The sequence below is a fragment of the Streptomyces sp. NPDC059201 genome, from assembly GCF_042754585.1.
Taxonomy (GTDB): domain Bacteria; phylum Actinomycetota; class Actinomycetes; order Streptomycetales; family Streptomycetaceae; genus Streptomyces.
The window spans coordinates 620,024-675,733 of record NZ_JBHZBB010000003.1 but is presented as its reverse complement, the minus strand read 5'-3'; the positions used below and the strand labels follow the sequence as shown (position 1 = coordinate 675,733).

Annotated in this window: 51 protein-coding genes (2 of these 51 only partly in view); 28 read left to right on the top strand and 23 right to left on the bottom strand. The window is 73.9% G+C overall.

Annotation, left to right across the window (positions count from 1 at the left end; translation table 11 throughout):
- The 3 genes from ACFXMG_RS13320 to ACFXMG_RS13310 all read left to right on the top strand — a co-directional run.
- Window positions 1-794 carry the 3' portion of a GlxA family transcriptional regulator gene (locus ACFXMG_RS13320; protein ID WP_383828526.1) on the top strand. It extends 163 nt beyond the left edge of the window, so the window shows 794 of its 957 coding nt (coding positions 164-957); its start codon lies off the left edge, out of view; the stop codon is at window positions 792-794.
- A 126-nt stretch (window positions 795-920) separates the two neighbouring features.
- Window positions 921-1,919 (top strand): type I glyceraldehyde-3-phosphate dehydrogenase, encoded by a 999-nt coding sequence (gene gap / locus ACFXMG_RS13315; protein WP_383828524.1) that lies wholly within the window; start codon window positions 921-923, stop codon window positions 1,917-1,919.
- A 78-nt stretch (window positions 1,920-1,997) separates the two neighbouring features.
- Window positions 1,998-2,654: a hypothetical protein gene (locus ACFXMG_RS13310; RefSeq protein ID WP_383828522.1), complete on the top strand. Its 657-nt coding sequence runs from the start codon at window positions 1,998-2,000 to the stop codon at window positions 2,652-2,654.
- Here the strand turns inward: ACFXMG_RS13310 and ACFXMG_RS13305 are convergent.
- The 5 genes from ACFXMG_RS13305 to ACFXMG_RS13285 are packed head-to-tail and all read right to left on the bottom strand — an operon-like array spanning window position 2,644 to window position 8,188.
- Window positions 2,644-3,756, bottom strand: coding sequence for an acyl-CoA dehydrogenase family protein (locus ACFXMG_RS13305; RefSeq protein WP_383828520.1), 1,113 nt, complete (start codon window positions 3,754-3,756; stop codon window positions 2,644-2,646). The two genes, ACFXMG_RS13310 and ACFXMG_RS13305, sit on opposite strands and share 11 nt — an antisense overlap.
- Window positions 3,753-5,144, bottom strand: coding sequence for an MFS transporter (locus tag ACFXMG_RS13300; RefSeq protein WP_383828518.1), 1,392 nt, complete (start codon window positions 5,142-5,144; stop codon window positions 3,753-3,755). The genes ACFXMG_RS13305 and ACFXMG_RS13300 overlap by 4 nt, the downstream gene beginning before the upstream one ends.
- 28 nt (window positions 5,145-5,172) lie before the next feature.
- Window positions 5,173-6,165: an acyl-CoA dehydrogenase family protein gene (locus ACFXMG_RS13295; RefSeq protein WP_383828516.1), complete on the bottom strand. Its 993-nt coding sequence runs from the start codon at window positions 6,163-6,165 to the stop codon at window positions 5,173-5,175.
- Window positions 6,165-7,334 (bottom strand): acyl-CoA dehydrogenase family protein, encoded by a 1,170-nt coding sequence (locus ACFXMG_RS13290; protein ID WP_383828514.1) that lies wholly within the window; start codon window positions 7,332-7,334, stop codon window positions 6,165-6,167. The genes ACFXMG_RS13295 and ACFXMG_RS13290 overlap by 1 nt, the downstream gene beginning before the upstream one ends.
- Complete coding sequence (locus ACFXMG_RS13285; RefSeq protein WP_383828512.1) at window positions 7,334-8,188, bottom strand: enoyl-CoA hydratase; 855 nt, start codon at window positions 8,186-8,188, stop codon at window positions 7,334-7,336. Before ACFXMG_RS13285 ends, ACFXMG_RS13290 begins: the two co-directional genes overlap by 1 nt.
- 45 nt (window positions 8,189-8,233) lie before the next feature.
- Between ACFXMG_RS13285 and ACFXMG_RS13280 the strand changes: the two genes are divergently transcribed.
- The 4 genes from ACFXMG_RS13280 to ACFXMG_RS13265 are packed head-to-tail and all read left to right on the top strand — an operon-like array spanning window position 8,234 to window position 11,954.
- Window positions 8,234-9,400 carry an acyl-CoA dehydrogenase family protein gene (locus ACFXMG_RS13280; RefSeq protein ID WP_383828510.1) on the top strand — a complete coding sequence of 389 codons (1,167 nt, stop codon included), beginning with the start codon at window positions 8,234-8,236 and terminating at the stop codon, window positions 9,398-9,400.
- A complete protein-coding gene (locus ACFXMG_RS13275; RefSeq protein ID WP_383828508.1) occupies window positions 9,397-10,185 on the top strand; it encodes an SDR family oxidoreductase in 789 nt (262 codons plus the stop codon). The genes ACFXMG_RS13280 and ACFXMG_RS13275 overlap by 4 nt, the downstream gene beginning before the upstream one ends.
- Window positions 10,182-10,787 (top strand): TetR/AcrR family transcriptional regulator, encoded by a 606-nt coding sequence (locus ACFXMG_RS13270; RefSeq protein WP_383828506.1) that lies wholly within the window; start codon window positions 10,182-10,184, stop codon window positions 10,785-10,787. Before ACFXMG_RS13275 ends, ACFXMG_RS13270 begins: the two co-directional genes overlap by 4 nt.
- Before the next feature lie 9 nt (window positions 10,788-10,796).
- The gene (locus ACFXMG_RS13265; protein WP_383828504.1) at window positions 10,797-11,954 is read left to right on the top strand and encodes an acetyl-CoA C-acetyltransferase; all 1,158 of its coding nucleotides are present in this window, start codon (window positions 10,797-10,799) and stop codon (window positions 11,952-11,954) included.
- 127 nt (window positions 11,955-12,081) lie between these two features.
- Here ACFXMG_RS13265 and ACFXMG_RS13260 read toward each other — a convergent pair whose 3' ends face one another.
- From ACFXMG_RS13260 to ACFXMG_RS13240, 5 genes are all read right to left on the bottom strand, one after another.
- Window positions 12,082-12,657, bottom strand: a complete 576-nt coding sequence (locus ACFXMG_RS13260) for a VOC family protein (protein WP_383828502.1) — start codon at window positions 12,655-12,657, stop codon at window positions 12,082-12,084.
- Between the two features lie 94 nt (window positions 12,658-12,751).
- Window positions 12,752-13,816 (bottom strand): NAD(P)H-dependent flavin oxidoreductase, encoded by a 1,065-nt coding sequence (locus ACFXMG_RS13255; RefSeq protein WP_383828500.1) that lies wholly within the window; start codon window positions 13,814-13,816, stop codon window positions 12,752-12,754.
- Window positions 13,813-14,595, bottom strand: coding sequence for a CoA-transferase subunit beta (locus ACFXMG_RS13250; protein WP_383828498.1), 783 nt, complete (start codon window positions 14,593-14,595; stop codon window positions 13,813-13,815). The genes ACFXMG_RS13255 and ACFXMG_RS13250 overlap by 4 nt, the downstream gene beginning before the upstream one ends.
- Window positions 14,592-15,440, bottom strand: coding sequence for a CoA transferase subunit A (locus ACFXMG_RS13245; RefSeq protein ID WP_383828540.1), 849 nt, complete (start codon window positions 15,438-15,440; stop codon window positions 14,592-14,594). Before ACFXMG_RS13245 ends, ACFXMG_RS13250 begins: the two co-directional genes overlap by 4 nt.
- 14 nt (window positions 15,441-15,454) lie before the next feature.
- Window positions 15,455-16,210, bottom strand: a complete 756-nt coding sequence (locus ACFXMG_RS13240; RefSeq protein WP_383828496.1) for an enoyl-CoA hydratase family protein — start codon at window positions 16,208-16,210, stop codon at window positions 15,455-15,457.
- A gap of 78 nt (window positions 16,211-16,288) precedes the next feature.
- Here ACFXMG_RS13240 and ACFXMG_RS13235 point away from each other — a divergent pair, with 78 nt between their 5' ends.
- The 10 genes from ACFXMG_RS13235 (at window position 16,289) to ACFXMG_RS13190 (ending at window position 25,009) form a co-directional block, all read left to right on the top strand.
- On the top strand, window positions 16,289-17,065 hold the full coding sequence (locus ACFXMG_RS13235; RefSeq protein WP_383828494.1) for an SDR family oxidoreductase: 777 nt from the start codon (window positions 16,289-16,291) through the stop codon (window positions 17,063-17,065).
- Window positions 17,066-17,109: 44 nt separating this feature from the next.
- Window positions 17,110-18,030 (top strand): SDR family oxidoreductase, encoded by a 921-nt coding sequence (locus tag ACFXMG_RS13230; RefSeq protein WP_383828493.1) that lies wholly within the window; start codon window positions 17,110-17,112, stop codon window positions 18,028-18,030.
- A 454-nt stretch (window positions 18,031-18,484) separates the two neighbouring features.
- Entirely contained in the window at window positions 18,485-19,267 is a 783-nt protein-coding gene (locus tag ACFXMG_RS13225) for a 2-keto-4-pentenoate hydratase (protein ID WP_383828491.1), read from the top strand.
- A gap of 7 nt (window positions 19,268-19,274) precedes the next feature.
- A complete protein-coding gene (locus ACFXMG_RS13220) occupies window positions 19,275-20,186 on the top strand; it encodes an acetaldehyde dehydrogenase (acetylating) (RefSeq protein WP_383828538.1) in 912 nt (303 codons plus the stop codon).
- A gap of 12 nt (window positions 20,187-20,198) precedes the next feature.
- On the top strand, window positions 20,199-21,230 hold the full coding sequence (gene dmpG / locus ACFXMG_RS13215; protein ID WP_383828489.1) for a 4-hydroxy-2-oxovalerate aldolase: 1,032 nt from the start codon (window positions 20,199-20,201) through the stop codon (window positions 21,228-21,230).
- A gap of 65 nt (window positions 21,231-21,295) precedes the next feature.
- On the top strand, window positions 21,296-22,450 hold the full coding sequence (locus ACFXMG_RS13210) for a Rieske 2Fe-2S domain-containing protein (RefSeq protein ID WP_383828487.1): 1,155 nt from the start codon (window positions 21,296-21,298) through the stop codon (window positions 22,448-22,450).
- A gap of 1 nt (window position 22,451) precedes the next feature.
- Window positions 22,452-22,691 (top strand): hypothetical protein, encoded by a 240-nt coding sequence (locus ACFXMG_RS13205; RefSeq protein WP_383828485.1) that lies wholly within the window; start codon window positions 22,452-22,454, stop codon window positions 22,689-22,691.
- A complete protein-coding gene (locus tag ACFXMG_RS13200; protein WP_383828483.1) occupies window positions 22,678-23,745 on the top strand; it encodes a 2Fe-2S iron-sulfur cluster-binding protein in 1,068 nt (355 codons plus the stop codon). Before ACFXMG_RS13205 ends, ACFXMG_RS13200 begins: the two co-directional genes overlap by 14 nt.
- Window positions 23,746-23,760: 15 nt before the next feature.
- On the top strand, window positions 23,761-24,537 hold the full coding sequence (locus ACFXMG_RS13195; protein WP_383828481.1) for an SDR family oxidoreductase: 777 nt from the start codon (window positions 23,761-23,763) through the stop codon (window positions 24,535-24,537).
- Between the two features lie 25 nt (window positions 24,538-24,562).
- Entirely contained in the window at window positions 24,563-25,009 is a 447-nt protein-coding gene (locus ACFXMG_RS13190; protein ID WP_383828479.1) for an SRPBCC family protein, read from the top strand.
- Here the strand turns inward: ACFXMG_RS13190 and ACFXMG_RS13185 are convergent.
- Complete coding sequence (locus ACFXMG_RS13185; RefSeq protein ID WP_384119480.1) at window positions 24,993-25,916, bottom strand: IclR family transcriptional regulator; 924 nt, start codon at window positions 25,914-25,916, stop codon at window positions 24,993-24,995. The genes ACFXMG_RS13190 and ACFXMG_RS13185 overlap by 17 nt on opposite strands.
- Before the next feature lie 192 nt (window positions 25,917-26,108).
- Here ACFXMG_RS13185 and hsaA (ACFXMG_RS13180) point away from each other — a divergent pair, with 192 nt between their 5' ends.
- The 10 genes from hsaA (ACFXMG_RS13180) (at window position 26,109) to ACFXMG_RS13135 (ending at window position 35,908) form a co-directional block, all read left to right on the top strand.
- A complete protein-coding gene (gene hsaA, locus ACFXMG_RS13180; RefSeq protein WP_383824436.1) occupies window positions 26,109-27,278 on the top strand; it encodes a 3-hydroxy-9,10-secoandrosta-1,3,5(10)-triene-9,17-dione monooxygenase oxygenase subunit in 1,170 nt (389 codons plus the stop codon).
- A gap of 107 nt (window positions 27,279-27,385) precedes the next feature.
- The gene (hsaA, locus tag ACFXMG_RS13175) at window positions 27,386-28,552 is read left to right on the top strand and encodes a 3-hydroxy-9,10-secoandrosta-1,3,5(10)-triene-9,17-dione monooxygenase oxygenase subunit (RefSeq protein WP_383824439.1); all 1,167 of its coding nucleotides are present in this window, start codon (window positions 27,386-27,388) and stop codon (window positions 28,550-28,552) included.
- A gap of 13 nt (window positions 28,553-28,565) precedes the next feature.
- The gene (hsaD, locus tag ACFXMG_RS13170; RefSeq protein WP_383824442.1) at window positions 28,566-29,435 is read left to right on the top strand and encodes a 4,5:9,10-diseco-3-hydroxy-5,9,17-trioxoandrosta-1(10),2-diene-4-oate hydrolase; all 870 of its coding nucleotides are present in this window, start codon (window positions 28,566-28,568) and stop codon (window positions 29,433-29,435) included.
- Between the two features lie 62 nt (window positions 29,436-29,497).
- Window positions 29,498-30,391: a VOC family protein gene (locus tag ACFXMG_RS13165; RefSeq protein ID WP_383824445.1), complete on the top strand. Its 894-nt coding sequence runs from the start codon at window positions 29,498-29,500 to the stop codon at window positions 30,389-30,391.
- Window positions 30,379-30,861 (top strand): flavin reductase family protein, encoded by a 483-nt coding sequence (locus tag ACFXMG_RS13160; protein WP_383824448.1) that lies wholly within the window; start codon window positions 30,379-30,381, stop codon window positions 30,859-30,861. The genes ACFXMG_RS13165 and ACFXMG_RS13160 overlap by 13 nt, the downstream gene beginning before the upstream one ends.
- Window positions 30,861-31,730: a MaoC/PaaZ C-terminal domain-containing protein gene (locus ACFXMG_RS13155; protein ID WP_383824451.1), complete on the top strand. Its 870-nt coding sequence runs from the start codon at window positions 30,861-30,863 to the stop codon at window positions 31,728-31,730. The genes ACFXMG_RS13160 and ACFXMG_RS13155 overlap by 1 nt, the downstream gene beginning before the upstream one ends.
- A gap of 44 nt (window positions 31,731-31,774) precedes the next feature.
- Window positions 31,775-33,448 (top strand): FAD-dependent oxidoreductase, encoded by a 1,674-nt coding sequence (locus ACFXMG_RS13150; RefSeq protein WP_383824454.1) that lies wholly within the window; start codon window positions 31,775-31,777, stop codon window positions 33,446-33,448.
- Window positions 33,449-33,453: 5 nt separating this feature from the next.
- Window positions 33,454-34,233: a glucose 1-dehydrogenase gene (locus tag ACFXMG_RS13145; protein WP_383824535.1), complete on the top strand. Its 780-nt coding sequence runs from the start codon at window positions 33,454-33,456 to the stop codon at window positions 34,231-34,233.
- The gene (locus ACFXMG_RS13140) at window positions 34,233-34,997 is read left to right on the top strand and encodes a glucose 1-dehydrogenase (RefSeq protein WP_383824457.1); all 765 of its coding nucleotides are present in this window, start codon (window positions 34,233-34,235) and stop codon (window positions 34,995-34,997) included. The genes ACFXMG_RS13145 and ACFXMG_RS13140 overlap by 1 nt, the downstream gene beginning before the upstream one ends.
- Window positions 34,994-35,908 carry an alpha/beta hydrolase gene (locus ACFXMG_RS13135; RefSeq protein WP_383824460.1) on the top strand — a complete coding sequence of 305 codons (915 nt, stop codon included), beginning with the start codon at window positions 34,994-34,996 and terminating at the stop codon, window positions 35,906-35,908. The genes ACFXMG_RS13140 and ACFXMG_RS13135 overlap by 4 nt, the downstream gene beginning before the upstream one ends.
- Before the next feature lie 73 nt (window positions 35,909-35,981).
- Here the strand turns inward: ACFXMG_RS13135 and ACFXMG_RS13130 are convergent, their stop codons facing one another.
- From ACFXMG_RS13130 to ACFXMG_RS13105, 6 genes are all read right to left on the bottom strand, one after another.
- Entirely contained in the window at window positions 35,982-37,601 is a 1,620-nt protein-coding gene (locus ACFXMG_RS13130; RefSeq protein ID WP_383824463.1) for a flavin-containing monooxygenase, read from the bottom strand.
- 11 nt (window positions 37,602-37,612) lie between these two features.
- Window positions 37,613-39,157, bottom strand: coding sequence for a FadD3 family acyl-CoA ligase (locus ACFXMG_RS13125; RefSeq protein WP_383824466.1), 1,545 nt, complete (start codon window positions 39,155-39,157; stop codon window positions 37,613-37,615).
- Window positions 39,158-39,359: 202 nt separating this feature from the next.
- Complete coding sequence (gene argG, locus ACFXMG_RS13120) at window positions 39,360-40,808, bottom strand: argininosuccinate synthase (RefSeq protein WP_383824468.1); 1,449 nt, start codon at window positions 40,806-40,808, stop codon at window positions 39,360-39,362.
- A gap of 101 nt (window positions 40,809-40,909) precedes the next feature.
- On the bottom strand, window positions 40,910-44,011 hold the full coding sequence (locus tag ACFXMG_RS13115) for a glycoside hydrolase family 3 N-terminal domain-containing protein (RefSeq protein ID WP_383824471.1): 3,102 nt from the start codon (window positions 44,009-44,011) through the stop codon (window positions 40,910-40,912).
- A 32-nt stretch (window positions 44,012-44,043) separates the two neighbouring features.
- Window positions 44,044-45,957 carry an RICIN domain-containing protein gene (locus ACFXMG_RS13110; RefSeq protein ID WP_383824474.1) on the bottom strand — a complete coding sequence of 638 codons (1,914 nt, stop codon included), beginning with the start codon at window positions 45,955-45,957 and terminating at the stop codon, window positions 44,044-44,046.
- Between the two features lie 190 nt (window positions 45,958-46,147).
- Complete coding sequence (locus ACFXMG_RS13105; RefSeq protein ID WP_383824478.1) at window positions 46,148-47,401, bottom strand: amidohydrolase; 1,254 nt, start codon at window positions 47,399-47,401, stop codon at window positions 46,148-46,150.
- A 169-nt stretch (window positions 47,402-47,570) separates the two neighbouring features.
- Here ACFXMG_RS13105 and ACFXMG_RS13100 point away from each other — a divergent pair, with 169 nt between their 5' ends.
- Complete coding sequence (locus ACFXMG_RS13100; protein ID WP_030757923.1) at window positions 47,571-47,741, top strand: thiazolylpeptide-type bacteriocin; 171 nt, start codon at window positions 47,571-47,573, stop codon at window positions 47,739-47,741.
- 70 nt (window positions 47,742-47,811) lie between these two features.
- On the opposite strand, the gene ACFXMG_RS13095 is transcribed toward ACFXMG_RS13100, so the two are convergent.
- The 6 genes from ACFXMG_RS13095 to ACFXMG_RS13070 form a co-directional block, all read right to left on the bottom strand.
- The gene (locus tag ACFXMG_RS13095; RefSeq protein WP_383824481.1) at window positions 47,812-49,779 is read right to left on the bottom strand and encodes a TOMM precursor leader peptide-binding protein; all 1,968 of its coding nucleotides are present in this window, start codon (window positions 49,777-49,779) and stop codon (window positions 47,812-47,814) included.
- The gene (locus tag ACFXMG_RS13090; RefSeq protein ID WP_383824483.1) at window positions 49,776-50,531 is read right to left on the bottom strand and encodes an ABC transporter permease; all 756 of its coding nucleotides are present in this window, start codon (window positions 50,529-50,531) and stop codon (window positions 49,776-49,778) included. The genes ACFXMG_RS13095 and ACFXMG_RS13090 overlap by 4 nt, the downstream gene beginning before the upstream one ends.
- A 2-nt stretch (window positions 50,532-50,533) precedes the next feature.
- Window positions 50,534-51,520, bottom strand: coding sequence for an ATP-binding cassette domain-containing protein (locus tag ACFXMG_RS13085; RefSeq protein ID WP_383824485.1), 987 nt, complete (start codon window positions 51,518-51,520; stop codon window positions 50,534-50,536).
- A 68-nt stretch (window positions 51,521-51,588) separates the two neighbouring features.
- Window positions 51,589-52,692, bottom strand: a complete 1,104-nt coding sequence (locus tag ACFXMG_RS13080; RefSeq protein ID WP_383824487.1) for a peptidase M50 — start codon at window positions 52,690-52,692, stop codon at window positions 51,589-51,591.
- Window positions 52,689-53,810, bottom strand: a complete 1,122-nt coding sequence (locus ACFXMG_RS13075; protein ID WP_383824490.1) for a lantibiotic dehydratase C-terminal domain-containing protein — start codon at window positions 53,808-53,810, stop codon at window positions 52,689-52,691. Before ACFXMG_RS13075 ends, ACFXMG_RS13080 begins: the two co-directional genes overlap by 4 nt.
- Window positions 53,798-55,710: the 3' portion of a lantibiotic dehydratase gene (locus tag ACFXMG_RS13070; protein ID WP_383824492.1), read on the bottom strand. The gene runs 937 nt beyond the window's last position; the window shows 1,913 of its 2,850 coding nt (coding positions 938-2,850); its start codon lies beyond the right edge, outside the window; it ends in the stop codon at window positions 53,798-53,800. The genes ACFXMG_RS13075 and ACFXMG_RS13070 overlap by 13 nt, the downstream gene beginning before the upstream one ends.

The window sequence follows — 55,710 nt, the reverse complement described above, 5'->3', positions numbered from 1 at the left end:
TGTCGTACAACGTCGCCCACGGACTCGACGCCCTCGCCTGGGCCGACATCGTCTTCGTCCCCGGCTACCGCTTCCCCGACCGCGAGGACCCGCCGCCCGCCGTCGTCGAGGCGCTGATCGCCGCCCACGCGCGCGGGGCACGCCTGGCCGCCATCTCCACCGGCGCCTTCGCCCTCGCCGCCACCGGCCTCCTCGACGGCCGGCGGGCCACCACCCACTGGCACTACGCGCGTGCCCTCGCCGAGAAGCGGCCCCTGGTCCAGGTCGACGAGAACGTCCTCTTCGTCGACGAGGGCAGCGTCCTCACCTCCGCCGGCGCCGCCTCCGGCATCGACCTCTGCCTGCACATCCTCCGCGGCGACCTCGGCGTCGGTGCCGCCAACCACGCCGCCCGCCGGCTCGTCGCCGCCCCCTACCGCAGCGGCGGCCAGGCGCAGTACGTGCCGCGCAGCGTCCCCGAACCCCACGGCGAGCGCTTCGCCGCCACCCGCGAATGGGTCCTGCACCACCTCGACGAACCCCTCACCCTGGACGTCCTCGCCCGCCATGCCGCCGTCTCGCCCCGCACCTTCTCCCGCCGCTTCGTCGAGGAGACCGGCTACACCCCCATGCAGTGGCTGCTGCGCGCCCGCGTCGACCGCGCGCGGGAGCTCCTCGAACGCTCCGAGCGGGGCGTCGAACAGATCGCCGCCGACACCGGCCTCGGCACCGGCGCCAACCTGCGGATGCACTTCCAGCGCATCCTCGGCACCACCCCGAGCGACTACCGGCGCACCTTCACCCAGGGCGACTGACCCCCCTTCCGGGCGGCCTGGCCAGATCTTGGCACGATCCTTGCGGACCATGGCGATCTCGCCCCTGCCACGAGACGCCCCGGCGGGCGAGGCTGGGTGACGAAGAAACGGAAGGGACACCGCATCATGACTCGCATCGCCATCAACGGTTTCGGTCGCATCGGCCGCAACGTGCTCCGCGCCCTGCTGGAGCGCGACACCACGCTGGAGGTCGTCGCCGTCAACGACCTCACCGAGCCGAAGGCGCTCGCCCGTCTCCTCGCCTTCGACTCCACCTCCGGCCGCCTCGGCCGCCCGGTCACCGTCGACGGCGACACGCTCGTCGTGGACGGCCGCCGCATCAAGGTCCTCGCCGAGCGCGAGCCGGCCAACCTCCCCTGGGCCGAGCTGGGCGTCGACATCGTCCTGGAGGCCACCGGCCGCTTCACCAACGCCAAGGACGCCCGCCTCCACCTGGACGCCGGCGCCAAGCGCGTCCTGGTCAGCGCCCCCTCCGACGGTGCCGACATCACCCTCGCCTACGGCGTGAACAGCGACACGTACGACGCCGAGCTGCACACGATCGTCTCGAACGCCTCCTGCACCACCAACGCGCTCGCGCCGCTGGCCGCCGTCCTCGACGAGCTGGCCGGCATCGAGCACGGCTTCATGACGACCGTGCACGCCTACACCCAGGAGCAGAACCTCCAGGACGGCCCGCACCGCGACGCCCGCCGCGCCCGCAACGCCGCGGTCAACATCGTCCCGACCAGCACCGGCGCGGCCAAGGCCATCGGCCTCGTCCTGCCGCAGCTGGACGGCAAGCTCGCCGGCGACTCGATCCGCGTGCCCGTGCCGGTCGGCTCGATCGTCGAGCTCAACACGACCGTCTCCCGCGAGGTCACCCGCGAGCAGATCCTCGACGCCTACCGCACGGCGGCCGAGGGCAAGCTCGCCGGCGTCCTGGAGTACTCGGAGGACGAGCTGGTCTCCTCCGACATCACGGGCAACCCGCACTCCTCCATCTTCGACGCGGCCCTCACCCGGGTCGACGGCCGCCACGTCAAGGTCGTCGCCTGGTACGACAACGAGTGGGGCTTCTCGAACCGCGTCATCGACACCCTGGAGATGCTCGCCGCGAGCTGATCCGGCGTCACCGCCCGCGACGCCCCCTCGGCTTCGGCCGAGGGGGCGTTGTCAGTGCCGCGTGACAGCATGCCGATCATGAGCCGAATCATTTCGTACACCACCGGCGACCGCGCCGAGGCCGTCGCCTACCTCGGCGCGGCCGAGCGCCTCACCGACGAGCAGCGGCGCGTGCTCGGCATGATGCGCGAGCGGGCCCAGGCCAGCCAGCGCGACCTGGAGCACCAGGACATCGACTGGGGTCTCTCCGTCCCCGAGGCGCTGGAGCACCTGATCGAGGGCCGCGCCGACGCGGAGGGGACGTACGCGGGCAAGGCGTACGCCAGGGCCCTCCAGCACATCATCGACTACTGCGGATCCGACCCCTCCGACCTGGGCGTCTACTCCAAGCCCAGCACCTTCTTCGGCCTCCTCGACGAGCAGTTGAAGCAGCACGGCGTGCCCGCCGACCTGCTGCCGCACGGCTACCTCTTCTCCGGCCCGCCGGACGAGATCCCCTTCTACGTGCCGTACGCCATCGACGGCCCCGACATCGGGATGCTGCCGCTCGCCCAGGCCAAGCCGGCCGTCGACGCGTACCGCGCGGTCCGGGACAGGATCGACCCGGACTTCGTCTACGACCTCGATCTCCTCATCGAGAAGCTGGAGTTCGAGCACGAGGAGTGGGAGTCCACCAAGGCGCGCGGATACGACTGGTACACCCACGACACCATCTTCTTCTCCATCAACGGCTGACGGGGAGGGAGTGAGGGGTGAGGGCCGGGGCGGGCAGGCCGAGGGTGGTGGCCAGGCGGGAGCGGTGCCAGTGGGGCGGGCCGAAGAGGCGGGCCGCGCCGTGCGCCCGCTTGAAGTAGCGGTGGGCGTCGTGCTCCCAGGTGATGCCGATCCCGCCGTGCAGCTGGATCATCTCGCCCGCCACCTCGGAGAACGCCTCGGAGCAGACCGACTTGGCGGTGGCCGCGAGCCGGGTCAGCTCCTCGCCGCGCGTGCCGTCCGCCGCGGCGAAGGCGGCGCCCAGCGCGGCGGAGCGGGCCGACTCGACGCGTACGTAGGCGTCCGCGAGCCGGTGCTTCACCGCCTGGAAGGAGCCGATCGGGCGCCCGAACTGCACCCGCTCCCCGGCGTACGCCACCGTCAGCTCCAGGCAGCGCGAGGCGGCGCCGACCTGCTCGGCGGCGAGCGCCGCGCAGGCCAGGTCGAGGACGTGCCGCAGCACCCGGCCGCCGTCGCCGTCCGCGCCGACCAGCCGGCCCTCCGCCCCGGAGAGCACCACCCGCGCCTGCGCCCGGGTCGCGTCCATCGGGACGGTCTCCTCGCGGCCGACCCCCGCCGCGTCGCCGGGCACGGCGAAGAGCGACACCCCGGCGGCCGTCCGCGCGGCGACGAGCAGCGTCCCGGCGGTCGCCCCGTCGAGGACGTGCTCCTTCACCCCGGTGAGCAGCCAGCCGCCGCCGGGCCCGGGGACGGCCTCGGCCCGTACCGCCTCCGGATCCCAGGAGCCGGCCTCGGCCCAGGCGAGGGCCGCCGTCGACCCGCCCGAGACGAGCTCCGCCAGCAGTGCGGCGTACTCCTCCGCCGCGCCGGCGGCCAGCAGCGTCTGCACCGCGAGGACGGCGGAGCCGAGGTACGGGACGGGGCTCAGCTCCCGCCCCAGCTCCTCCATGACGACATGGACCTCCAGCGCCCCGCAGCCCGCGCCGCCGTACTCCTCGGGGACGGCGAGCCCCGCGACGCCGATCTGTTCGGCCAGCGGACGCCAGGCCGCCTCTCCGGGGTGGCGCCGGAGCAACGACCGCACGGCGGTGCGCAGTTCCTCCTGCTCGTCGGTGAACCTCATGCCTCTGCTCCCTTCTCGACGGTGGGCGTGGTCGGTGCGGTGGGTGTGGTGGTGCTGGTGGGGGAGTCGGGGTCCTCCTGCGAGAGGTCCCGGCCCCGGGTCTCGGCCGTGCGCCACACGGCCAGCGCGGTCACCAGACCGCAGGCGACGGCGAGCACGGCGAGGGGCCCGCTGCCGCCGAGGTCCGCGAGCACACCGCCGGCGAGCAGCGGGGTGAACCCGCCGCCGATGAGGGCGGCCAGCTGGTAGCCGAGCGAGGCCGCGGTGTAGCGGACGCGGGTGCCGAACAGCTCCGAGAGCAGCGGCCCCAGGGGCGCGTACATCGCGGACTGCACGACCTGCCCGAGGACCATGCCGACGATCAGCAGCGCGGGCACCTCCGTGTCGACGAGGGCGTAGACCGGGAAGGCCAGCACGACGACGCCCGCGGCTCCGCCGAGCACGACGGCCCGGCGTCCGACGCGGTCGGAGAGCGCGGAGAACAGGGGGATGGAGACGAGCCCGGCGAGCGAGGTGAAGACGAGACCGGTCATCACCTCCGAGGTCGCGTACCCGATGCCGGTGGCGTACGTGAGCATGTACGTGCTGATCAGCGCGGTCAGGGCGAAGGGGCCGATGCCCACGCCGCAGGCGAGCACGAGGGTACGGGGCCTGCGCAGCACCTGCGCCAGGGGGACTGCGGACTTCGCCCCGGCGCGGGCCTCGCGGGCCGACTCCTGGAAGAGCGGGCTCTCGGTCACGGAGAGGCGCACGTACAGGCCGACGGCGAGGAGTACGGCGCTGAACAGGAACGGCAGGCGCCAGCCCCACTCCAGGAAGGCGTCGCGGGGGAGCAGGGAGACCAGGGTGACGGCGACGGTGGAGAGCAGGAAGCCGAGCGGGGAGCCCATCTGCATCAGACCGCTCCACAGGCCGCGCCGGCGGGGGTCGGCGTGCTCCACGACCATGAGGGTCGCGCCCGCCCACTCGCCGCCGATGGCGAGGCCCTGCACGACGCGGAAGAACACCAGGAGGACCGGCGCGGCGACGCCGATCGTCCCGTACGTCGGCAGCACGCCGATGAGGAAGCTGGCCAGGCCCATCAGGACCATCGTCAGGACGAGCATGGACTTGCGGCCGAGCCGGTCGCCGAAGTGGCCGAAGACGGCGCCGCCGAGCGGCCGGGCCACATAGCCGGCGGCCAGGGTCCCGAAGGCGGCGATGGTGCCGGTGAGCGGGTCGTCGCCGGGGAAGAACAGCGGGCCGAAGGCGAGCGCCGCCATCGTGCCGTACAGCAGGAAGTCGTAGTACTCGATGACGGTGCCGAGCAGGCTCGACAGCGCGACCCGGCGCAGCAGCGCCGGGTCGGGCGCTCTTTCGGGGGTCTGCGGGGACGGTGCGGCGGACATGGTGCTCCCTGGTGCGGTGGGGAGGGGGTCAGGAGGCGAGGACGCGGGCGCGGCAGGCGGCGGGGGTGCCCCAGGCGTCGCGGAGCGGGCGTGCCTTGCGGATCCACAGGGAGAGGTCCAGCTCCTCGGTGTAGCCGACGGCTCCGTGCAGCTGGAGGGCGGTGCGGGCGGCGGTGTGGGCGGCCTCGCCCGCGGTGACCTTGGCGGCGGCGATCTCCTGGGGCGCCGAGCCGCGCTCGGCCAGGGCCAGGGCGGCGGCGTGCAGCAGGGGCTGGGCGAACTCCAGGGCGATCAGGGTGTCGGCCAGGCGGTGCTTCACGGCCTGGAACGAGCCGATGGGGACGCCGAACTGGGTGCGCTGCTTGACGTAGGCGACCGTCCGGTCGAGCAGGGCCCGGCCCAGGCCCAGGGACTGGGCGGCGGTCGCGAGGGCGGCGACCTCGGTGGCGTACGCGGTCGCGGCGGCCACCTCGGGGCCGCGGGCCAGGACGGTGCCGCCGGCGGGGCGGGACAGCCGGCGCGCGGGGTCGGCCGAGGGCTGGACGGGGCCGGTGGAGTCGGCGAGGCGCAGGGTGTCGTCCTCGACGACGAGCACGGCGTCGGCCATGTCCGCGTCCAGCGCGTAGGGGCCGGTGAGCGCGGGGACGCTCAGCGAGACGGTGGCCTTTCCGGCGGCGATCCGGGGCAGCCACGCGGCGGCCGCGCCGTCGGCGCCGTCGCCGAGCCGGTCGAGGAGGGCCGCCGCGGCGACCGTCTCGACCAGCGGACCGGGGACGGCGTGCCGGCCCAGTTCGGTGAAGGCCACGGCCAGTTCCACCGGCAGCGGCCCGAGCCCCTCGTGCGACTCCGGCACGGCCAGCGCGAGGACGCCCGCCTCCGCGAGCCGGGACCAGAGGGCGAGCCCGGGCGCGTGGTCGCCGGCCGCCCAGGCGCGTACGGCCCGGGGCGTGTCGGCCGCCGACAGCATCGCGTCCAGGGTGCGGGCGAACTCCCGCTGTTCGTCGTCGAGCAGGAACCGCATCACCGGCGTCCCTTCGGCAGGCCGAGCAGCCGCTCGGCGATGATGTCGCGCTGGATCTCGTTGGTCCCGGCGTAGATCGGTCCGGCCAGGGAGAAGGTGTGGCCCTCGGCCCAGCCGCCGTGCGCGGGCGCGTCGGGGGCCTCGTCGGAGAGTTCGCCGTACGGCCCGAGGAGGTCGAGGGCGGTCTCGTGTAGGGCGATGTCGAGCTCGGACCAGAAGACCTTGTTGAGGCTGGACTCGGCGCCGATCGAGGCGCCGGCGGCGAGCCGGGAGGCGTTGGCGTAGGTGAACAGGCGGTAGGCGTTCGCGCCGATGACGGCGTCGGCGACGCGGTCGCGCACGGCGGTGTCGGACGGGTCGGCCCGCTCCTCCCACAGCGCGGCGAGCCGGTCGGCGGCGGCGGAGAACCGGCCGGGGCTGCGCAGGGTCAGCCCGCGCTCGTTGCCCGCCGTGCTCATCGCGACCCGCCAGCCGTCGCCGGGGGCGCCGATGACGTCCTCGTCGGGGACGAACACGTCGTCGAGGAAGAGTTCGGCGAAGGCGGGCTTGCCGTCGAGCCGCCCGACGGGCCGTACGGTCACGCCCTCCGCGTCGAGCGGGAACATCAGGTACGTCAGTCCCCGGTGCGGCCGGTCCGCGCCCGGGTCGCTGCGGAAGAGGCCGAAGGCGCGGTCGGCGAAGGCGGCCCGGGACGACCAGGTCTTCTGGCCGCTGAGCAGCCAGCCGCCGTCGGTGCGGACGGCGGTGGAGCGCAGGCTTGCGAGGTCGGAGCCGGACTCGGGCTCGGACCACGCCTGCGCCCAGATGACCTCGCCGGACGCCATGGAGGGCAGGATCCGGGCGCGCTGCTCGTCGGTGCCGTGCTCGAAGAGGGTCGGGGCGAGCAGGTTGATGCCGTTCTGGGCGACCCGGCCGGGCGCGCCGGCGGCGTAGTACTCCTCCTCGAAGACCAGCCAGCGCAGGACGGAGGAGCCCCGGCCGCCGTACTCCTCGGGCCAGGAGACCACCGACCAGCGGTCGGCGGAGAGTTCGGCCTCCCAGGCGCGGTGGGCGGCGAAGCCCTCGGCGGTCTCCAGGGAGGGCAGGGGGGTGGCGGGCACATGGGCGGCGAGCCAGGCGCGGGCCTCGGCCCTGAAGGCTTCGTCGGCCGGTGAGAAGTCGAGGTCCATCAGGCTCCCGCCGCCTTCATCGCGTGGATGTCCATGCCGCCGAGCGCGTCGCGGGCGGTCTCGGCGTTGTGCGCGTGCGCGAGGTGGTGCAGTCCGAAGACGGAGTCCATGCCGGTGTGCAGGCCCTGGAGGTCCTCGGCCTGGTTGACGGCGCGCTTGGTGAGCGCGAGGCCCATGCGGGGCATCTCGGCGATCCGGTGCGCCAACTCCATGGTCCGGTCCTGGAGTTCGGCGCGGGGGACGACGCGGTTGACCATGCCGACCTCGTGGGCGCGGCGGGCGCTCATCCGGTCGCCGGTGTAGAGGAACTCCTTGGCGATCCTGGGCGGCATCACCCAGGGATGGGCGAAGTACTCGACGCCGGGGATGCCCATGCGGACCACCGGGTCGGCGAAGAAGGCGTCCTCGGAGGCGACGATCAGGTCGCAGATCCAGGCGAGCATCAGACCGCCGGCGACGCAGGCGCCCTGCACGGACGCGACGACCGGCTTGGGCAGTTCGCGCCAGCGGCGGCACATGCCCAGGTAGACCTCGGACTCGCGGGCGAAGCGGCTCTCCGCGCCCTCCTTGTCCGAGTGGTCCCACCAGAGGCCGGCGCGCCGCTCGAAGGGCAGGTGCGCGTCGCGTTCGGGGGTGCCGATGTCGTGGCCGGCGGAGAAGTGCTCCCCGGCCCCGGCGAGGACGACGACCTTGACCTCGGTGTCGTCGGCCGCGCGGTAGAAGGCGCGGTCGAGGGCGTAGGTCATCGCGGAGTTCTGGGCGTTGCGGTACTCGGGCCGGTCCATGGTGACGACGGCGACGGGGCCGCGCCGTTCGTAGCGGACGGGCTCGGACGTGGTGCGGGCAGCGGACATCCGCCCTCCTTCCCTAACAAGTGTTTGGTAGGTTAACGTACGGCCATGAGCAACGTCGAGGAGTTCCGCAGGGAGGTCCGCGGCTGGCTGCGGGCCCACCTCACCGGCGAGTTCGCGTCCCTGCGAGGCCGCGGCGGCCCCGGACGCGAGCACGAGGCACACACCGAACGCCTCGCCTGGGAACGGCACATGGCCGCCCACGGATGGACCTGCGTCGGCTGGCCGAAGGAGTACGGCGGCCGGGGCGCGAGCCTGGAGGAACAGGTCGCCTTCCACGAGGAGTACGCCCTCGCCGACGCCCCCGCACGCGTGGGCCACATCGGCGAACAGCTCCTGGGGCCGACCCTCATCGCCTTCGGCACCCCCGCCCAGCGCGCCCGCTTCCTGCCCCGGATCGTCGCCGTCGACGAACTGTGGTGCCAGGGCTACTCCGAGCCCGACGCCGGCTCGGACCTGGCCAACGTCCGGACCCGGGCCGAGCGGAACGGCGACCAGTGGACGGTCACCGGACAGAAGGTGTGGACCTCAGGCGCCCACGAGGCCGACTGGTGCTTCGTCGTCGCCCGCACCGCACCCGGATCGGTACGCCACCACGGCCTCTCCTACCTCCTGGTCCCGCTGGACGCCCCCGGGGTGGAGATCCGCCCCATCGTCCAGCTCACCGGCACCTCCGAGTTCAACGAGGTGTTCTTCGACGGCGCCAGGACCGACGCGGAGAACATCGTCGGCGCCCCCGGCGAGGGCTGGAAGGTCGCCATGGCGACGCTCGGCTTCGAGCGGGGCGTCTCCACCCTCGGCCAGCAGGTCGGCTTCCGGCGCGAACTGGAGGCGGTGATCGAGCTGGCCAAGCGGAACGGCGCCGCCGCCGACCCCCTCGTCCGCGACCGCATCGCCCGCGCCTGGACCGGCCTGGAGACCATCCGCTTCAACGCCCTCAGGATGCTCAGCGGCGTCGCCGCCGGAGCCCCGGGACCCGAGGCGTCCATCAACAAGATCTTCTGGGCCACCTGGCACCGCGAACTGGGCGAACTCGCCATGGACGTCTGCGGCGCCGACGGCATGCTCGCCGCCGGGGACCCGTACGACCTCACCGACTGGCAGCGCCTCTTCCTCTTCTCCCGCGCCGACACCCTCTACGCCGGATCCAACGAGATCCAGCGCAACATCATCGCCGAGCGCGTCCTCGGCCTGCCCAAGGAGGCCCGCCCGTGACCGGCACACCACCCCCGTACGTCCCCGGCCACGGACTGCTCGCCGGACGGACGGCCGTCGTCACCGCCGCCGCGGGCGCCGGGATCGGCGGCGCCACCGCCCGCCGCCTCCTGGAGGAAGGCGCCGGGGTCGTCCTCTCCGACGCCCACGCCCGCCGCCTGAAGGAGTCCGAGGCGGAACTCGTCGCCGAGTTCGGCGCCGACCGCGTGGCCTCCCTGCCGTGCGACGTCACCGACGAGACCCAGGTGGCGGCCCTCTTCGACCTCGCGGAGGAGCGGCACGGACGCCTGGACATCGTCGTCAACAACGCCGGGCTCGGCGGCACCGCCGACGTGGTCGACATGACCGACGAGCAGTGGGACAGGGTCCTCGACGTCACCCTCAACGGCACCTTCCGCTGCACGCGCGCCGCGCTGCGCCGGATGAAGGCGGCGGACGCGGGCGGCGTCATCGTCAACAACGCCTCGGTGATCGGCTGGCGCGCGCAGAAGGGACAGGCCCACTACGCCGCCGCCAAGGCCGGCGTCATGGCCCTCACCCGCTGCGCCGGGCTGGAGGCCGCCGCGTACGGCGTGCGCGTCAACGCCGTCTCCCCGTCGCTCGCCATGCACCCCCACCTCGCGAAGGTCACCACCCCCGAACTCCTGGCGGAACTCACCTCCCGCGAGGCGTTCGGCCGCTACGCCGAGCCGTGGGAGGTGGCGAACGTGATCGTCTTCCTCGCCAGCGGGTACGCGTCCTACCTCACCGGCGAAGTCCTCTCGGTCAGCAGCCAGCACCCGTGAGACCGGCGCCCGAACGGCGCCGCGAACTCCTGGACACGGCGGCCGAGGTGTTCGCCGCCCAGGGATACGACGCCACCACCGTCCGCCAGATCGCGGACGCCGTCGGGCTGCTGGCCGGCAGCCTCTACTACCACTTCGACTCCAAGGAGTCGATGCTCGACGAGATCCTCGCCGGGTTCCTGGACGACCTGTGGACCCGGTACGACGCCGTGCTCGCCGCGGCGCTCGGCCCCCGGGAGACCCTGGCGGCCCTCGTCACCGAATCGTTCCGGGAGATCGACCGGCACCGCGCCGCCGTCGCCATCTACCAGAAGGAGTCCCGGCACCTGACGGACCAGCCGCGCTTCGGCTATCTCGCCGAGGCCCAGCGGAGGTTCGAGCGGGCCTGGCTCAGGACCCTGGAGTCCGGCGTGGCCTCCGGGGACTTCCGTACCGACCTCGACGTCCGGCTCACCTACCGCTTCGTGCGCGACACCGTCTGGGTCGCCGCGTCCTGGTACCGGCCGGGCGGACAGCACAGCCCGGAGGAGATCGCCCGCCAGTACCTGTCCATGGTGCTGGAGGGGGTCGCGCTCCGCGACAGACACCGTACGTACGACTAAGGAGTGACCATGGCCGAGGCATACATCGTCGAAGCGGTCCGCACGCCGGTCGGCAGGCGGAACGGCGGACTGTCCGCCGTCCACCCCGCCGACCTCGGCGCGCACGCCCTGAAGGCGCTCATGGAACGCTCGGGTGTCGACCCGGCGGCCGTGGAGGACGTCGTCTTCGGCTGCCTGGACACCGTCGGGCCGCAGGCAGGCGACATCGCCCGCACCTGCTGGCTCGCCGCGGGCCTCCCCGAGGAGGTGCCGGGCGTCACCGTCGACCGGCAGTGCGGCTCCTCCCAGCAGGCCCTGCACTTCGCCGCGCAGGGCGTCATGTCCGGCACCCAGGACTTCGTCGTCGCGGGCGGCGTGCAGAACATGTCGATGGTGCCGATCGCCTTCGCCAGCCGCCAGGCCGCGGATCCGCTGGGCCTCACCGAGGGGCCGTACGCGGGCTCCGAGGGGTGGCGGGCGCGGTACGGCGACCAGCCGGTGAACCAGTTCCACGGCGCGGAGCTCATCGCGGAGAAGTGGGGCATCACCCGCCGCGACATGGAGGAGTTCGCGCTCCGCTCGCACCAGCGGGCGATCCGCGCGATCGACGAGGGGCGCTTCGCGCGCGAGATCGTGCCCTTCGGGGACGTGACCACCGACGAGGGGCCGCGCCGCGACACCTCCCTGGAGAAGATGGCCGGGCTGAACCCGGTGGTGGAGGGCGGGCGGATCACCGCCGCGGTCTCCTCCCAGGTCTCCGACGGCGCCTCGGCCATGCTGCTGGCCAGCGAGCGCGCGGTCCGCGAGCACGGACTGACCCCGCGCGCCCGGATCCACCACCTCTCGGTGCGCGGCGAGGACCCGATCCGGATGCTGTCCGCGCCCATCCCGGCGACGGCGTACGCGCTGAAGAAGACCGGCATGACGCTCGACGACATCGATCTCGTCGAGATCAACGAGGCGTTCGCCCCGGTCGTCCTCGCCTGGCTGAAGGAGACCGGCGCCGACCCGGAGAAGGTCAACGTCAACGGCGGCGCGATCGCCCTCGGCCACCCCCTCGGCGCCACCGGCACCAAGCTGGCCGTCACCCTCCTCCACGAACTGGAGCGCACCGGAGGCCGCTACGGCCTCCAGACCATGTGCGAGGGCGGCGGCCAGGCGAATGTGACGATCATCGAGCGGCTGTAGAGGGCGGGCGGCGCTCCCCACCGTCCGGCCGGAGGCTGGCGCAGGTCCCCGAAGCCCGGGAGGCCCCCTGGGGCCGAGCGGCGCGAGGGGGCCATGTGCGAGGGCGGCGGCCAGGCGAACGTGACGATCATCGAGCGGCTGTAGGGCCCTCCGGGCCCGGGGTGGCCTGCGGGGGTGTCTGGCCGAAGAGCTGTTGCCAGACCTTGTGGTCGGTGCGGGGGCCTCCTGGGGTTTCCGCGCCGTATCGGTTGATCTCGGCTTCGATGTCCAGGGGGAGCGTGGGGGAGGTCATGGCGGTGAGTTCCGCGGCTACGGCGTGGTCGGGGACCAGCCAGCAGACCTCGAACTCGATGCCGTCCGGGTCGCGGGCGTACAGGGCCTTGGTGGAGGCGTGGTTGCTCGCGCCGGTCAGGGCGCCCGCCTCGGCCAGGCGCGTCCGGACGCGGCGCAGTTCGGCCAGGGTGTCCACCTCCCAGGCCAGGTGGTACAGGCCGACCCGGCCGGTGCGGTGCCCCGCCCCGGGCTCGGGGGACTGGAAGAGGCCGAGGTCGTGGTCGTTGGCGGAGCCGGCCGCCTGGAGGAACGCCGCCCCGGGGAAGGCCCCGGGCAGGGGCCGGAAGCCGAGGACGTCACGGTAGAAGGCGAGACTGCGCTCCAGGTCGGAGACGAAGAGGACGGCGTGGTTCAGCCGCTGGATGGGCATGCAGGGGTCCGTTCGAGATCGTGGAGGGGCAGGGGCACGATACGCGTCCGCCGGGGTGTCTCCACCCCGGCGGACTTCGCGCGTACGGGGACGCTCAGTCCGGGCGCGGCAGCGCGCGCAGCGCCGCCGCCGCCTCGGCCATGATCCGGTCGACGAGCTCCGCGCACGACGGCAGGTCGTCGATCAGGCCGGCGACCTGGCCCGAGGCCATCACCCCGAGGTCGGTGCGGCCGTCCACCATCGACGCCTTGAGCATCATGGGGGTGTTGGCGGCGAGCAGGATCTGGCTCCAGGTCAGCTCCTTGCCGTGCTTCATCGCGAGGCCGTCCTTGACCATCTGGCCCCAGCTCATGCCGGACTCGCGCCGGAACGCCGCCGCGTGCCGCACGGCCCGCAGCAGCGCCGAGGTCCGGCCCGAGCGCTCCAGCGCGTCGACGAGTTCGGTGCGGAGCATCCGGTGGGGCAGCCCGTCGACCTTCGTGGTGACGGTGACGTCGGCGACCGCCGCCGCCAGGTAGCGGGCCTTGACCGCCTCGGGGACGGTCGAGTCGGAGGTGAGCAGGAAGCGGGTGCCCATGGCGATGCCCGCCGCGCCGTAGGAGAGCGCGGCGACCAGCCCGCGCCCGTCGTGGAAGCCGCCGGCGGCGATGACCGGGATGTCGACGGCGTCCACGACCTGCGGGAGCAGGACGGTGGTGGCGACGCTGCCGGTGTGCCCGCCGCCCTCCCCGCCCTGCACCACGACCGCGTCGGCGCCCCACGCGGCGACCTTCTCCGCGTGCCGGCGGGCGCCGATCGAGGGGATCACGACGACCCCGGCGTCCTTCAGACGGGCGATCAGCTCGCGCGAGGGCGCGAGCGCGAAGGAGGCGACCTTCACCCCCTCGTCGATGATGATCCGCACCCGCTCGCCCGCGTCGCCCGCGTCCGCCCGCAGGTTCACGCCGAACGGCGCGTCCGTACGGGACTTGACCTCGCGCACGGCGGACCTGAGCTGCTCGACGCCCATGGTCGCCGAGGCGAGCACGCCCAGCGCGCCCGCGTTCGCGGCGGCGGAGACCAGCCGGGGACCGGCGACCCACCCCATGCCCGTCTGGACGAGGGGGTGCCGGACCCCGACCAGTGCGGTGAGGGGGGTGGCGAGGGTGGCGTCGCTCATGCGCGGACCTCGCGGTTGCGCAGCCCGCGGGGGTCGATCTCCTCGCGGATCAGCCGCAGTTCCTCCGCGGTGGGTTCCCGGGTGTACGGCACCTCGTCGGGCACGGTCAGGGCGAAGCCGGTCGCCTCCCGCACCTGCTCGACGGTGACGCCGGGGTGTAGCGAGCGCAGCCGCATCACGCGGTCCGGGGTCTCGAAGTCGAAGACGCCCAGGTCCGTGATGACGTCCGGGACGCGGTGGTAGCGGGTGGCGGAGGGGCCGGCCGCCTCCGCCCGGTCGTAGCCGACGCCGCAGACCATGTCGACCCGCTCGACGAAGACCCGGGACGAGTGCCGGGGGACCCAGTAACTCGTCGGGTTGTTCAGGGTGTTGACCGGCGCGCCGCGCACGCCGAGGAGCTGGCGGGCGGGCCGCTCCCAGTCGCCGATGCAGCTGATGTTCTGGTTGCCGTGCCGGTCGAGCTGGCTGGCGCCCATCATCACGTGCCGGCGCCCGGTGGCCACCATGGCCAGGTGCTGCCGGTAGGGCAGCCAGCCCTCCACCACCCGGGGCGCCCCGCCGAGCGCCGGCACGTCGCCCATGAGCAGCGCCTCGCCGTCGGTCAGCAGCAGGTCGGGGGCGAAGGTGAGCCGCGCCAGCCGGGCGCCGATCATCGGCACCGTACCCATGGGGCTGGCCAGGACCTCGCCCGCGTCCCGCCACGCCTCGGCGCAGGCCACCACGCAGTACTCGGCCCGCGTGACCGCCGCGGCCGTCGTGGTCGTGTCGGTGCCGCTCATGCCGTCTCCTCGTGGAAGGCCGCCACGGCGGCCTGGTAGGCGTCCTCGTCGCCGGACAGGAACCGGGCGGTGAAGGCCCGCCACGCCTCCGGATCGCGGGCGGCCTCGACGTAGTGGCGCTGGAAGACCTCGTCCCGGTCGTGGTCGGGGACGCAGGAGGTGAAGTGCGCGCCGTTCGGCGTCTCGACGACCCCGTCGACGAACGCCCGCTTGAGCAGCAGCGTCTGCGGCCCGGCGTCCTTGAGCAGGTCGGAGCTGTCCACGATCCGCTCGCAGGAGACGTACGCGGTGTCGGCGGCCTCGCAGAACAGGTCGTCGAAGTACGGGTCGGGGCCCAGGTACTGCCCGTTGCCGTGCGCGTCGGCGCGGTTGACGTGCACCAGCGCCGCGTCCAGGCGGAGCGCGGGGACGGCGACGAGCTCCTCGCGGTCCCCGTACGGGGAGGTGACCGTCCGCAGAGAGGGGTTGACGGTCATGACGTCCGAGGCGAGCCCGGCCCGGATGGGCATGAAGGGCAGCCGGTGCACGGCGGCCGTCAGCCCCCACATCATCATGGCCTCGTCCAGCTCCACCAGTTCGAACGCGCCGCGCTGGCGGGCCGCGACGAAGTGCGGCTCCAGCGGGACGGAGTCGAGGGTGGCGAAGGCGGCGACCAGCTTGCGGATCTTCCCCGCGGCGGCGAGCAGCCCGACGTCCGGTCCGCCGTACGAGACCACGGTCAGGTCCGTGAGGTCCGAGCGCAGCAGCGCGCGTACCAGCGCCATGGGCTTGCGCCGGGAGCCCCAGCCGCCTATGCCGATGGTCATCCCGCTCCGGAGCCGGCCCACGGCCTCCTCGGCGGTCATCGTCTTGTCCCTGCTCACGACTGCTCCTCCTTGTCCGTGCCGAAGGTGTCGCGGACCTCGTCGGCGACACCGCTGAGGTTGGCCTCGAAGGTGAAGCCCTGTTCGAAGCGGTAGCTGCGCCGCACGTCCACCGGGTCGATGCCGTTGATCGCCGCCTTGGCGAGGCGGATGAGCCGCCCGTCCTTCGCGGCGATCTCCCGGGCCAGCTCCAGGGCGGCCTCGCGCAGCTCCGTGCGCGGGACGACCCGCCAGACCGAGCCGTGCCGGTGCAGCTCCTCTGCGGTGGCCGTCCGGGAGGTGTAGTACAGCGCCCGCATGAGGTGCTGGGGGACCAGCCGGGCGAGGTGGGTGGCGGCGCCGAGGGCGCCCCGGTCCAGCTCGGGGAGGCCGAAGGTGGCGTCCTCGGAGGCGACGATCGCGTCGGCGTTGCCGACGAGGCCGATGCCGCCGCCGAGGCAGAAGCCGTGCACGGCCGCGACGACCGGCACCTCGCAGTCGTAGACGGCGGAGAACGCGGCGGCGCAGCCGTGGTTGGCGCCGAGGATCGCCTCGGGTCCGGTCGCGCGCTGGAGCTCCTTGATGTCGACGCCGGCGTTGAAGCCGCGGCCCTCGGCGGTGAGCACCACGCAGCGGACCTTCGGGTCGGCGCCCGCGGCGCGGACGGCGGCGGCGAGGTCGTACCAGCCCTGTACGGGGAGGGCGTTGACCGGAGGGAAGTCGACCGTGATGACGGCGATGCCGTCGTCCGGTGCGGAGGTGGAGACACCCATGAGCAGATCAGCTACCTTTCCACCAAACGTTTGTTAGGTGGAAGATAGCAGCGGTTCGCCCGCTGCGGGAGGTGTCCCTTGGCAGTGACCATCGATCTGTCCGGCTCCGTCGCCGTCGTCACCGGCGGCACCCGGGGCGTCGGCGCCGGAATCACCCGGGCCCTGCTCGACGCCGGGGCGGAGGTGGTGACCTGCGCCCGGCGGCCGCCCGGCGCACCCGTGACGGCGGGCGGCCGCACCGCCCGCTTCCTCCCCGTCGACCTGCGCGACCCGGCCGCCGTGACCGCCTTCTTCGAGCGGATACGGGACGAGCACGGGCGCCTCGACACGCTGGTCAACAACGCCGGCGGTACGCCCTTCCGGACGCTCGCCGACGGCGACCCCGTCCAGCACGCGCGGGTCGTCGAACTGAACCTCGTGGCCCCGCTGACCGCCTCCCTCGCGGCGTACCGGGTGATGAGCCGTCAGGAGGGCGGGGGCTCGATCGTCATGGTCGGCAGCGTCAGCGGCACCCGCCCGTCACCGGGCTCCGCCGCGTACGGCGCGGCCAAGGCGGGGCTGGAGAACCTGGCCCGCTCCATGGCCGTGGAGTGGGCGCCGCTGGTCCGGGTCAACACGCTCGTCCTCGGCATGGTCCAGACGGAGCTGTCGCACCTGCACTACGGCGACGAGGACGGCATCGCCGCCGTCGGGCGCACCGTGCCGCTCGGGCGGCTCGCCGCGCCCGGCGACATCGGTGACGCGTGCGTCTTCCTCGCGTCCGAGCGGGCCGCGTACGTCAGCGGCGCGGCGCTTCATGTCCACGGCGGAGGGGAGCGGCCCGCGTTCCTCGACGCGGCCACCGCCAACCACTGAGTCAGCCGCTCTACTCAACCCCACTTCACGGAAGGATCTTCACCATGACGGAACCGACAGGACTCTGCGCCGGACGCGTCGTCGTCGTCACCGGCGCGGGGCGCGGCCTCGGTCGCGCGCACGCGCTCGCCTTCGCCGCGGAGGGCGCGAAGGTCGTCGTCAACGACCTCGGCGTCGGCCTCGACGGCAGCGGGGGTGGCGCCGGGCCCGCGCAGGAGGTCGTCGACGCGATCGTCGCGGCGGGTGGGGAGGCGGTCGCCCACGGCGGCGACATCGCCACCACCGAGGGCGCCGCCTCGCTGGTCGCCACCGCCGTCGACACCTTCGGGCGGCTCGACACGCTCGTCAACAACGCCGGATTCCTCCGGGACCGGATGCTCGTCAACCTCGGGGAGGACGACTGGGACGCGGTCATGCGGGTCCACCTCAAGGGGCATTTCCTGCCGCTGAAGCACGCGGCGGCGTACTGGCGGGCGGAGGCGAAGGCCGGGCGGACGCCCCGGGCGCGGGTGATCAACACGAGCTCGGGGGCGGGGCTGCTCGGCAGTGTCGGGCAGGGCAACTACGCGGCGGCCAAGGCGGGGATCGTCGGGCTCACGCTGGTCGCCTCCGCCGAGATGGGGCGGTACGGGGTCCAGGTCAACGCGATCGCCCCGGCGGCGCGCACGCGGATGACCGAGCAGACGTTCGCCGAGACGATGGCGGCGCCTGAGGGGGCCGGCTTCGACGCGATGGCTCCGGAGAACGTGTCGCCGCTGGTGGTCTGGCTCGGGTCCGACGCCTGCGCCGGGGTGACGGGGCGGGTCTTCGAGACCGAGGGCGGCCGCATCACGGTGATGGAGGGCTGGCGCCCCGGCCCCACCGCCGACAAGGAGGCCCGCTGGACCCCCGCGGAAGCCGGCGAGGCCACCCTCAAGCTCCTGTCCGCCGCGGAACCCCCCCACCCGGTCTACGGCACGGCCTGACCGGCCGCCGCTCCGTTGCGGGCGGTCCCGCCGCCAGGGCGACGCCCTCCGCTCCGCCGTCGCGCCGTTTCGTTGTGGGCAATCGTTCCGCTGGGGCGGAACGGGTGGGCACAACGGAACGGCACCCTTCGCGGGTGCCTCCGCACATGTTCCTGACCCGCACCGGTACGGAGCCGTCACACGGGGTGCGGGTTCAGGCTCGGAAGCCTTGGCCCGGCAAGGGGCGCCGTCCCGTGTGCCCACCCGTCCCGCCCCTAGCGGGACGCATGCCCACACGGAGGTGCGGCGGAAGGGCGCCGTCCCGCAGGCGGGCCCGGCGCGGGGGCGGACCCGGCGCGTGGGCGTCGCCCCCGGGGGGTTTCCCGCTCACCGGGAAAGGGGGCTCCCTGGGGGTGGTGGGGGCGGCCTAGCCTCGCCGGACACAGGCCCAACCGCCCCCCAGGAGGGACCCGTCATGCTCACGGACCGCCAGCGCCACGAGGCGGCCGAGCTGTTGCGCTCCGCCGAACTCGCCGTCACACCGATCGCCCCGCTGAGCGAGGCGTACCCCGGGATCGACGCCGAGGACGCGTACGAGATCCAGCTCGTCAACATCCGCCACCGCCTCGCGGCCGGGGCCGAGACGCGCGGCCACAAGGTCGGCCTCTCCTCGCCCGTGATGCAGCGGATGATGGGCGTCGACGAACCGGACTACGGCCACCTGCTCCACGACATGGAGCTCACCTCCGACGTCCCGGTCCCCGTCTCCCGCTTCTGCCAGCCCCGCGTCGAGGTCGAGATCGGATTCGTCCTCGGCGACGACCTGCCGGGGGAGGGCTGCACCCCCGAGGACGTCCTCGCCGCCACCGAACGCGTCGTGCCCGCCCTGGAGCTCATCGACAGCCGCATCCGCGACTGGCGGATCACCATCGCCGACACCATCGCGGACAACGCCTCCTCCGCCGGTTTCGTCATCGGCGAGGGCCGCGACCCGCGCGGGATCGACCTCAAGGCGGTCGAGGCCCGGCTGAGCAGCGGCGGCGAACTCCTCGCCGAGGGGCGCGGCGACGCCGTCCTCGGCGACCCGGCCGTCTCCGTCGCCTGGCTCGCCCGCACCGTCGCCCGCTTCGGCGTGCCCCTGAAGAAGGGGCACGTGGTGCTGCCCGGCTCCTGCACCCGGGCCGTCGACATCGTGCCCGGCGCGACCTACACCGCCGACTTCACCGGGCTGGGCCCGGTCTCCCTCTCCTTCACCTGAGGTGATGATGACCCGCAAGACCAAGGCGACCGCCGCCATCGTCGGCTCCGGCAACATCGGCACCGACCTGCTGTACAAGCTGCTCCGCTCCGACCTCGTCGAACCCCGCTGGATGGTCGGCGTCGACCCCGACAGCGACGGCCTCGCCCGCGCCCGCCGGCTGGGCCTGGAGACCACCCACGAGGGCGTCGACCGGCTGCTCTCCCAGGACGAGAGGCCCGACCTCGTCTTCGAGGCCACCAGCGCCTACGTCCACCGGGCCAACGCCCCCCGCTACGCCGAGCTCGGCATCAAGGCGATCGACCTCACCCCGGCCGCCGTCGGCCCGGCGGTCGTCCCGCCCGCCAACCTCCGCGCCCACCTCGACCAGCCCAACGTCAACATGATCACCTGCGGCGGGCAGGCCACCATCCCCATGGTGTACGCCGTCTCCCGTGTCGTCCCGGTGGCCTACGCCGAGATCGTCGCCTCGGTCGCCTCCGTCTCCGCCGGCCCCGGAACCCGCGCCAACATCGACGAGTTCACCCGCACGACCTCCCGCGGCATCGAGACCATCGGCGGCGCCGCGCGCGGCAAGGCGATCATCATCCTCAACCCGGCCGACCCGCCCGTCATCATGCGCGACACCGTCTTCTGCGCCATCCCCGAGGACGCCGACCAGGCCGCCATCTCGCTCTCCGTCAAGGAGGTCGCCGAGCAGGTCGCCTCGTACGTCCCCGGCTACCGGCTGCGCGGCGAGCCGCAGTTCGACGGCCCCAGCCCGGAGAACGGGGGCATGGCACGCGTCGCGATCTTCCTGGAGGTCGAGGGCGCGGGCGACTACCTCCCGCCGTACGCCGGAAACCTCGACATCATGACCGCCGCCGCCACCAAGGTCGGCGAGGAGTTCGCCCGGGCGCTCCTCGCCCCGGGCGCGTAAGGAGCCCCTGCCATGCCCTCCACCGCATACTCGGACACCCTCGACATCCGGATCACCGACTCCTCGCTGCGCGACGGCTCGCACGCCAAGCGGCACCAGTTCACCGCGGAGGACGTACGGTCCGTCGTCGCCGCCCTCGACGACGCCGGCGTCCCCGTGATCGAGGTGACCCACGGCGACGGTCTCGGCGGCTCCTCGTTCAACTACGGCTTCTCCAAGACGCCCGAGCAGGAACTGATCAAGGCCGCCGTGGAGACCGCCCGGCGCGCCACCATCGCCTTCCTCATGCTCCCGGGACTCGGCGTCAAGGACGACATCCGGGCCGCCCACGACAACGGCGCCGGGATCTGCCGGATCGCCACCCACTGCACCGAGGCCGACATCGCGGTCCAGCACTTCGGACTCGCCCGCGAGCGGGGCCTGGAGACCGTCGGCTTCCTGATGATGGCCCACTCCACCACCCCCGAGAACCTGGCGCGGCAGGGCCGCATCATGGCCGACGCCGGCTGCCAGTGCGTGTACGTCGTCGACTCCGCCGGCGCCATGGTGATGGACGACGTCACCGACCGCGTCCAGGCCCTGGTCGCCGAGCTCGGCGACGACGCCCAGGTCGGCTTCCACGGTCACGAGAACCTCGCCCTGGGCACCGGCAACTCCGTCGCCGCCGTCAAGGCGGGCGCCCTCCAGATCGACGGCTCCACCCGCCGCCTCGGCGCGGGCGCCGGCAACACCGCCGTCGAGGCGTTCGTCGCCGTCTGCGCCAAGATGGGCATCCGCACCGGCATCGACGTCCTGAAGATCATCGACGCGGCGGAGGACGTCGTCCGCCCCGTCATGGACGAGGAGTGCCGGCTCGACCGCCTCGCCCTGCTCATGGGCCACGCCGGCGTCTACTCCAGCTTCCTCAAGCACGCCTACCGGCAGGCCGAGCGGTACGGCGTCTCCGGCGCCGAGATCCTGCTGCGCGCGGGCGAACGCCGCCTGGTCGGCGGCCAGGAGGACCAGCTCATCGACATCGCCGTGGAACTCGCCGCACAGAACTGAACCGACCCGTAGCGACCCGTACTGACCCGTACCGACCCGTACCGACAGAAGGAACGAGGGACGAGATGACTGCGCTCAACGACGAGGTCCGTGTCATCGAGGCGGGCAACGTGCCCGCCCGCTTCGCCCGGGGCTGGCACTGCCTCGGCCTCGCCGACAGCTTCAAGGACGGAAAGCCGCACGAGATCGAGGGGTTCGGCACCAAGCTGGTCGTCTTCCAGGGCGAGGACGACGGGCAGCTGCACGTCCTGAACGCCTACTGCCCGCACATGGGCGGCAACCTCGCCCACGGCACGGTCAAGGGCGACGCCGTCGCCTGTCCCTTCCACGACTGGCGCTGGTCCGGCGACGGCCGCTGCGCCGGCATCCCGTACGCCCGCCGCGTCCCGCCCCGCGCCCGCACCCGCGCCTGGACCACCCTGGAGCGCAACAAGCAGCTCTTCGTCTGGCACGACCCCGAGGGCAACCCGCCGCCGGACGGGGTCACCATTCCCGAGATCGCGGGCATCCACGGCCCGGACGCGGGCGAGTGGAGCGACTGGACCTGGAAGACCGCGCGGGTGGACGGCTCCAACTGCCGCGAGATCGTGGACAACGTCGTGGACATGGCGCACTTCTTCTACGTCCACTACGCGTTCCCGACCTACTTCAAGAACGTCTTCGACGGGCACGTCGCCACCCAGTACATGGAGAGCGCCCCGCGCGGTGACATGGACCTGGGCAACCTCAGCTCCCCGCTGCGCTCCGACGCCTCGTACTGGGGCCCGTCCTACATGATCGACTACGTGTTCACCGAGGTGGCCCCCGGCGTCGAGATGGAGATGGTGCTGATCAACAGTCACTACCCCATCAGCGCCGACAGCTTCATGCTCCAGTACGGGGCGATCGTCAAGAAGCTGCCCGGCATGACCGACGAGGCGGCCGCCGAGGCCGCCCGGAGCCTGATCGGGGGACTGGAGACCGGCTTCGAGCAGGACATCGAGATCTGGCGGAACAAGACCCGGATCGACAACCCGCTCCTCACCGAGGAGGACGGCCCCGTCTACCAGCTGCGCCGCTGGTACGAGCAGTTCTACGTCGACGCCGCCGACGTCAAGGACGAGATGACCACGCGCTTCGAGTTCGAGATCGACACCCAGCGGGCCAACACGGCCTGGCGCGCCGAGGTCGACGAGAACCTGGCCCGCCGCGCGGCGGAGACGGAAACCGGAGCACCCTGACATGCGACCCGTCCAGTGCGCGGCCTGCGGCAACCAGGTCCTGTGCGAGAAGTTCAGCCCCGCCCACACCTCCGTGCAGTGGACGGCCGAGGCGGCCGTCGTCTGCGCCGAGATCCGCGACCGGGTGGGGCAGGGCGCGACCAGCGCCCGGATACGCACCTGCCGGGCGCTGCGGTCCAGCATCGACCGCGCGGTCGCGGACGGCACCCTGGAGGTCGACGATGTCCGTGTCGACCACTGAGCCGGCGGCCGTGACCGGCGGGACCCGCACCCACCGGCTGCGGATCGTCGAGGTCGTCGCCGAGACGCCCGACGCGTGCTCCCTGGTGCTCCAGGCGCCGCCGGGGAGCGCGGACCGCTTCGCCCACCGGCCCGGGCAGTTCCTCACCCTGAAGCTGCCCGGCCCGGACGGCGGGCCCGTCGCCCGCTGCTACTCCCTGGCGAGCTCGCCGCACACCGGCGAAGCGCTCAAGGTCACCGTCAAGCGCGTCCCCGGCGGGTACGGCTCCAACTGGGTCTGCGACCACCTGGCCGCGGGCGACGAGGTGGAGGTGCTGCCCCCGGCCGGCACCTTCACCCCCGACTCCCTCGACCGCGACCTGCTGCTCGTCGCCGGAGGGAGCGGCATCACCCCGGTCCTGTCCATCGCCAAGTCCGTGCTCGCGGCGGGCCGGGGCCGGGTCACCCTCCTCTACGCCAACCGCGACGAGGGCTCGGTCATCTTCCGGGAGGAACTGCGCGCCCTGGCCGTCGCCCACCCGGAACGGCTCCTGGTCCTCCACTGGCTGGAGACCCTCCAGGGGCTGCCGGTCCCCGACCGGCTGGCCGCCGCGCTCGCGCCGTACGCCGGCCGTGAGGCGTTCGTCTGCGGCCCCGGGCCGCTCATGGACGCCGTCGAGCAGGCGCTGCGCTCGCTCGGCGCCCCGGGCGGACGGATCCACCGGGAGCGGTTCTTCTCGCTGTCCGGGGACGTCTTCGACGTCCCCGCCGCCGGGCCCGCGCCAGAGCCCGCCGACGACGGCGGCGGCGCGGTGACCGTGGAGCTCGACGGCGAGACCCGCACGGTCGCCTGGCCGCCGTCCTCGCCGCTGCTCGACGCCCTCCTGGCCGCCGGGGTGGACGCCCCGTACTCCTGCCGCGAGGGCGCGTGCAGCGCCTGCACCTGCCGGGTCGTGTCGGGCCGGGTGGAGATGGTCCGCAACGAGGTCCTGGACGACCGGGACCTCGCCGACGGCTACGTCCTCGCCTGCCAGGCCCTCCCGCTCACCGACCGGGTCGAGATCACCTACTCCTGACGAGGAGCATCCCCCATGCCCCGTACGTATCTGGTCACCGGAGCCGCCTCCGGCATAGGCGCGGCCACCACCGCCCTCCTGCGCGAGCAGGGCCACACCGTCCTCACCGCGGACCTGGAGGACGGCGACATCCGGGCCGACCTCTCCACCGCCGACGGACGGGCCGCGCTCGCGTCCCGCGCCGGTGAACTCGCCGGCGGCCGGCTCGACGCCGTCGTCTCCTGCGCGGGCGTCGCCCACTTCGACCCGGTCACTGTCAAGGTCAACCACTTCGGCGCCGTGGCCACCCTCGAAGGGCTCCGCCCGCTCCTCGCCGCGGGCAGCGACCCGCGGGCCCTGGTCATCGGCTCGATCGACTCCGTGCACCCCACCGACCCGGCGATCATGGCCGCCGTCGACGCGGATGACGAGGCCGCCGCGGTGACCGCCGCGCGGGCGGCCGTCGACCGGGGAGAGGGACACCTCGTCTACTCGTCCTCCAAGGCGGCCGTCTCCCGCTGGGTCCGCCGCGCCGCCCCCGGCGACGCCTGGGCCGGCGCGGGCATCCCGCTCAACGCGGTCGCCCCGGGCGTCGTCCTGACCCCGCTGACCCGGCCCCTCCTCGACGACCCCGCCACCCGGGCCCTCGTCGAGCGGGCCGTGCCGATGCCGCTGCACGGCCACTCCCGGCCCGAACAGCTCGCCCCGCTCATCGCCTGGCTCACCTCGCCCGAGAACTCCCTCGTCACCGGCCAGGTGGTCTTCGCGGACGGCGGCGCCGACGCCGTCCTGCGCGGCGACCGCACCTGGTGACGGCCACCCCGACAAGGAGGCACCCGTGCACCCGCGCACCCTCGAACGCTCCCTGGTGATCGCCGCCGACCCCGACGCCGTCTGGGCGCTCGCCGGCGGCTTCGCCACCCTCGGCACGTGGCATCCGCACCTCCCGCCGGCCACCGTGGAGGACGGCGCCGACCCCGGACTGCCCGGAGCCGTCCGGGCCTTCGCCCTGGACGGCACGGTCGTGGCCCGCGAGCGGCTGCTCGCCCACGACCCGGCCGCCCGGCGCTACCGCTACGAGCTCCTCGACCCGCTCGCGCTGCCCGTCGAGGAGTACGTGGCGACCTTCGCCGTCGAAGCGCACCCCGACGGCGCCGAGGTCCGCTGGTCTGCGGCCTACTCGGCGCCGGACGAGGTGGCGACCCGGGTCGAGGCCGCCTTCGGCGACGGCGTCTACGCCACGGGCCTCGCCGCGCTCCGCGAGCGGCTCACATCCACTCGCTGAAGCGCAGCCACGTCATCATGTTGTCCATCGACGGCTGAGGGACCCCGGGCGCGGCCGGCGCATCCGCCGGCCGCGCCCGCTGCTCCGACAGCCGGCCGGGCCCGAACATCGACTGCCACACCTGGCGCGCGCAGCCCCGCACCACCGGGGCGATCCGCTCCAGCTCGCGGTGCACGCCGTGACCGCAGACCGAGATCGCCGCGACGGCCCGGCCCGCGCCGCGCAGCGGTGCCGCGACGCAGAACACCCCCCGGAACCCCTCCTCCTGGTCGAAGGCCACCCCGCGCTCGCGCACCAGGGCCAGCTCCGCGCGGAACGGGTCGGGGCGGGTGATCGTCCGGGGCGTGCGGGGCCGCAGCCCGTTCCGTATCACCTGCTCCACCACCGCGGCGTCGCTGAAGGCCAGGATCGCCTTGCCCGAGGCGGTGCAGTACGCCGGCTGCCGGCCGCCGGTCCGCGACGGCACGCCGGAGTCGTCCGACCCGCCGATCCGCTCCAGATAGACCACCTCGGGGCCGTCCAGCACCGTGAGGTGCACCAGATGCCCGGTCGCCTCGTGCAGGGCGTGCAGATGGGGCAGGGCCGCGCGGCGCAGCCGGTTGTGGTGCGAGGCCATCGCGCCCAGCTCCAGCATGCCCATGCCCAGCCGGTAGTCGCGGCCCTCCCGCTCCAGCCAGCGCAACTGCACCAACTGGTCCAGGATGCGGTGCGCGGAGGACCGGCGGATCCCCGACAGCTGCACGATCTCGGTGAGCGTCAGACGCGGGCCCGCGCTCTGGAAGGCGCTCAGCACCTTCGCCGCCTTCTCCAGCAGCGACAGCGGCGGACCAGCGCCCTCGGCCCCCTCCCGCAAGCCGTCATGGACGGCCGACAGGTCGTGGACGGGCTCGGCGGCTCGGGTCGTCATCGACACCTCCCACACGGGCGGCGCGGCGGGCCGTAGCCGAGCCGCGTCCGTAATCTCCGGTATTGCGTGGAGATTGCCAGAGGTGAGCGGGTACGGGAAGGGGGTGTTCCGTCTCGGAACGGTAACGCGTAGGTTCCCTCTCGTCACCCAAGAGGAGCCCAAGATCCGGGCCCCGGATCCGAGAGGCCCCCCATGCGCGACCACGACGTCCTCACGGCGGTCCGCGCCCTCGCCCCCGCCCTGCGCGCCCGCGCCGACCAGGCCGAGGAGCTGCGGCGTACGCCCACCGCCTCCATCGACGAACTCGCCGGAGCCGGCTTCTTCCGGCTGCTCAGGCCCCCGGCGTACGGCGGACTCGCCGCCGCCCCCGACATCTTCCACGCCGCCGTCCACGAGATCTCCAGGGCCTGCGGCTCCACCGGCTGGGCCACCGCCGTCCTCGGCGTCCACCCCTGGTACGTGGCCCAGCTCGACCCGCGCGCCCAGCACGACGTGTGGGGCGACGACGACTCCGCCCTGATCTGCTCCTCCCACGCCCCCACCGGCACCGTCACCCCCGTCGACGGCGGCTACCGGCTCGCCGGCCGCTGGCACTACGCGGCCGGCGCCGACCACGCCCGCTGGGCCCTGCTCGGCGGACTCGTCAGCGACGCCGACGGGCGCCCGCTCGACATGCGGACCTTCCTGGTGCCCCGCACCGACTACCGCGTCGACGACGTCTGGGACACCGTCGGACTGCGCGGCAGCGGCAGCAACGACCTCGTCGTCGACGACGCCTTCGTCCCCGCCCACCGCACCCTCGGCTACGCCCCGGTCACCGCGCTCCGCTGCCCCGGACACGAGGTCAACCCCGAACCCGTCTACCGGCTGCCGTACGCCGCCCTCTTCACCACCACCATCTCCACCGTCATGGTCGGCATCGCCGAGGGCGCGTACGAGCACCACGTCACCGCCGCCCGCGCCAACCCCCGCCTCCCGCACGGACGCCGCGTCGCCGAGGACCCCTTCGCCCAGGTCCGCATCGCCCGCGCCGCCGGCGAGATCGACGCCGCCCGCCTCCAGCTCACCCGCAACACCGCCGAGCTGTACGAGGTGGCCCGCGCCGGCCGCGAACCCTCCCGCTCGCTGCGCGCCCGAGCCCGCCGCGACCAGGCCCTCGCCACCGAACGCGCCATCACCGCCGTCGACCTGCTCCGCGAGAACGCCGGCGGCAGCCCCCTGCGCAGCGGCGGCGACGTCCTCGCCCGCGCCTGGCGCGACCTCCACACCGGCCGCGGCCAGGCCGCCAACGACGTCGAACGCGCCCTCGCCCTCTTCGGCCGCGACGCCGTCGGACTCGACGTCCAGGACCCCATGCTCTGAACCGGCGCGCGCCTTCCCGCTCAGTGGGAGCGGCGCGTTCTCCCCGGGTGACGGCTCCCCGTACGGTCCTGGCATTCCCCCACCACGACCCGAAAGGGGATGCCCCCATGGCCGATGACGTCCTGGCAGCCGTTCGTGACCTCGCCCCCGTCCTGCGCGAACGCGCCGCGGAGGCCGAGGAGTCGCGCCGCGTGCCCGACGCCTCCGTCAAGGAACTGGAGGACACCGGCTTCTTCCAGCTGCTCCAGCCGAAGACCTTCGGCGGCGCCGCCGCCGACCCGGTGCGCTTCTACACGGCGGTCAAGGAGATCGCCAAGGCGTGCGGATCGACCGGCTGGGTCGCCTCCGTCGTCGGCGTCCACCCCTGGCACGTCGCCCTCTTCGACCCCCGCGCCCAGCAGGAGGTCTGGGGCACCGACCCCAGGACCCGGATCGCCTCCTCGTACGCCCCCACCGGCAAGGCCGCCGCCGTGGACGGCGGGTTCCGCCTCTCCGGCCGCTGGCACTTCTCCTCCGGCTGCGACCACGCCCGCTGGGTCCTCCTCGGCTGTCTGGTCACCGACGCCGAGGGCCAGCCGGTCGACATGCGGACCTTCCTGATCCCGCGCAGCGAGTACCGCGTCGACGACGTCTGGGACACCGTCGGACTGCGCGGCACCGGCAGCAACGACATCGTCGTCGACGACGTCTTCGTCCCCGAGCACCGCGCCCTCAGCTTCGGCCCCGTCACCGCCCTGGACGTCCCGGGCCACGCGGTCAACCCCGAACCGGTCTACAAGCTGCCCTACGCCGGCGTCTTCACCACCACCATCGCCACCCCGATCGTCGGCATCGCCGAGGGCGCCTACGACTCCTACGCCGAGGCCACCCGGAAGCGGATCCGCGTCTCCTACGGACAGCAGGTCGCCGAGGACCCCTTCGCCCAGGTCCGCATCGCCCGCGCCGCCAGCGACATCGACGCCGCCTGGCTCCAGCTCAGCCGCAACATCGGCGCCATGTACGCCCTCGCCGAGCGCGGCGAGGAGATCCCCATGGAGCTGCGCACCCGCACCCGCCGCGACCAGGTCCTCGCCACCGAGCGCTCCGTCTCCGCGATCGACCTGCTCATGGAGAACTCCGGCGGCAACGCCATGCGCACCGGCCCCGGCGCCGTCCAGCGCGCCTGGCGCGACGCCCACACCGGCCGCGGCCACGCCGCCAACGACCCCGAGCGCGCCCTCGTCATGTACGGACAGTGCGCCCTCGGCATCGAGATCCAAGACACCATGGCCTGAGAGGGAGCCGCAGATGACCGAGCTCACCCACGCATCCACCTCCCGCACCGCCAAGGCGGCCGGACTCACCCTCCACTACCACGAGGCCGGGCCGGCGGACCGGCCCGACGCCCCCGTCGTGATCATGCTGCACGGCGGCGGCCCCGGCGCCTCCGGCTGGAGCAACTTCGGCGGCAACCTCCCCGTCTTCGCCCGGGAGTTCCGCACCCTCCTCGTCGACCAGCCCTGCTACGGCCGCTCCGACAAGCCGGTGCTCGACCGGGACTACTTCAGCTACAGCGCCCACGCCGTCGCCGCCCTCATGGACGAACTCGGCATCGAGCGCGCCCACTTCGTCGGCAACTCGCTCGGCGGCGGGACCGCCGTCCGGATCGCCCTCGACCACCCGGAGAAGGCCGACAAGCTCCTCCTCATGGGCCCCGGCGGCGTCTCCGTCAACCTCTTCGCCCCGGACCCGACCGAAGGCATCAAGCGCCTCTTCGAGTTCAACGCGGCACCCGAGCCGACGAAGGAACAGCTCCGCGCCTTCCTCTCCGTCATGGCCTACGACCAGTCCGTCGTCACCGACGAACTCGTCGAGGAGCGGTGGGCCTCGGCCACCGACCCCGACACCCGGCTCGGCAGCGCCCGCATGGGCGCCTCCTTCGCCAACCCCGCCTGGGCCGAGGCCACCATGCTCTGGCGCGAGGCCCACCGGATCACCCGGCCGGTGCTGCTCACCTGGGGCCGCGAGGACCGCGTCAACCCCCTGGACGGCGCGCTCGTCGCCCTCAAGGCCATTCCGGACGCGCGCCTGCACGTCTTCCCGCACTGCGGGCACTGGGCCCAGACCGAGCAGGCCGACGAGTTCAACCGCCTCGCCGTCGACTTCTTCACCCACTGAACCTCCCGAACCCCCCGACCCTCCCGAACCCGACCCCTCTCACCGAACCCCGGAGGTGTCCCATGGACATCCGCGCACTCGGCTACCTGCGCCTGGAGACCACCCGCCTCGACGAGTGGCGCCGCTACACCCTCGACATCCTCGGCATGGCCGAGGCCCCCGGCAGCACCGACACCACCCTCCTGCTGCGCGTCGACGACCGCGCGTACCGCCTCGCCATCCAGGCGGGCGACAGCGACCGGCTGCTCGCCGCCGGCTGGGAGGTCGCGAACGGCACCGCGCTCGCCGAAGCGGCCGCCGCACTGGAGGCCGCCGGCGTCGCCGTCAAGACCGCCGACGCCGACGAGCTCGCCGAGCGCCGCGTCCAGGGCCTGATCCACCTCACGGACCCCTGCGGCAACCCGCTGGAGATCTACTGGGGCCAGGCCCAGGACCACACCCCGCTCGCCACCCCCTACGGCAACCGCTTCGTCACCGGCGACCTCGGCCTCGGCCACGTCGTCCTGCCCGTCCCGGACATCGAGGCCGCCCTCGACTTCTACGAGAACCTCCTCGGCTTCCAGCTCCGCGACTCCATGAAGCTGCCGCCGCAGGCCGTCCCCACCGCCACGGAGCAGCGCGACTTCCACTGGATGCACTTCCTCAGCCCCAACCGCCGCCACCACAGCCTCGGCCTCTACCCCGGCGCCCTGCCCCCCGGCATCGTGCACTTCATGGTGGAGCTGGAGACCCTCGACGACGTCGGCCTCGGCCTCGACCGCATGCAGGCCGCCGGCATCCCCATCGCCTCCAGCCTCGGCCGCCACACCAACGACCGCATGGTCTCCTTCTACGCCCAGGCCCCCGGCGGCTTCCAGGTCGAGTACGGCTGGGACGGCCTGATCGTCGACCCCGCCACCTGGGTCGCCAAGGAGATCACCGCCGACAGCGTCTGGGGTCACCAGTGGAACGGCTGATCGACCCCGCGCTCTTCCGCGACGTCCTCGGACGCTTCGCCAGCGGCATCACCGTCGTGGCGGCCCAGGACGACGGCGAACCCGTCGGCTTCGCCTGCCAGTCCTTCGCCTCCCTCTCCCTCGACCCGCCGCTGGTGATGCTCGCCGTCGGCAAGTCCTCGTCCAGCTGGCCGAGGATCGAGCGGGCCGGCCGCTTCTGCGTCAACATCCTCGCCGAGGACCAGCGGACCACCTGCGCCGCCCTCGGCCGCAGCGGCGCCGACAAGTTCGCCGGCGTGCCCTGGAGCCTCAGCGAGCACGGCACCGTCCGGATCGACGGGGCGCTCGCCTTCGTGGAGTGCGAGCTGCACTCCGTCCTGGAGGCCGGCGACCACCACCTCGTCACCGCCCAGGTCGTCGCGCTCGACGCCGGCGAGGACGGCCGCCCGCTGCTCTACTACCGCAGCCGCTACGCCGTCGGGGCCTTCTGATGCCCATCGACCCCGAGAAGGCCAAGGCCGCGCCCCCGGTGCGGACCGAGGTCGTCTGGGACGCCCACGCCGTGCGCCTCTACCACCTGGCGCTCGGCGCGGGCGTCCCCGAGACCGACCCGCGCGAACTGCGCTACGTGTACGAGGGCCACGAGGACGGCCTCCAGACGCTGCCCACCTTCGGTGTCGTCGCCGGCGGCACCGGAGGCGTCGGCTTCCAGGTCTTCGACCTGCCCGGCGTCGACATCGACCTGGCGCGCGTCCTGCACGGCGGCCAGGAGATCACCGTGCACCGCCCGCTGCCCTCCGCCGCCCGCGCCACCGCCGTGACCCGGGTGACGGACGTGTACGACAAGGGCAGCGGCGCCGTCCTCGTCCAGGAGTCCACCCTCCTCGGCGAGGACGGCGCACCCCTCCTGACCCAGCGCAACCAGATCTTCGCCCGGGGCGAGGGCGGCTTCGGCGGCGACCGCGGCCCCTCCGACCGCCTCCCCGCCCCGGACCGGGAACCCGACCTGGTCCTGGAGCTGCCCACGCTCCGCCAGCAGGCCCTGCTCTACCGGCTCACCGGCGACTGGAATCCGCTCCACGCCGACCCCGGCACCGCCCGGCGGGCCGGCTACGACCGGCCCGTCCTGCACGGGCTCTGCACCTTCGGCATGGCCGTCAAGGCCGTCACCGACCACCTGCTCGACGGCGACGCCACCGCCGTCACCGGCTGCCGCACCCGCTTCGCCGGGGTGTTCTTCCCCGGCGAGACGCTGCGGCTGAGGGTCTGGCACACCGCGGACGGACACCGGCTCACCGCCACCGCCGCGGACCGCGACGACGCCCCCGTCCTCACCGACGCCCGCGTCACCGCCCGCTGAACCGGCCCCGCCCCGCCGGAGCCCGAGACACGAGGGAGAACGCGATGAACAGCACCTGGGACCACACCTACGACGTGGTCGTGGTCGGCTCCGGCGCGGCCGGCATGGCCGCGGCCCTCACCGCCCGGCTGCGCGGCCTGACCGCCCTGATCGTCGAGAAGACCGACGCCTACGGCGGCTCCACCGCCCTGTCCGGCGGCGCCATCTGGGTCCCCGGCAACTTCCACCTGGACGCCGCCGGACTCGGCGACACCCCGGAGAAGGCCCGCGCCTACCTGGACGCCACCGTCGGCGACCGCGTCACCGACGCCCGCAAGGACGCCTATGTACGGTACGGACCGCGCATGGTCCGGGAGTTCCACGACCGTACCGCCGTCCGCTTCGTCTACACCCCCGGCTACTCCGACTACTACCCGGAGCGGCTCGGCGGCTACCCGCAGGGCCGCTCCGTCGAACCCGAGGTCTTCGACTTCAACAAGCTCGGCGCCGAACGGCGCGCCACCATGCGCCGCGCCGGACTCCCCACCTACGGCCTCACCATCACCTCCCGCGACTTCCACGACCTGAACATGGTCGGCCGCACCTGGGCCGGCCGGCGCACCGCCGTGAAGGTCGGCGCCCGCGCCGCCAAGGCCCTCGTCACCGGCCGCAAGCCCCTCGCCCTCGGCGAGGCGCTGATCGCCCGGATGCGCCACTCGCTCGACCTGCTCGGCGGCGACCTGTGGCTCTCCGCGCCCCTGACCGGCCTCGTCGAGGAGGACGGCACGGTCACCGGCATCCGGGTCCGCAGGGACGGGAGCGACCTCACCGTGCGGGCCACCGGCGGAGTGGTCCTCGCCTCCGGCGGCTTCTCCCACGACCAGGCGCTCCGCGAGAAGTACCTGCCCGCGCCCACCTCCGGCGCGTGGAGCGCCGCCGCCGAGGGCCAGACCGGCGACGCCCTGGAACCGGCCCTCGCGCTCGGCGCGGCCCTCGACCTGATGGACAAGGTGTGGGGCGCGCCGACCGTCGTGCCCCCGGGCGACGACAAACCGTTCTTCCTCGTCGCCGACCGGGGGATCCCCGGCATGGTGATCGTCGACTCGGAGGGGGAGCGGTACGCCAACGAGGCCGCGCCGTACCACGAGTTCGTCGACGCCATGTACGCCCACCAGGCGCGCGGCGGAGCCACCGCCGTACCGTCCTGGCTGATCCTCGACGCCACGGCCAAGTCCCGGTACATCTTCATGGGGCTCTTCCCGGGCCAGCCCTTCCCCGGTCCGTGGCGGGAGAGCGGCTTCGTCAAGCAGGCGGCGACCGTCGAGGAGCTCGCCCCGCTCATCGGGGCCGCCCCGGAGCGGCTGCGCGCCACCGTGGACCGCTTCAACGGCTTCGCCCGCGCGGGCAAGGACGAGGACTTCCACCGTGGCGACAGCGTGTACGACCGCTACTACGGCGACCCGACCCTGCCGAACCCCAATCTGGCGCCGCTGGAGAAGGGCCCCTTCCACGCGATCCCCGTCCACCCCGGCGACATCGGAACCAAGGGCGGCCTCGTCACCGACGCCACCGCCCGCGTCCTGCGCGAGGACGGCACGGTCATCCCCGGTCTGTACGCCTCCGGCAACGTCTCCTCCGCCGTCATGGGCGAGACCTACCCGGGCCCCGGCGCGACCATCGGGCCCGCCATGACCTTCAGCTGGCTCGCCGTCAACGACATCGCCGGCGACCGCACGTGAGCGGCCTGACCACGGACGTGCTGCGCGACCGGACGGTCATCGTCACCGGCGGCGCCCGGGGACTCGGCGCGGCGGCCGCCCACGCGGCCGCCGCGGCGGGCGCGCGCGTCCTGCTCACCGACCTCCTGGAGGAGGAGGGCCGCGCGCTCGCCGCGCGGATCGGCGACCGCGCCCGCTTCGTCCGCCACGACGTCACCTCGGAGGACGACTGGCGCGCGGTCGTGGACCTCGCCCGGCGCACGTACGGCCGGGTCGACGGACTGGTCAACAACGCGGGCATCTCCGGCGGTTCGCACGCCCTGGAGGAACAGACGGCGGAGCAGTTCCGCCGGGTCGTCGACATCGACCTGACCGGCGTCTTCCTCGGCCTGCGGACCGTGATCCCGGTGCTGCGGGCGAACGGCGGCGGCTCCATCGTCAACATCTCCTCCGCCGCCGGCCTCATGGGCCTGGCCCGCACCGCCGGATACGGGGCGGCCAAGTGGGGCGTCCGCGGCCTCACCAAGGTCGCCGCCGTGGAACTCGCCGCCGACCGCATCCGCGTCAACTCCGTCCACCCCGGCATGATCCACACGCCCATGACCGCCCACCTCGGCCTCCCGGACGGCGACGGCGGCTTCCCCGCCGCGCCCATGGGACGCGTCGGCGCGCCGGAGGAGATCGCCCGGGCGGTCGTCTTCCTGCTCTCCGACGCCGCCTCGTACGTCACCGGCGCCGAGCTCGCCGTCGACGGCGGCTGGACCACCGGACCCGCCCCCCAGACCCCCCTCCAGGAGGACCGCTGATGCCCGTCGACCTGACCGGCAAGGTCGCGCTGATCACCGGCGCCGCGCGCGGCATGGGCGCGGCCGAGGCGCGGCTCTTCACCGCCCTCGGCGCCCGCGTCGTCCTCACGGACGTGCGGGAGGCCGAGGGGGAGGAGACCGCCGCGTCCCTCGGCCCCGCCGCCCGCTTCGTCCGCCACGACGTCACCGACGAGCCGTCCTGGAGCTCGGCCGTGGCCACCGCCGTCGACGCCTTCGGGCGGCTCGACGTCCTCGTCAACAACGCCGCCGTCTACTCCACGTGCCCCATCGAGGAGGAGGACCCGGCCCGCCTGGACACCCTCCTCCGGGTCAACCTCGCCGGTCCCTTCCTCGGCATCCGCGCCGCGGCCCCGGCGCTGCGGGCGAGCGGCGGCGGCTCCATCGTGAACATCTCCTCCCAGGCCGGCCTCCAGGGCATCTGGGGCCACGGCGCCTACGGCGCCGCCAAGTGGGGACTGCGCGGACTGACGAAGACGGCCGCGCTCGAACTGGGCCCGGACGGCATCCGGGTCAACTCCGTCCACCCGGGCGCCATCGCCACCGACATGACCGCCCACCTCGGCACCACCGCCCACCCCGGCGCGCCGCTCGGACGGGTGGGGGAGCCGGAGGAGGTCGCCCGGCTCGTCGCCTTCCTCGCCTCCGACGAGTCCTCCTACCTCTCCGGCGCCGAACTCGCCGTGGACGGCGGGGCGTCCGCCGGCCGCATGCCCCTGCTTCCCGCGAAGGAGACCGACGCGTGAACCGTGCCGCCCCCGAGGTCCGCGACCTCATCGACCGGGCCGCCGCCCAGTTCCCCCCGCTGGGCACCACCATGACGGACATCGCCGAGGTGCGGGCCTTCTTCGCCGCCCGCCCCAAGCCCGCCGTCACCCCGCTCCCCGTCGCCCGCGTCACGAACCGGGACGCGGACGGGGTGCCCGTCCGCGTCTACGAGCCGGACACCCGCGCCGACGCCCCCGTGATCCTCTTCTGCCACGGGGGCGGCTTCGTCCTGTGCGACCTCGACAGCCACGACGCCTTCTGCCGGAGCATCGCCGACGCCACCGGGGCCACCGTCGTCTCGGCCGACTACCGGCGCGCCCCCGAGCACCCGTTCCCCGCCGCCCCCGAGGACGCCTACACGGCCCTGGAGTGGGCCGCGAGGACGTACCCGGGCCGCCGGCTCGCCGTCGCGGGGGACAGCGCGGGCGCCGGCCTCGCCACCGTCGTCGCCCTGCTCTCCCGCGACCGCGGCGGCCCCGCGATCGCCTTCCAGGCGCTGTACTACCCGATGCTGGACCCCACCCGCTCGCGGCCCTCGCACCGGGAGAACGGCCAGGGGTACTTCCTCACCGCCGACCACCTGCGCTGGTACTGGGACGCGTACCTGCCCGACGCGGCCGACCGCACCCACCCGTACGCGGCGCCGCTCGCCCACGCCGACCTCTCCGGGCTCCCGCCGGCCCATGTCGTCACCAACGGCCTGGACCCGCTGCGGGACGAGGGCATCGCCTACGCCGAGGCGCTCGCCGCCGCCGGGGTGCCCGTGGAGAGCCACCACTACGCGGGCATGTTCCACGGCTTCCTCTCCATGGCCGGAGCCCTGCCCGAGGGGGCGGAGGCCCGCGCGACCGCGTTCGCCGTCCTGCGCGCCGCGCTCGATCCCTCCTGACCCGCTACGCACCCGCGCCCCCTGGGCCCACCCGACCGGTGGGCCCAGGGGGCGCGGTCCTTTCCCCGGCGCGTCACGCCTTGATGAGGTCGAAGCCCTCGTACCCGGACTCGGCCTCCCCGGCGATGATCTCCCCGTACACGCCGAAGCCGCCGATGAACGGCATGAACACCCGGGGCTTGCCGGGGATGTTGGCCCCCTGGTACCAGGAGTCCGCCGCCGGGAACAGGGTGGCCGCGGCCCGGTCGCGGCACTCCGCCACCCACCGCTCCACGGACTCCTCCCGGGCCTCGATCGCCCGGTAGCCGTGCGCGTCGAGGTGGCGCAGGCACTCCACCAGCCAGTCGCCGTGCTGCTCGGCGCAGAGGACCACGTTGGCCATGACGGACGGGCTGCCGGCCCCGGTCAGGCTGAACAGGTTCGGGAAGCCGTCCACCCCCAGACCCAGGTACGTCCGGGGGCCGGCGGCCCAGTCGTCCTTCAGCAGCCGTCCGCCGCGCCCCCGCACCTCGATCCGGTCGAGCGCGCCCGTCATCGCGTCGAAGCCGGTCGCGAAGACCAGCGCGTCCAGCTCCACGAGGGTGCCGTCGGCCAGGGCGATGCCGCGCTCCTCGATCCGGTCGATCGGGTTGCCGCGCAGGCCGACCAGATCGACGTCGGGACGGTTGAACGTCTCGTAGTAGTCGGAGTCGGTGACGATCCGCTTGGTGCCGATCGGGTGGTCGGTGGGCACGAGCAGGTCGGCGACGGCCGGGTCCTCGACGAGCCCCCGGACCTTCTCCTCCCAGAACGCGCGGGCCTCGTCGTTGGCGGCCCGGTCGGTGAGCTGGTCGGGGAAGGTCTTGGAGTACAGCACCCCGCCGAGCCGCCAGCGCTCCTCGAACGCGGCCCGCCGCTCCTCCTCCGACACCTCGAAGGTCCGCGCCGGGTGCGCCTGGTGCGGCGAGCCGCCGCCGCTGAGCCGCGACAGCCGCCGCCGCTCGGCGTAGCCGGCCTTCTGCGAGGCCCGGGTCTCCTCGTCGAGCGGGCGGTTGCCGGCCGGGATGCTGAAGTTGGCGCTGCGCTGGAAGACCGTCAGGCGCGCGGCCGACTCGGCGATGAGCGGCACCGCCTGGATGCCGGAGGAGCCGGTGCCGATGACGCCGACGCGCAGCCCCGTGAAGTCGACGCCCTCGTGCGGCCACGTCCCGGTGTGGTGGACGGTCCCGGCGAACCGCGCCGCCCCCGGTATGTCCGGGTGGTGGGCGGAGGAGAGGCAGCCGACGGCGAAGACGCAGAACCGGGCGGACACCGTCTCGCCCCGGTCGGTGCGGACCGTCCAGGTCAGCGCCTCCTCGTCCAGCTCCGCCGAGAGCACCGAGGTCCCGAAGGAGTAGGCGGGGCGCAGGTCGAAGCGGTCGGCGACGTGGTCCAGGTAACGCAGGATCTCGGGCTGGGTGGCGTACCGCTCGCTCCAGTCCCACTCCTGCTGGAGCTCCTCGTCGAAGGAGTACGAGTAGTCCACGGACTCGACGTCGCAGCGCGCGCCCGGGTAGCGGTTCCAGTACCAGACGCCGCCCACGTCCTCCCCGCGCTCGAAACCGCGCACGCGGTAGCCGAGCCCGCGCAGCCGGTGCACGGCGTACAGGCCGGTGACACCCGCCCCGACGACGATCACATCGACATCGGTGGGTGCGGTGGTGCTGTCGTTCACGTGCGTGCTCCTCATCCGCCGGCGGGGTTCTCCGCCAGCCGTCGCAGGGCTCCCTTGTCGACCTTGCCCGCCGCGTTGTGCGGGAGGGCCGGGAGCGTGTGGAAGGCGCGCGGGGCCTTGAAGTTGGCCAGGCGCTCCCGGGTGTACGAGGTCAGTTCGGCGGCGTCGATGCGGGCTCCGGCGGCGGGGACGCAGTACGCGACGCCGACCTCGCCGAGCCGTCCGTCGGGCGCGCCGACGACCGCCGCGTCCAGGACGGCCGGATGGGTCCGCAGGACCTGCTCGATCTCGGCCGGGTACACGTTGAACCCGCCGACCACGAACATGTCCTTGAGCCGGTCGGTGATCCGCAGGAAGCCGCGGGCGTCGAGCACGCCGACGTCGCCGGTGCGCAGCCAGCCGTCCGCGTCCACCGCCTCGGCCGTGGCCGCCGGGTCGTCGAGGTAGCCGCGCATCACGTGGTAGCCGCGCGTGAGGATCTCGCCGGGCTCGCCGGGCGGCGCGTCGACGCGCAGCTCCGTGCCCTCCAGGGCGGTGCCGGAGGTCCGGGCCAGCGTCTCGGGCGACTCGTGCGGCGGGCAGATCGCGACGACCCCGGTCGACTCGGTGAGCCCGTAGGCGGTGGAGACGCTCCGGGCGCCGAGGCTCCTGATCTGCTCGATGAGCGCGGTCGGGATGTTCGCCGCGCCCGTGACGGCCATGCGCAGGGCGCTCAGGTCGTACGAGGCGCGCGCCGGGTGGTGGATGAGCGAGGTGAAGACGGTGGGCGCTCCGGTGAGGACGGAGATCCGCTCGTCCCGCATCCGCCCGAGGACCGTCTCCGCGTCGAAGACCGGCTCCGGGACGATCGTCGCGCCGTGCAGCAGGCAGGCGAGGACGCCCGCCTTGTAGCCGAAGGTGTGGAAGAACGGGTTGACCAGGAGGTAGCGGTCGCCGCGCCGCAGGGTGACCGTGCGGGCCCAGGCGTCGTACACGCGCAGGTTCTGTCCGTGGGTGGTGGGGACGCCCTTGGGGCGGCCGGTGGTCCCGGAGGTGAAGAGGATGTCGGCGGGGTCGTCCGGGCGGACGGCGGCCGAGCGGGCGAGCCGCTCCGCCGCCGGCACCCGGTCGGCGGCCGAGAGGAAGTCGGTCCAGTCCTCGGTGTGCAGGGCCACCGTCCGCTCCAGGAGCGGCAGTTCCTCGCCGGAGTCGGCGAGCAGCGCGCGGTAGTCCGTGCCCAGGAAGTCGTGCTCGGTGAAGAGCAGCCTGGTGCGGGAGCGGCGCAGGATGTCGGCGGTCTCGGCCGCCCGGTAGCGGGTGTTGACCGGGACGAGGACGCCTCCGGCGGCCACCGCGCCGAGCGCGGCCACCACCCAGCGGGCGCTGTTCGGCGCCCAGACGGCGACCGCGTCGCCGGGCCGCAGCCCGCGGGCGATCACCGCCCGCGCCATCTCGTCGACGCGGTCGCGCAGTTCCCGGAAGGTCCAGCGGTCCTGCCCGAGGACGAGGGCCTCCTCGTCCCCGTAGGTCTCCGCGGCCCAGTCCGCGAGCCGGGCCAGAGTCTCAGCGCCCCTCATGATCGGTCACGACCTCCTTGCGGGCCCGTCCCGTCCGGGGCGCGGGCGTGGATCCACGACGGAGGGAGCCTCGCAGGCGGGGGCGGCCCGGCGCAGGAGCCGTTTCCCGCTCACCGGGAAGCCGCGGGCGAGAAGCGCCGGGAACGACGGAGGAGGGGCGGCAGCTGCCGCCCCTCCTCAGGTCGTCCGGATCGCCGGACCCCTAGTCGGTGCCGGTCTCCATGGCGGCGCGGTCGAGCGCCGTCTCCTCGCTGTCGGGGGTCTCGCCGCGGGAGGCGATGACCTCGGCGCCGCCCTCGGTGAGCGAGCCGATGAGCCCGGTGGCGGCGGCCTGCGCGGCGCCGATGGCGGGGCTGCCGGAGCCGATGAGGCCGATGCCGGCGTACTGCTCCAGCTTGGCGCGGGAGTCGGCGATGTCGAGGTTCCGCATGGTCAGCTGGCCGATCCGGTCCAGCGGGCCGAAGGCGGAGTCCTCGGTGCGCTCCATGGACAGCTTGTCCGGGTGGTAGCTGAACGCGGGGCCGGTGGTGTCGAGGATCGAGTAGTCCTCGCCGCGCCGCAGCCGCAGGGTGACCTCGCCGGTGACGGCGGCGCCGACCCAGCGCTGGAGGGACTCGCGGATCATCAGCGCCTGCGGGTCCAGCCAGCGGCCCTCGTACATGAGGCGGCCGAGCCGGCGGCCCTCGTTGTGGTACTGGGCGAGGGTGTCCTCGTTGTGGATGGCGTTGACGAGGCGCTCGTAGGCCGCGTGCAGCAGCGCCATGCCGGGGGCCTCGTAGATGCCGCGGCTCTTGGCCTCGATGATCCGGTTCTCGATCTGGTCGGACATGCCCAGGCCGTGCCGGCCGCCGATGGCGTTGGCCTCCATGACGAGGTCGACGGCGGAGGCGAACTCCTTGCCGTTGATGGTGACGGGGCGGCCCTGCTCGAAGCCGATCGTCACGTCCTCGGGGTGGATCTCGACCGAGGGGTCCCAGAACCGCACGCCCATGATCGGGTCGACGGTCTCGACACCGGTGTCCAGGTGCTCCAGGGTCTTCGCCTCGTGGGTGGCGCCCCAGATGTTGGCGTCGGTGGAGTACGCCTTCTCGGTGGAGTCCCGGTAGGGGAGGTCGTGGGCGACGAGCCACTCCGACATCTCCTTGCGGCCGCCGAGCTCGGTGACGAAGTCGGCGTCGAGCCACGGCTTGTAGATCCGCAGGTGCGGGTTGGCCAGCAGGCCGTAGCGGTAGAACCGCTCGATGTCGTTGCCCTTGAAGGTCGAGCCGTCGCCCCAGATCTGGACGTCGTCCTCCATCATCGCCCGCACCAGGAGGGTGCCGGTGACGGCGCGGCCCAGCGGGGTGGTGTTGAAGTAGGCCCGGCCGCCGGAGCGGATGTGGAAGGCGCCGCAGGTGAGCGCGGCCAGCCCCTCCTCGACCAGCGCGGCGCGGCAGTCGACCAGGCGGGCCACCTCGGCGCCGTAGGTCTGGGCGCGCCCGGGCACCGAGGCGATGTCGGGCTCGTCGTACTGGCCGATGTCGGCGGTGTACGTGCAGGGGACAGCGCCCTTGTCACGCATCCACGCGACCGCGACGGAGGTGTCGAGACCACCGGAGAAGGCGATGCCGACGCGCTCGCCGACGGGAAGGGAGGTGAGAACCTTGGACATGGCAATAGTATGCATCAATCTGCATGGCTATGCAACGCCATGCTTCGTCGCGACCGTACGGGCCCGAACCCGGGACCGGCCCCGGGCTCGGGCCCGCTCGCTCAGCCGGCCGCGCGGTACGCCGTGATCAGCCTCGCCACCGCGCCCGCCGGGTCACCGGAGAGCAGTCGGTGGTCGGCCTCGGCGAAGGGCTTCGCCACCGCCTCCGTGATCCGCTGCCCGATGCGATCCTGCACCAGCAGCCGGGCCCGGGCCACCAGACGCCGCGCCTCGGGTGAATCGCCGCGCCCGGCGGCCTGCGCCACCCGGGCCGCGAGCCCCAGCGCCTTCAGCGTGGCCTCGCCGCCCTTCGGCGCCGCCGTCAGGGTGGTGAGCCCCCAGCCGTACGGGAACTGCGGGTCGTACGAGGCGTCGCCCACGTTCACCGGCAGCTGCGCCTCGGACCGGGGCCAGGTCACCGGAAGCTGCCCGGTGAACGGCACCCGCCCGTAGAGCACGTCGGCGACGCCGTCGCCCTCCGTGCCCGGCAGCCAGGACGCCACCAGGGCGTCGATCTCCGGCAGCCGGTCGCCGATCAGCTGCGGCCGCCCCGAGACGACGAGCACCGCGCACGGCATCGCCGCGCACACCCGGTCCACCGCCGCCTTGTCGGCGGTGCTCAGCTCCAGGTCGTGCCCGTTGCCGACGTCCCCGACGCCCTCCGCGTACGGCGTCTCGCCGACCACCACGACCCCGGCGTCGTACCCCTGGACGGGTGCGGAGGCGTCCCGGGAGTACGTGAGCCCGGGCGCGGCCTTCCGCATCCCTTCGAGGATCGTCGTGCCGGTGGTCCGCTTCCCGGAGGAGCCCTGCCAGCTGATCGTCCAGCCGCCGGTCTGGTTGCCCAGGTCGTCGGCGTTCGACCCGGCGACGTACACCTTCTGCGAGGGCTTCAGCGGCAGCACCCCGCCCGCGTTCTTGAGGAGCACCTGCGAGGCGGCCGCCGCCTCGCGGGCCACCGCCCGGTGCGCGGCCGAGCCGACCGAGGGCAGGTGGGTGGTGTCCGCGTACGGCTTCTCGAAGAGTCCGAGCCGGAACTTCTGGGTGAGGATCCGCGCCACGGCGTCGTCGATCCGCGCGGGCGTGATCCGGCCCGCTTCCGCCTCGGCCACCAGGGTCCGGGTGAACTCCTGGTAGTTCGTCGGCACCATGATCATGTCCAGGCCGGCGTTGACCGAGGTCCGCACGTCGCTGGGGTAGTCGCCGGGGATCTGGTCGATGGCCTGCCAGTCGCTGATGACGAAGCCCTCGAAGCCCATCCGGTCCTTCAGCACGCCGTTGATCATCTCGGCGTGGGCGTGCATCTTCACCGGACCCTTGTCGTCGCCGATGACGTCGAGCGAGGAGTACGACGGCATGACCGTGCCCGCGCCGCGCTCCACCGCCTCCGCGAACGGAGCCAGGTGCACCGCCTCCAGCTCCTCGCGGGTGACCTCGGTGACGCCCTGGTCGATCGTGTACGAGCCCGTCGTCGACGACCCGAACCTCGTGCCGCCGTCGCCCACGAAGTGCTTGGCGCTGGTCAGCACCTTGTCGTTGCGGTCCAGGTCGCGTCCGTCGGCCGCGCCCTGCATGCCGTTGATCACCGTCTCCATCGCGGTGACCAGGGCCGGGTCCTCGCCGAATGCCTCGTACGACCGGCCCCACCGCTCGTCCCGCGTCACGCACACGCACGGCGCGAAGTCCCATGGGACGCCGGTCGCCCGCACCTCCTTCGCGGTGACGGCGCCGGTCCGCGCGGCGAGCGCCGGGTCGCGGGAGGCGCCGATGCCGATGTTGTGCGGCATGACCGTCGCCCCGGCCACGTTGTTGTGCCCGTGCACCGCGTCCACGCCGTAGATCAGGGGGATCTGGAGCCGGGTCGCCCGGGTCCGCAACTGGTAGCCGTCGATCATCCGCGCCCACGCCTCGGGCGTGTTGGGGGTGGGCACCGAACCGCCGCCGGAGAGCAGCGAGCCCAGCGCGTAGCCGGCGATGTCGCCGGGCGCGCGCAGCGCGTTCCGCTCGGCCTGGGTCATGTGCCCGGCCTTCTCCGCCAGGGTCATCCGGGACAGCAGGTCGGCGACCCTCCTCTTCACCGGGAGCCGCTGGTCGAGGTACGGCAGCCCGTGCGCGTCCACCACGACGACCGGGTCCTCGGCGGGGGCCTTGGCGCCCTCGACGGTCAGCCGCACCGGGATCGTCTCGGCCTCCTCGCCCGCGCGGTCGCCCAGCGTCTCCACGGTGACCGAGCGCGTCGTGCCGGACGGCGTCCCGGCCGGGAAGACGAGGGTGCCGGACACCGGCCGGTAGTCCTCGCCCGCCCGCGCGGGTCCGCTGTCGTCCGTCGCGTAGGCGACGGTGACCGGCCGGTCCGTGGGCGCCGCGCCCGTGGTGGTCACCGTGACGTCGATCCGGGCGGCGGAGCCCTCCGCCACCGGGTGGACGGCCGCTCCCGTGACCACCCGCGTGGTCAGCGCCGGATCGGCCCGGCCGTACAGCTCGACGCCGTCGAGCGCGAAGGCACCCGGCGCGCCCGTCGGCAGTGTCAGCGCGTACCCCCACATCCGGTTCAGGCCGAGGACCTGGTCGATGCCGCCGACCGGTTGGTGGTCGGCGCGGTACTGGAAGGACGAGAAGGGCAGCTCGACGAGGTGCCAGCCCTCCCAGTCGTCGGTGAAGGAGGTCGTCCACAGCTCGGACGCCTCGCCGTTCGCGCCGCCGTCCTTGAGCTCGAAGGCGATCCGCCGTCCGGAGCCGGGCGGCAGCGGTGCGGTGTTCTGCCCGTACCACCAGAACCGGATGCCCTGGTGGGCGGTCCAGTCCTGGGCGGGGCGGTCGAAGGCGAAGTCGTGGGTGAAGCCGCCCCAGCCGCTGATGCCGTAGCGCCCTTCGAGCACCTTCGTGCCCTCGGGGGCGTCGGCCCGCTCGGCGAGCGTGAGCGCCGGGTGGTCGTCGGCGTCGCTGCCCCAGGTGAAGATCCCCTCGGCGGGCGGACTCGCGAAGGGCACCTCGCCCTCGAAGCGGTCCACGGCCCGGGGCGGCGGGTCTCCGTCGGCCCCGGGTGCGGCGGCGCTGGGCGCGGCGCCGGCGAGCAGGGTGGCCAGCACCGCCGAGACGGCGCCGGCGGCGGTGGCGGCGAGAGCACGGCTACGGGCCCTGCGCCGGTAGAGCGGGTACGTCATGAGGTCTCCTGGAGACGGGGTGGGGGGAGCGGTCACGACGGCTGGTGGGTCCACTTCTGGTTGGCGCCGCCCGTGCAGGCCCAGATCTGCGCCCGGGTGCCGTCGGCCGACGCGTTGCCCGTCACGTCGAGGCACTTTCCGGAGGCCGCGTTGACCACGTCGTGGGTGCCGGGGTCGTACGTCCACCGCTGGGCGCCGGTCCCGTTGCAGGCGTACAGCTGCACCTTGCTGCCGTCGGCGACCGCGCCTCCCGTGACGTCGAGGCACTTGCCGAGCGCGCGGACGCTCCCGTCGGCGGCGAGCGTCCACCGCTGCGCCGCCGTGCCGTTGCAGCCGTGGAGCTGGACGGCGGTGCCGTCGGCGGTCGCCGCCCCGGCCACGTCCAGGCACTTGCCCGCGAGCCCCGTCAGCGCCCCGGCCGGCCCGCCGCCGCCGGGCGTCCCGGCCCAGGTGAAGGTGGCGGTGGTGCGGGCCGGCAGGGTGTACGTGAAGGACTGGCCGCCCCAGTCGACGCGGACGGACTGCGCGGAGCCGCCGCCGTTGTGCGCGATCAGCGCCTTGGAGCCGTCCGGGTTGCGCCAGGCCACGTTCCGCACGGTCGCGTTGTCGGTCGAGGCGATGCGGTACGCGCCGGGCTTCACGAACTTGGTGAGGTGACCGGTCGTGTAGTACTCGATCGTGTAGTCGACCTGCCCGGCCCGCGCGCCGCCCTCCTGCACGGTGATCAGACCGGTGCAGGTGCCGCAGCCGCCGTTGTGCGGCCCCATGTCCTGGTTGAGCGCGAGGCTCCACTTGACCAGGCTGCTGCTCCAGTTACGGGCGTAGGTGACGATGTCCTTCAGGTCCTCGTCGTGCTGGTTCCCGATCCAGGTGCCGCCGGAGTGCTCGGTGCTGAACTGCGGCACCGACGGGTACTGCGCGTGGACCTGGCTTCCCACGGCCGGGTCGCCGAAGTAGCCGTGCCAGGCGATGCCGCCGAAGAGCGGGTCCTCGCGGACGCCCGCGTCGCCGAGGACGCCCGCGCCGAAGTTCGCGTAGTCGCCGTAGTTCCAGTCGTGCACCAGGACCTTGGTGGTGATCCCGGCGGCGCGGAAGGCCGGGTAGAGGTGGTTCTTGGTGAACTCGGCCAGCCCGGACGGGTTCCAGCTCATGCCGGGGTAGTTCATCGCCGTCGGGTTGCCGGCCTGGCAGCAGTTCGGCTCGTTCTGCACCGAGAGGTAGTCGACCTTGATCCCCGCCGCCTGGTAGCTCTGGACGTACTTCACCAGATACTGGGCGTAGGTGGGGTAGTGCTCCCACTTCAGCCAGCCCATCTGGTCCATCCGGCCGTTGTCCTTCATCCAGCCGGGTGCGCTCCACGGCACGCCCTTGACCCGCAGCGCCGGGTTGAGCTGCTTCGCCTGCGCGGTCAGCACTCGCACGTTCGTGTCGTAGCCGTTGGCGCCGAAGTCGTTCAGGTCGCAGCAGGTGTCGTCGAGGGAGACGTGTCCGGGGCGGGAGAGGTCCGAGGCGCCGATGGGGTTGCGGACGAAGGAGAGCCCGATGCCCTCGGTCGGCGAGAAGAGCCTGCGCACCACCTCGTCGCGGGTGGCGGCGCCGACCGCCCCGCCGCGCAGGAGGTGGGCGGTGGTGTCGGTGATCGAGGCGCCGCCGCCCTCGAACCGCTGATAGGTCGTGGACTCGTCGACGGTGAGGGTGTGGCTCGCGCCGCCGCCGGCGGGGCCGAAGGCGAGCGGAGCCTGGGGGGCGAGTCCCCGTGTGACGGTACGGCCTCCGGCGTCGGAGGTGGTGGTCAGCCAGACGTCCACCCGCTCGCCGGCCGCCTGCGCGGTGCCTGGCGCGGTGAGGACCAGGCCCGTCGCCACGAGGGCACCGGTGAGCAGGGCGGCGAGGGAGCGGGGGCGTGAGCGCGCCCGGTGTCGCACACCCAGAAGATTGAGCTGCACCTGACAACCCTTTCGTCAAGGGCGTACCGCACTGCCGTACGAACCCGGCCCGCCCGGGCCCGTACGCGTCCCGCAAGGCGGCAAGCCTTTTATCAAGCTGTGAACTTATGGAGGCGTCCAGCCCCCGTCAACCCCTCCCGCGTACAACTCCCGAAGCGGGCGCTCCCACCCACGGGCACGCCTGCGGGCTTCAGCCCGCCAGCCGGACCAGGGCCGCCGCCGTGAGCGCCGTGATCGCCGGGGGGAGGGCCGAGCGGAGGTCGGGGGCGAAGTGGGGCGAGTGGTTCGGGGGGACGCGGCCTCCGGTGGCGGCCCACTGGCGGGGGCCGGCGACGCCCGTCATCCAGTACACCAACGGCACGTCACCGGCGCCGTGGAGGGCGTCGCCCGCCCCGCCGTAGAGCGCGAAGTCCTCCGACGCGGTCGACGGGGGCCAGTCGGTCACCCGCTCCGGCCCGAACAGGGCCGTGTGGGCGGCGCGGACGGCCGCCGTCTCCCCGGGCGTCACCCACAGCGCCGGTGTACGGGTCACCGGCGTGATGTCCGGGTCGCGCGGGCAGGCCGAGGCCGCGCACTCCGCCCGCACGATGCGCTCCACCGCCGCCACCGCCCGCTCCAGGGAGGGTTCGGAGAGGGCCCGCACGCCGATGCCCAGGGACGCCGTGGCGGGTACGACGTTCACCGCCGTGCCCGCCCGCAGCGTGCCCACCGTCAGCGTCACGTGCTCGCCCGGCGCCGTCTCCCGGGCCACCACCGCCTGGAGCCGCAGCACGATCGCCGCCGCCGTCACCACCGGGTCCACGGTGAGCTGCGGGGTGCCCGCGTGCCCGCCCCGCCCGTGCACGGTCACCTCCAGGGCGGCGCTCGCCGCCGTCACAGGGGCCCGGGGCGTACCGTGCGCCACCATCCCGGCCGGAAGCGGCGCCGCGTGCTGGGCGAGGACCACGTCGGGGACGCCGAACCGCTCGTACAGCCCGTCGGCCAGCATCGCCCGCGCCCCCGTCAGCGTCTCCTCCGCCGGCTGCCCGACCACCACCAGCGTCCCGCGCCAGTCGGCCGGGGTCCGGGCCAGCAGCTCCGCCGCCCCTGCCGCCGCCGCCAGATGCAGGTCGTGCCCGCACGCGTGCATGGCGCCGTTGTCGCTCGCGTACGGCAGCCCGGTCTCCTCCACCAGCGGCAGCGCGTCGAGCTCCGCCCGCAGGAAGACGCGCGGCCCCGGTCCGTTGCGCAGCACCCCGACCACGCCGTGCCCGCCCAGCCCGTGGGTCACCTCCAGGCCGAGCGCCCCGAGCCGGTCGCCGAACACCCGGGCCGTCCGCGCCTCCTCCCCGGACAGCTCGGGGGAGGCATGGACGTCCAGGCAGAGCGTCAGGGCGGGGCGGAGCGCCTCCCCGGCCCGCGCGAGGGCGAGGGCGGGATGAAGGGCGGCGGGGGCGACGGACACGGGCTCTCCTCGTCTCGGTACGGACACGTCCGGCGGGGACGTGCGGGGCGCTGGCGCCGCGTGCCAGCGAAGTGCCAGCGGGCGGCGGGCCGAACGGTGAGCGGGGGGCGCTGGAATGGAGCCATGCCCGGCGGCCCCGCCCAGGGGCCGCGGACCTTGAGGAGGCAGCATGAACAAGGACCTGAGCACCCTCGCCGACGAGATCCTCGAGCTCGAGGCCGAGACCTTCGAGATCTCCGACTACTCGGACGCCAGCGAGGTCGTGCTGGCCGGTTCCACCAGCACCAGCTCCACCTCGACGTGCAGCTCCACCACCAGCACCACCTCCTGCTCCGCCTGACCCTTCGTCTCGTCAGGGTCGGTGAGCGCGCCCGGTGTCCGTCGTCCCACGGACACCGGGCGCACTCGCGTCACGGGAAGGGATGCGGGACCCGGTGGATCTCGGCGTCCGTCAGGTCCGCCGCCCGGTGCCCGCCGCGCCGCAGCGCGGTCCTCAGCCGGGGCATCAGAGGCGCCCGCTGCCGGTTCCAGCCGAAGTCGATCGGCAGCAGCCCCGGCACCAGCGTGCTGACCGTCCGCAGCCCCATCCGCACCTGCTCGGGCGTCGTCTGGTCCACCACGACCACGTCGTGCCCCGCCCCGGTCAGCGCGTCCGTCACCGCCCGCAGGTCGTCCCGCAGGTCGAGCGTCCTCGGCCGCCCCGACGCCTCCCACTCCCGGTAGGTCTCCTCGAAGGAGCGCACGGCGCTCGGCTCCAGGAAGGCCCGCGCGTGCGCCGCCATGCGCGGCAGCCCGTACAGCTGGGCGTGGTCCTTCAGGTGTCGTACGCGGTCGAAGTCGTCGGCCATCGCCTCCAGTTCGGCCCGCCGCTCGTGCGTCTGCCGGGAGAGGTGCGGGATGTAGGTGAGGACCTCCGAAAGCGCCCCCTCCACGGCGGCGCGCGGATCGAGGGAGGCCGCCGCGGCGAACGACAGCAGCCCCGGGCCGCCGTCCCGGCGCACGGCGACCGCCGTGACCACCGGGACCGGCAGGTCGATGCGGTGGTCCAGGACGTGCACGGCGTAGCCCTGGAGCGCGGCCCGTTCGGCCATCGCCGCCGCCCGCCCGCCCACCGTCGCCAGGTCGATCGCGGGCAGCCGGGCCGCCCCGTACCAGGCGTTCAGGAAGGCGTCCCGCTCGACGAGTTCGAGGAGTCCGCCGAGGACCGCCTCCTCCATTCCGCCGCCGATGGCGCAGCCGTTGGAGCACTCGAAGACGAAGTTGTCCGCCTGGAGGCCCGCGCTGTAGTAGACGAGCCGGGACGGCACCAGGACCGGCCGCTCGTCGCGCAGCGACCAGCCCCACTCCCAGGGGATCGCCCGGTCCGGGTCGAACGGGTCGACGAGCGGGTCCTCCCGGTAGGTGCGCTCCTCGTAGAAGCCGCACTCCGCCGGGTCGACCGCCTGCTCCCGCAGCTCGTTCCAGGAGCCGACGACGGGCGCGCGCGGGGCGCGCCGGTGGGTGCCCGCGTACCGCTCCAGGCCCTCAAGGAAGGCCAGGGTCCGGCTGGTCGCGAAGGCGTTCTCCTGCCCGCTCCAGGTCACGTCGTTGAGCCCCGCGTAGCCGCGCACGAAGACGCTGCCCGCGACCGGCGCGGTCGTCGGCGAGGTGACGCTCAGCCAGGTGCCGGCGCCCAGCGCCCCGCAGACCGGATTGGCCAGCGCCTCCTCGGGGATCGGGTACGAGCCGGCCGGCCGCAGCCGGTACGCGCCCGGGTCCCGCTTCCGCCGCTCCACCAGCTCCACCGGGAGCGGAGCGGCCGCCTCCGGGGCGGGGGCGCAGTCCGGGCACAGCGGATCGGCCAGCAGCGGATACGTCCGCACCGCGAGCGTCGCCAGGTCGATCCGGGTCACCTGGGGCAGCGCCCGGTCCGCCGCCCCCTCGGCCGGGGGCTGGACGCCGGGCCGGGCCAGGACCGCCCCGCAGACCGCCGCCACCGCGTCGTACACGTGCGCGGTGAGCGGGGGCCAGGCGCCGGCCGGACGCGGGGCCTCGGGGCCGCCGGTCTCCAGCGCGTCCCGCTCGCTGCGGCTGCGCAGCCGCTGCCAGCGCAGCGCCAGACAGCGTCCGCACGCGGGCGTGCCGCCGTCCCCGCCCCAGGGGCCGACCAGGACGGCGGAGGCGGTGAGGTGCACCCGGGCCCCGGCGCGTTCGGCCGCCCACGGGTCGGGCGCGCCGGGACCGCCCCGGGGCGCGGCGGCGTCCGTGACCCCGACCGGCACCACCGGCACGTCCGCGCCGAGCCGCGCGGCGAGCGCGGCCCGCAGCTCGGCCCGCGCCCGGTCCATCGGCAGCTCGGCGGGCTGCTCCACGGGCCGCTCCGCCACGGGGGCGCTCATGAGGACCTCGTCCAGCGGAAGGTCTTCACCGCGACCGCGCCGAAGACCACCGCGAAGACGAGCAGGCCGGCGCAGCCCACCAGGACGTCGGAGGAGTCGCCGCGCCCGGCGAGCGCGTGCGAGACGGCGTCGTTGAGGTAGCGCAGCGGCATGACCAGGGACACCGTCCGCAGCCACTCCGGCATCGAGTCGAGCGGGAAGAACGAGCCCGACAGGAACGCCATCGGCAGCATCAGGAAGTTGGCGACGGCCGCCACCGACTCCGGGGTGTCCGCGAACGAGCCGATGATCACCCCGAGGAGCAGGAAGGTGGTCACCCCGAGGGCGAGGACCGGGATGAGCAGCGGCCAGCCGGAGGCGGGCCGGAGCCCGAACACCGGCAGCATCGCCACGCCGACGAACAGCAGCGACTGCACGGCTCCCACCACCAGCGCGATGGCGTACCGGGAGCCGATGACCGCCGACAGCGGCGCGGGCGACATGCGGATGAGCCGGAGGATGTCGTCCGACCGCCACTGCATCAGGGTGAAGGCGATCCCGAAGACGGCGGCGTTCGCCACGCCCCACGACAGCACTCCGGCCGCCGTGTAGGAGAGGTAGGACAGGCCGCTCTCCTCCACCGCCTGGCCCTTGAAGATCAGGCCGAAGACGACGAGGAAGAGCAGCGGGAAGGCGAAGGTGAAGAACAGGGTGGTCTTGTCGCGGACCTGGGCGCGGTAGCCCGCCCCGGTCAGTGCGGCGTAGGCGCTCATGGTCACGGCTCCGTGGTCTGTGCGGTCTCAGGGGCGGCGTGCGCGCCGGCGGTGCGGGCGGTCAGGTCGAGGTAGACGTCCTCCAGGCTCGGGGTGCGCGTCTGCACCCCGTCCAGACCGGCGAGCCGGTCGACGGCGGTGAGGACCTGCCCGGGCGCGTGGGTCTCCAGGACGAGCGAACCGCCCTGCACGCTCACCCGCTCCACGCCGTCGATCCCGGCGGCGGTCCGCTCGTCGAGCCGGCCCACCGGCAGCAGCAGCCGGCTCGGCGCGCGCGAGGCGCCCACCAGGTTGTGCGGGGAGTCCGTCACCGCGATCCGGCCGTCCACCAGGATCGCGATGCGGTCGCACAACTCCTCGGCCTCGTCGAGGTGGTGGGTGGTGTAGACGATGGTGCGGCCCGCCGCCTTCAGCCCGCGCAGCACCTCCCACAGGGCCCGGCGGGCCTGCGGGTCGAGCGCGGCCGTCGGCTCGTCGAGGAAGATCAGCTCAGGGCCGTGGACGAGGGCGGAGGCGATGGCGAGCCGCTGCCGCTGCCCGCCGGACAGGTTCTCCACCCGGACCTTCCGCTGCCCGGTGAGCCCCACCGCCTCCAGCGTGGCGTCGACCGCCTCCCGGGGCGCCCCGTAGAGCGCGGCGACCGTCCGCAGGTGCTCGTGCGCGGTCTGCCGGACGAAGAACGCGGAGGACTGGGTCTGCACCCCGATCCGGGGGAGCAGCGCCGTGTCACGGGGCCAGGGCGGGCGGCCGAAGAGGGCGACCGTGCCCGCGTCGGCCCTGCGCAGCCCCTCCATGATCTCCACCAGGGTCGACTTGCCGGCGCCGTTGGGCCCGAGCAGGCCGAAGAACTCGCCCCGGTGGATCTCCAGGGTCACGCCGTCGACGGCGAGCCGGTCCCCGTACCGCTTGGAGACCCCCTCGACGCGGACGGCGGGGGCCGGCGGACCGCCCGCTGCGGATGTGGCTGACATGGCCTGTACCTCACTCATGTGGTGCGTGGTCCTTCGGATCGGCGGTCGGGAGGTCGGAAGGGGCGGGGGCGGGGCGGGGGTCCGGGTCACCGGAGCAGCAGGAACAGCAGGACGGCGGTCGCGGTGACGGCGAGCAGCACAAGCAGCACCGCCCCCGCCGCGTACGCCGTGTAGAGCCGCCGGGCCCGGGGCGGATAGGCGGCCACCGCCCCCGCCCCGCCGCTCCGGCGCAGCGCCAGATAGGCGCGGGTCTCGGGGGCGAGCCGGACGGTGCCGAGGGCGTGCCCCAGCATCCGGTAGCCGTCGAGCGGCGGCAGCGGCACCAGGTTACCGAGTCCCTGGATGGTGCCGAGCAGCAACAGGCCCGCCACGAAAGGGCGTTCGGGCGCGCCGTCGGGAAGCAGCGTCCACCAGACGCCGAAGGGAAGCAGCAGCACCATGTTGAGGTGGGCGCCCGCCCCGGCGATCACCAGCTTCGCCCGGAGACCCGGCAGGAACAGGTAGTCGTCGACCGTGCAGTAGAGCAGCGCGGCCGGCAGCCGCCACTTCAGCCCGATCTCGGTGACCTGCCCGCCGTAGTGCTGGGCGGCGACCCCGTGGGCCAGCTCGTGCACGGTGATGCTCAGCCACAGGAAGAGCGCGATCCCGGCGACCGCGCCCGGCTGCCCGGTCAGCTCGCCCGCCGCGCCGACCAGCGGCCCCGCCTGGAGGACCAGCAGCCCGATCAGCGCCAGGACGGCCGCGCACAGCGGCAGTTGGACGACCGGACGCAGCACGGGCCGCAGCAGCCGGTGGAGCCGGGCGGTGGTCGCGCCGGCGTCCTTCACCATCGGACGGGTGCCCCGCCACGGCGAGTTGGGCGGTTGAGGCGGCGCGGTCACGACCGGGTCGGGCGAGCCGGCCAGCAGCCCCCGCGTGCCGAGCAGGCCCAGCAGCCGAGTCCAGTGCTCCTCGCCGAGCCGCCGGCCGAACCGGTCCGCGTAGGCGGGCGCGAGATCGTCCAGGTTCCTCGTCCCGTCGAGCCGGGTGATCAGGAAGTACTCCTTCTCGCCGACCTCGAACGCCGCCCCGGTGACCGGGTGCCGGATCAGGTGCACGGTCCGGGGCCCGCGCAGCAACGCGGGACTGAACCGCACCCCGGGCCGCAGCGCGGGCCGGTGGGCGCGGACGGCGGCGGACGACGCCGTCACGCCGTCACCCCCGCCGCCGCCGGGTCCGCGACGCCCTCCCGCAGCACCCGCCCCAGCACGAACGACAGGTACGCCTCGTCCCGGATCGTCACATGCAGCCGGTTGTTGGTCATGTGCATGTACGGGGAGAGGAGCCGGGGCAGCACCGCCGCCACGTCCGTCAGCGGCTCCAGGGGCGCCGCGTCCACCGGCTCCGTCCGCCGCTGCCCGGTGTCCTCCCGCGCCGGGCCGTCCCACACCGGGAAGACGAGGTCGCCCCGGGCGGTCGCCGCCTCCACCCGCGACCGCAGCTCCAGACAGTGCTCGGCCCAGCCCCGCAGGAAGGACGGCAGCCGCTCCAGCTCCCGCGCCCCGACCGCCGCGCGGACCGCCGCGAACCGGCGGCCCAGCGACGGGGCGAGCTCCGCGTAGCCGCGCTCGTACTCCTCCGAGCCGATGAAGCCGCTGTCGGGGAACGCCCGGTGCCAGAAGCGGTAGTAGCCGTCGAGATACGTGGCGAGCCGGTCCTCCTCCGGCAGGAAGCAGCTCGCCATGACCATCATCAGCTGTGCCGAGGTGCCCAGCAGCACCGTCCGCAGGTGCAGGTTCATCGTGCGGAAGGCGTCCACGACGAGATCGCTGGAGTGCCGGAAGTGCCACTCGGCCAGCTCGACCCCGGCCGGGCCGCCGTACTTCGCGTACTCGGGGGCGTACGGCTCCTCGCGGAAGGTGTTGTTGGGCCGCAGCCGCATCCGGCCGTCCTCGCCCATGTACCGGCCCCGGTCCTCGCCCGGGAACTCGATGTCGAACAGCGCGTTGTAGAAGTCCTTCAGGAAGCCCGAGTCCACCTCGTACAGCGCCGGGCGGCTCTTCAGGAACGCGGCGAGCGCCTCCTCGGCCCGCCGCCGCACCTCCGGCGCCGCCGCCGCGCTCGACGGGCGCAGCCGCAGCCGCACGTGCGGCCCCTCCAGCCAGTAGTTGAGGAAGAAGTACCCGGCGAGCAGCCCCTCCTCGGAGAGCCGGGCCACCAGCGGGCGGACGCAGTCCACCAGGAGAGGCCGGGGGCTGGCCGCGTAGAAGACGTGCAGCGCCAGCCACGGCCCCGGAGGCGTGGTGTGCGGGGTGGTCAGTTCCGGCATGTCGGGCCGCCCTCGGTCGACGTGGGATGGGTGGGCGCGGGAGGAGAGGGGAGGGGAGGGCTGGACGTGAAGGTCTCCACGGCCAGTTCGGCCACGTGCCGGCCGCGCCCGGACACGACGTGGAGCCCGTCCTCGGCGGGCAGCATCTCGCGCAGCACCACGGAGGCCCCGGGATCCCGGTCGAGCAGGGCGTCGAAGGCCGTCAGCGACAGCGGGCTCGCGAAGTCGACGTACAGCGGCTTCGCGCCCGGCGCCCGCCGCCCGTCCCGCTGCGGCGTCGCGAACACCCGGTCCGGCAGCCCGTGGGCCCGCTGCCAGCGCCGCCACTCCAGCCACCAGGCCGCCTCGTCGCCACCCGGCCGGCGCACCGGCAGCACCGCCGTCCCCGCCGTCCACGCCCGCCGGGCCAGGACCACATCGCCGTGCACGACCCGTGGCCTGCGGGTCACCCCGCCGTCCGCCGGGCCCACCGGCACCCCGCCCCACACGTCGGCCGGGGCCATGGTGCTCGGCGAGAGGAGGAGCAGGGTGCGCGGGATCGCCGGCAGGGCCACCGGCACCAGATAGCCGAGGTAGACGGGGATCACCCGGCGGTCGAGCCGCCGCGAGCGCAGCACCAGCCGGTCCGACTCCTCGTCGTGCACCAGGAAGAGGTCGTCCAGATCGAGCCGGGCCTCCTCCGGCACGGTCGACGTCTCACCCGGGCAGACGATCTGGTGGTCCGTCAGCCGCCCGTGCAGATTCAGGTTGCTGGTCACCGGCCCGCCGGTCAGCTCGGCGAAGACCGCGCCCTCCGGCTGCCGCTCCCGCAGCTCCGCCCGCAGCCGCGCCGACAGCCCCGGCCCGTCCTGCCTCTCCGCCGCGTCCACCCTGTCCTGCGCGTCCGCCGTGTCCGGGCCTTCGGCCCCGCTGTCGTACACGTGGGTGAAGCGGCTGAACGGGAAGGCCAGGCCGCCGTAGGACCGGTTGAGCACCACCCGGTGCCCGTCCTCCCGCAGGTCGATCTGGAGGTGATGGCTCTGCGGCACGAAGTCACCTGCCAGTGGCGCGAGTTCGTCACCGACCTCGGTCAGCAGCCCGTCCGGCAGCCGCAGTTCCTCCGTCGCCCCGTCCCGCTCCCACGCCTCCCGCATCCCGGCCGCGAACCGCCGCCGGGCCTCGTCCAGACTGCGCAGGGCGGGCTGACCGAGCCAGTTCTCCTCCGGTACGTACGTCCCGTCGGCGTCGAAGGGGGCGCGCCCGGCGGTGAAGGACAGGTACTGGTCGAACAGGTCCTCGTGGAAGTCGTGCACGAGGCCCAGCAGATCGTCGCACCGGCCGCCGCGCCCGTACCGGGCGAGGAAGAAGCCGTGCAGGGTGATCCGGTGAGGGAGCGTCAGGTCGAACAGCGGCAGGACCCCCTCGACCCTGCGCAGCGCCCGTCCCGTCTCTCCGCCGAGCAGCCCCGGGTCGGCCGCCACGGCGTCGCCCGCGCTCACGTCCTCGTACAGCAGGGTCGCCGGCAGTCCCGGCTCCGGTGCGCCGAGGCCCCGCTGTACGTCGAGCAGGCGCTCCCGCAGCGTGCGCAGCAGGGTCCGCCGCTCGGCGAGCCCGGCCGACGGGTAGGCGGCGAGGCAGGCGGCGGGCGCGTCCAGTCCGTCCGCGACGGCGTCCGCCCACGGCACGCCGAGGCCGCGCAGCGCCGTCTGGAAGGACCGCAGCGGGTCCGGGCTGTGCACGTCGGTCCGCAGGGCTGGGACCTGCACCATGCCGAGCTGGAGCAGCGCCGCCGCGTACCGCTCGCAGTCCGCCGGGTCCGCCCCGTGCTCCTCGCGCAGCCACCCGACCAGATCCCGGTGGCGCAGCCCCTCCCGCCCGCCGAGGAAGTCCAGCAGCCGCTCCAGGGTGCCGCTGCCGCGCA

Excerpts from the sequence above, each read along its gene's own strand:
- ACFXMG_RS13075 (WP_383824490.1), bottom strand. The coding sequence starts at position 53,810 with ATGCCGGAACTGACCACCCCGCACACCACGCCTCCGGGGCCGTGGCTG.
- ACFXMG_RS13205 (WP_383828485.1), top strand. The coding sequence starts at position 22,452 with ATGCGACCCGTCCAGTGCGCGGCCTGCGGCAACCAGGTCCTGTGCGAG.
- ACFXMG_RS13260 (WP_383828502.1), bottom strand. The coding sequence starts at position 12,657 with ATGCCCATCCAGCGGCTGAACCACGCCGTCCTCTTCGTCTCCGACCTG.
- ACFXMG_RS13290 (WP_383828514.1), bottom strand. The coding sequence starts at position 7,334 with ATGGACCTCGACTTCTCACCGGCCGACGAAGCCTTCAGGGCCGAGGCC.
- ACFXMG_RS13300 (WP_383828518.1), bottom strand. The coding sequence starts at position 5,144 with ATGTCCGCCGCACCGTCCCCGCAGACCCCCGAAAGAGCGCCCGACCCG.
- ACFXMG_RS13090 (WP_383824483.1), bottom strand. The coding sequence starts at position 50,531 with ATGAGCGCCTACGCCGCACTGACCGGGGCGGGCTACCGCGCCCAGGTC.
- ACFXMG_RS13185 (WP_384119480.1), bottom strand. The coding sequence starts at position 25,916 with ATGACGACCCGAGCCGCCGAGCCCGTCCACGACCTGTCGGCCGTCCAT.
- ACFXMG_RS13230 (WP_383828493.1), top strand. The coding sequence starts at position 17,110 with ATGACGGAACCGACAGGACTCTGCGCCGGACGCGTCGTCGTCGTCACC.
- ACFXMG_RS13245 (WP_383828540.1), bottom strand. The coding sequence starts at position 15,440 with ATGACCGCCGAGGAGGCCGTGGGCCGGCTCCGGAGCGGGATGACCATC.
- ACFXMG_RS13150 (WP_383824454.1), top strand. The coding sequence starts at position 31,775 with ATGAACAGCACCTGGGACCACACCTACGACGTGGTCGTGGTCGGCTCC.
- ACFXMG_RS13125 (WP_383824466.1), bottom strand. The coding sequence starts at position 39,157 with ATGAGGGGCGCTGAGACTCTGGCCCGGCTCGCGGACTGGGCCGCGGAG.
- ACFXMG_RS13115 (WP_383824471.1), bottom strand. The coding sequence starts at position 44,011 with ATGACGTACCCGCTCTACCGGCGCAGGGCCCGTAGCCGTGCTCTCGCC.
- ACFXMG_RS13210 (WP_383828487.1), top strand. The coding sequence starts at position 21,296 with ATGACTGCGCTCAACGACGAGGTCCGTGTCATCGAGGCGGGCAACGTG.
- ACFXMG_RS13225 (WP_383828491.1), top strand. The coding sequence starts at position 18,485 with ATGCTCACGGACCGCCAGCGCCACGAGGCGGCCGAGCTGTTGCGCTCC.
- gap (WP_383828524.1), top strand. The coding sequence starts at position 921 with ATGACTCGCATCGCCATCAACGGTTTCGGTCGCATCGGCCGCAACGTG.
- ACFXMG_RS13240 (WP_383828496.1), bottom strand. The coding sequence starts at position 16,210 with ATGGGTGTCTCCACCTCCGCACCGGACGACGGCATCGCCGTCATCACG.
- ACFXMG_RS13280 (WP_383828510.1), top strand. The coding sequence starts at position 8,234 with ATGAGCAACGTCGAGGAGTTCCGCAGGGAGGTCCGCGGCTGGCTGCGG.
- ACFXMG_RS13255 (WP_383828500.1), bottom strand. The coding sequence starts at position 13,816 with ATGAGCGACGCCACCCTCGCCACCCCCCTCACCGCACTGGTCGGGGTC.
- ACFXMG_RS13095 (WP_383824481.1), bottom strand. The coding sequence starts at position 49,779 with ATGAGCGCCCCCGTGGCGGAGCGGCCCGTGGAGCAGCCCGCCGAGCTG.
- ACFXMG_RS13155 (WP_383824451.1), top strand. The coding sequence starts at position 30,861 with ATGCCCATCGACCCCGAGAAGGCCAAGGCCGCGCCCCCGGTGCGGACC.
- ACFXMG_RS13220 (WP_383828538.1), top strand. The coding sequence starts at position 19,275 with ATGACCCGCAAGACCAAGGCGACCGCCGCCATCGTCGGCTCCGGCAAC.
- ACFXMG_RS13305 (WP_383828520.1), bottom strand. The coding sequence starts at position 3,756 with ATGAGGTTCACCGACGAGCAGGAGGAACTGCGCACCGCCGTGCGGTCG.
- ACFXMG_RS13250 (WP_383828498.1), bottom strand. The coding sequence starts at position 14,595 with ATGAGCGGCACCGACACGACCACGACGGCCGCGGCGGTCACGCGGGCC.
- ACFXMG_RS13295 (WP_383828516.1), bottom strand. The coding sequence starts at position 6,165 with ATGCGGTTCCTGCTCGACGACGAACAGCGGGAGTTCGCCCGCACCCTG.
- argG (WP_383824468.1), bottom strand. The coding sequence starts at position 40,808 with ATGTCCAAGGTTCTCACCTCCCTTCCCGTCGGCGAGCGCGTCGGCATC.
- ACFXMG_RS13310 (WP_383828522.1), top strand. The coding sequence starts at position 1,998 with ATGAGCCGAATCATTTCGTACACCACCGGCGACCGCGCCGAGGCCGTC.
- hsaA (WP_383824436.1), top strand. The coding sequence starts at position 26,109 with ATGCGCGACCACGACGTCCTCACGGCGGTCCGCGCCCTCGCCCCCGCC.
- ACFXMG_RS13140 (WP_383824457.1), top strand. The coding sequence starts at position 34,233 with ATGCCCGTCGACCTGACCGGCAAGGTCGCGCTGATCACCGGCGCCGCG.
- ACFXMG_RS13285 (WP_383828512.1), bottom strand. The coding sequence starts at position 8,188 with ATGTCCGCTGCCCGCACCACGTCCGAGCCCGTCCGCTACGAACGGCGC.
- ACFXMG_RS13195 (WP_383828481.1), top strand. The coding sequence starts at position 23,761 with ATGCCCCGTACGTATCTGGTCACCGGAGCCGCCTCCGGCATAGGCGCG.
- ACFXMG_RS13085 (WP_383824485.1), bottom strand. The coding sequence starts at position 51,520 with ATGAGTGAGGTACAGGCCATGTCAGCCACATCCGCAGCGGGCGGTCCG.
- dmpG (WP_383828489.1), top strand. The coding sequence starts at position 20,199 with ATGCCCTCCACCGCATACTCGGACACCCTCGACATCCGGATCACCGAC.
- ACFXMG_RS13265 (WP_383828504.1), top strand. The coding sequence starts at position 10,797 with ATGGCCGAGGCATACATCGTCGAAGCGGTCCGCACGCCGGTCGGCAGG.
- hsaD (WP_383824442.1), top strand. The coding sequence starts at position 28,566 with ATGACCGAGCTCACCCACGCATCCACCTCCCGCACCGCCAAGGCGGCC.
- ACFXMG_RS13100 (WP_030757923.1), top strand. The coding sequence starts at position 47,571 with ATGAACAAGGACCTGAGCACCCTCGCCGACGAGATCCTCGAGCTCGAG.
- ACFXMG_RS13165 (WP_383824445.1), top strand. The coding sequence starts at position 29,498 with ATGGACATCCGCGCACTCGGCTACCTGCGCCTGGAGACCACCCGCCTC.
- hsaA (WP_383824439.1), top strand. The coding sequence starts at position 27,386 with ATGGCCGATGACGTCCTGGCAGCCGTTCGTGACCTCGCCCCCGTCCTG.